The 55,624-nt window shown below is 68.6% G+C and carries 55 protein-coding genes and 1 tRNA gene (2 of these 56 cut by a window edge); 24 read left to right on the forward strand and 32 right to left on the reverse strand.

What is annotated here, in order from left to right:
• From rpmA to ACFO6Q_RS18395, 4 genes are all read right to left on the reverse strand, one after another.
• Window positions 1–22, reverse strand: partial view of a 50S ribosomal protein L27 gene (rpmA, locus tag ACFO6Q_RS18380; protein WP_380022580.1) — the 5' end (the start) only. 236 nt of this gene lie to the left of the window's left edge; the window shows 22 of its 258 coding nt (coding positions 1–22); its start codon is at window positions 20–22; the stop codon falls past the left edge of the window.
• Window positions 23–33: 11 nt separating this feature from the next.
• Window positions 34–354 carry a 50S ribosomal protein L21 gene (gene rplU, locus ACFO6Q_RS18385; RefSeq protein WP_380022581.1) on the reverse strand — a complete coding sequence of 107 codons (321 nt, stop codon included), beginning with the start codon at window positions 352–354 and terminating at the stop codon, window positions 34–36.
• A 112-nt stretch (window positions 355–466) separates the two neighbouring features.
• Window positions 467–2,122 carry a trypsin-like peptidase domain-containing protein gene (locus ACFO6Q_RS18390; protein WP_380022582.1) on the reverse strand — a complete coding sequence of 552 codons (1,656 nt, stop codon included), beginning with the start codon at window positions 2,120–2,122 and terminating at the stop codon, window positions 467–469.
• Between the two features lie 169 nt (window positions 2,123–2,291).
• Entirely contained in the window at window positions 2,292–3,947 is a 1,656-nt protein-coding gene (locus tag ACFO6Q_RS18395) for a trypsin-like serine peptidase (RefSeq protein WP_380022583.1), read from the reverse strand.
• 131 nt (window positions 3,948–4,078) lie between these two features.
• On the opposite strand from ACFO6Q_RS18395, the gene uvrA reads away from it, so the two are divergent.
• On the forward strand, window positions 4,079–6,949 hold the full coding sequence (gene uvrA, locus ACFO6Q_RS18400) for an excinuclease ABC subunit UvrA (RefSeq protein WP_380022584.1): 2,871 nt from the start codon (window positions 4,079–4,081) through the stop codon (window positions 6,947–6,949).
• Window positions 6,946–7,482, forward strand: coding sequence for an acyl-CoA thioesterase (locus tag ACFO6Q_RS18405; RefSeq protein WP_380022585.1), 537 nt, complete (start codon window positions 6,946–6,948; stop codon window positions 7,480–7,482). Before uvrA ends, ACFO6Q_RS18405 begins: the two co-directional genes overlap by 4 nt.
• Here the strand turns inward: ACFO6Q_RS18405 and ACFO6Q_RS18410 are convergent.
• Window positions 7,476–7,949 carry a copper chaperone PCu(A)C gene (locus tag ACFO6Q_RS18410; protein ID WP_380022586.1) on the reverse strand — a complete coding sequence of 158 codons (474 nt, stop codon included), beginning with the start codon at window positions 7,947–7,949 and terminating at the stop codon, window positions 7,476–7,478. The genes ACFO6Q_RS18405 and ACFO6Q_RS18410 overlap by 7 nt on opposite strands.
• Before the next feature lie 61 nt (window positions 7,950–8,010).
• Between ACFO6Q_RS18410 and ACFO6Q_RS18415 the strand changes: the two genes are divergently transcribed.
• Together ACFO6Q_RS18415 and ACFO6Q_RS18420 are read left to right on the forward strand one after the other, a co-directional pair.
• Window positions 8,011–9,429, forward strand: a complete 1,419-nt coding sequence (locus ACFO6Q_RS18415) for a DUF4139 domain-containing protein (RefSeq protein ID WP_380022587.1) — start codon at window positions 8,011–8,013, stop codon at window positions 9,427–9,429.
• A 94-nt stretch (window positions 9,430–9,523) separates the two neighbouring features.
• The gene (locus ACFO6Q_RS18420) at window positions 9,524–10,279 is read left to right on the forward strand and encodes an enoyl-CoA hydratase/isomerase family protein (RefSeq protein WP_380022588.1); all 756 of its coding nucleotides are present in this window, start codon (window positions 9,524–9,526) and stop codon (window positions 10,277–10,279) included.
• Window positions 10,280–10,289: 10 nt separating this feature from the next.
• On the opposite strand, the gene ACFO6Q_RS18425 is transcribed toward ACFO6Q_RS18420, so the two are convergent.
• The 10 genes from ACFO6Q_RS18425 to ACFO6Q_RS18470 all read right to left on the reverse strand — a co-directional run bounded on the left by ACFO6Q_RS18425 (window position 10,290) and on the right by ACFO6Q_RS18470 (window position 19,742).
• A complete protein-coding gene (locus ACFO6Q_RS18425; RefSeq protein WP_380022589.1) occupies window positions 10,290–11,141 on the reverse strand; it encodes a sulfurtransferase in 852 nt (283 codons plus the stop codon).
• Window positions 11,138–11,764, reverse strand: a complete 627-nt coding sequence (locus tag ACFO6Q_RS18430) for a CoA pyrophosphatase (RefSeq protein ID WP_380022590.1) — start codon at window positions 11,762–11,764, stop codon at window positions 11,138–11,140. Before ACFO6Q_RS18430 ends, ACFO6Q_RS18425 begins: the two co-directional genes overlap by 4 nt.
• Window positions 11,761–11,952 carry a DUF1289 domain-containing protein gene (locus tag ACFO6Q_RS18435; RefSeq protein WP_380022591.1) on the reverse strand — a complete coding sequence of 64 codons (192 nt, stop codon included), beginning with the start codon at window positions 11,950–11,952 and terminating at the stop codon, window positions 11,761–11,763. The genes ACFO6Q_RS18430 and ACFO6Q_RS18435 overlap by 4 nt, the downstream gene beginning before the upstream one ends.
• Before the next feature lie 115 nt (window positions 11,953–12,067).
• Window positions 12,068–12,718, reverse strand: coding sequence for an FKBP-type peptidyl-prolyl cis-trans isomerase N-terminal domain-containing protein (locus tag ACFO6Q_RS18440; RefSeq protein ID WP_380022592.1), 651 nt, complete (start codon window positions 12,716–12,718; stop codon window positions 12,068–12,070).
• A 191-nt stretch (window positions 12,719–12,909) separates the two neighbouring features.
• Window positions 12,910–13,413 carry a metallophosphoesterase family protein gene (locus tag ACFO6Q_RS18445; protein WP_380022593.1) on the reverse strand — a complete coding sequence of 168 codons (504 nt, stop codon included), beginning with the start codon at window positions 13,411–13,413 and terminating at the stop codon, window positions 12,910–12,912.
• 10 nt (window positions 13,414–13,423) lie between these two features.
• Complete coding sequence (locus tag ACFO6Q_RS18450; protein WP_380022594.1) at window positions 13,424–14,281, reverse strand: DUF1684 domain-containing protein; 858 nt, start codon at window positions 14,279–14,281, stop codon at window positions 13,424–13,426.
• 194 nt (window positions 14,282–14,475) lie between these two features.
• A complete protein-coding gene (gene mutL / locus ACFO6Q_RS18455; RefSeq protein ID WP_380022595.1) occupies window positions 14,476–16,302 on the reverse strand; it encodes a DNA mismatch repair endonuclease MutL in 1,827 nt (608 codons plus the stop codon).
• A gap of 32 nt (window positions 16,303–16,334) precedes the next feature.
• A complete protein-coding gene (locus ACFO6Q_RS18460; protein ID WP_380022596.1) occupies window positions 16,335–17,672 on the reverse strand; it encodes an N-acetylmuramoyl-L-alanine amidase in 1,338 nt (445 codons plus the stop codon).
• 112 nt (window positions 17,673–17,784) lie between these two features.
• The gene (tsaE, locus tag ACFO6Q_RS18465; protein WP_380022597.1) at window positions 17,785–18,255 is read right to left on the reverse strand and encodes a tRNA (adenosine(37)-N6)-threonylcarbamoyltransferase complex ATPase subunit type 1 TsaE; all 471 of its coding nucleotides are present in this window, start codon (window positions 18,253–18,255) and stop codon (window positions 17,785–17,787) included.
• The gene (locus ACFO6Q_RS18470) at window positions 18,252–19,742 is read right to left on the reverse strand and encodes an NAD(P)H-hydrate dehydratase (protein ID WP_380022598.1); all 1,491 of its coding nucleotides are present in this window, start codon (window positions 19,740–19,742) and stop codon (window positions 18,252–18,254) included. Before ACFO6Q_RS18470 ends, tsaE begins: the two co-directional genes overlap by 4 nt.
• A gap of 62 nt (window positions 19,743–19,804) precedes the next feature.
• On the opposite strand from ACFO6Q_RS18470, the gene queG reads away from it, so the two are divergent.
• Window positions 19,805–20,887: a tRNA epoxyqueuosine(34) reductase QueG gene (queG, locus tag ACFO6Q_RS18475; RefSeq protein ID WP_380022599.1), complete on the forward strand. Its 1,083-nt coding sequence runs from the start codon at window positions 19,805–19,807 to the stop codon at window positions 20,885–20,887.
• Between the two features lie 63 nt (window positions 20,888–20,950).
• Here the strand turns inward: queG and panD are convergent, their stop codons facing one another.
• From panD to pcnB, 5 genes are all read right to left on the reverse strand, one after another.
• Window positions 20,951–21,331, reverse strand: a complete 381-nt coding sequence (gene panD, locus ACFO6Q_RS18480; protein ID WP_380022600.1) for an aspartate 1-decarboxylase — start codon at window positions 21,329–21,331, stop codon at window positions 20,951–20,953.
• Between the two features lie 393 nt (window positions 21,332–21,724).
• Complete coding sequence (gene panC / locus ACFO6Q_RS18485; RefSeq protein ID WP_380022601.1) at window positions 21,725–22,576, reverse strand: pantoate--beta-alanine ligase; 852 nt, start codon at window positions 22,574–22,576, stop codon at window positions 21,725–21,727.
• A 7-nt stretch (window positions 22,577–22,583) separates the two neighbouring features.
• Window positions 22,584–23,399, reverse strand: coding sequence for a 3-methyl-2-oxobutanoate hydroxymethyltransferase (gene panB, locus ACFO6Q_RS18490; protein ID WP_380022602.1), 816 nt, complete (start codon window positions 23,397–23,399; stop codon window positions 22,584–22,586).
• Window positions 23,400–23,456: 57 nt separating this feature from the next.
• The gene (folK, locus tag ACFO6Q_RS18495; RefSeq protein WP_380022603.1) at window positions 23,457–23,966 is read right to left on the reverse strand and encodes a 2-amino-4-hydroxy-6-hydroxymethyldihydropteridine diphosphokinase; all 510 of its coding nucleotides are present in this window, start codon (window positions 23,964–23,966) and stop codon (window positions 23,457–23,459) included.
• Window positions 23,956–25,314 (reverse strand): polynucleotide adenylyltransferase PcnB, encoded by a 1,359-nt coding sequence (gene pcnB / locus ACFO6Q_RS18500; RefSeq protein WP_380022604.1) that lies wholly within the window; start codon window positions 25,312–25,314, stop codon window positions 23,956–23,958. Before pcnB ends, folK begins: the two co-directional genes overlap by 11 nt.
• Before the next feature lie 73 nt (window positions 25,315–25,387).
• Between pcnB and ACFO6Q_RS18505 the strand changes: the two genes are divergently transcribed.
• Window positions 25,388–25,463, forward strand: a tRNA-Glu gene (locus ACFO6Q_RS18505).
• Between the two features lie 206 nt (window positions 25,464–25,669).
• Complete coding sequence (gene fdxA, locus ACFO6Q_RS18510; RefSeq protein WP_380022605.1) at window positions 25,670–25,993, forward strand: ferredoxin FdxA; 324 nt, start codon at window positions 25,670–25,672, stop codon at window positions 25,991–25,993.
• Between the two features lie 129 nt (window positions 25,994–26,122).
• Here fdxA and ACFO6Q_RS18515 read toward each other — a convergent pair whose 3' ends face one another.
• A complete protein-coding gene (locus ACFO6Q_RS18515) occupies window positions 26,123–26,758 on the reverse strand; it encodes a hypothetical protein (protein WP_380022606.1) in 636 nt (211 codons plus the stop codon).
• Between the two features lie 37 nt (window positions 26,759–26,795).
• Window positions 26,796–27,695 (reverse strand): 4-hydroxy-tetrahydrodipicolinate synthase, encoded by a 900-nt coding sequence (dapA, locus tag ACFO6Q_RS18520; protein ID WP_380022607.1) that lies wholly within the window; start codon window positions 27,693–27,695, stop codon window positions 26,796–26,798.
• A 170-nt stretch (window positions 27,696–27,865) separates the two neighbouring features.
• On the opposite strand from dapA, the gene ACFO6Q_RS18525 reads away from it, so the two are divergent.
• The 3 genes from ACFO6Q_RS18525 (at window position 27,866) to ACFO6Q_RS18535 (ending at window position 30,397) form a co-directional block, all read left to right on the forward strand.
• The gene (locus ACFO6Q_RS18525; protein WP_380022608.1) at window positions 27,866–28,450 is read left to right on the forward strand and encodes a glycine cleavage system transcriptional repressor; all 585 of its coding nucleotides are present in this window, start codon (window positions 27,866–27,868) and stop codon (window positions 28,448–28,450) included.
• Window positions 28,450–28,914 (forward strand): peroxiredoxin, encoded by a 465-nt coding sequence (locus tag ACFO6Q_RS18530; RefSeq protein WP_380022609.1) that lies wholly within the window; start codon window positions 28,450–28,452, stop codon window positions 28,912–28,914. The genes ACFO6Q_RS18525 and ACFO6Q_RS18530 overlap by 1 nt, the downstream gene beginning before the upstream one ends.
• Before the next feature lie 85 nt (window positions 28,915–28,999).
• Complete coding sequence (locus tag ACFO6Q_RS18535; protein WP_380022610.1) at window positions 29,000–30,397, forward strand: PhoH family protein; 1,398 nt, start codon at window positions 29,000–29,002, stop codon at window positions 30,395–30,397.
• A 121-nt stretch (window positions 30,398–30,518) separates the two neighbouring features.
• Here the strand turns inward: ACFO6Q_RS18535 and ACFO6Q_RS18540 are convergent, their stop codons facing one another.
• Window positions 30,519–31,661, reverse strand: coding sequence for a hypothetical protein (locus ACFO6Q_RS18540; protein WP_380022611.1), 1,143 nt, complete (start codon window positions 31,659–31,661; stop codon window positions 30,519–30,521).
• A gap of 214 nt (window positions 31,662–31,875) precedes the next feature.
• On the opposite strand from ACFO6Q_RS18540, the gene thiD reads away from it, so the two are divergent.
• The gene (thiD, locus tag ACFO6Q_RS18545) at window positions 31,876–32,700 is read left to right on the forward strand and encodes a bifunctional hydroxymethylpyrimidine kinase/phosphomethylpyrimidine kinase (RefSeq protein ID WP_380022612.1); all 825 of its coding nucleotides are present in this window, start codon (window positions 31,876–31,878) and stop codon (window positions 32,698–32,700) included.
• Window positions 32,701–32,753: 53 nt separating this feature from the next.
• Here thiD and ACFO6Q_RS18550 read toward each other — a convergent pair whose 3' ends face one another.
• Window positions 32,754–33,767 carry an isocitrate dehydrogenase gene (locus ACFO6Q_RS18550; protein WP_380022613.1) on the reverse strand — a complete coding sequence of 338 codons (1,014 nt, stop codon included), beginning with the start codon at window positions 33,765–33,767 and terminating at the stop codon, window positions 32,754–32,756.
• A gap of 244 nt (window positions 33,768–34,011) precedes the next feature.
• On the opposite strand from ACFO6Q_RS18550, the gene ACFO6Q_RS18555 reads away from it, so the two are divergent.
• Window positions 34,012–35,103 carry a hypothetical protein gene (locus ACFO6Q_RS18555; protein WP_380022614.1) on the forward strand — a complete coding sequence of 364 codons (1,092 nt, stop codon included), beginning with the start codon at window positions 34,012–34,014 and terminating at the stop codon, window positions 35,101–35,103.
• Here the strand turns inward: ACFO6Q_RS18555 and ACFO6Q_RS18560 are convergent.
• Both ACFO6Q_RS18560 and grxC read right to left on the reverse strand, forming a co-directional pair.
• On the reverse strand, window positions 35,100–35,477 hold the full coding sequence (locus ACFO6Q_RS18560) for a carboxymuconolactone decarboxylase family protein (protein ID WP_380022615.1): 378 nt from the start codon (window positions 35,475–35,477) through the stop codon (window positions 35,100–35,102). The genes ACFO6Q_RS18555 and ACFO6Q_RS18560 overlap by 4 nt on opposite strands.
• On the reverse strand, window positions 35,474–35,737 hold the full coding sequence (gene grxC, locus ACFO6Q_RS18565) for a glutaredoxin 3 (RefSeq protein ID WP_380022616.1): 264 nt from the start codon (window positions 35,735–35,737) through the stop codon (window positions 35,474–35,476). Before grxC ends, ACFO6Q_RS18560 begins: the two co-directional genes overlap by 4 nt.
• Window positions 35,738–35,917: 180 nt before the next feature.
• On the opposite strand from grxC, the gene ACFO6Q_RS18570 reads away from it, so the two are divergent.
• From ACFO6Q_RS18570 to ACFO6Q_RS18610, 9 genes are all read left to right on the forward strand, one after another.
• Window positions 35,918–37,684 carry a M48 family metalloprotease gene (locus tag ACFO6Q_RS18570; protein WP_380022617.1) on the forward strand — a complete coding sequence of 589 codons (1,767 nt, stop codon included), beginning with the start codon at window positions 35,918–35,920 and terminating at the stop codon, window positions 37,682–37,684.
• 156 nt (window positions 37,685–37,840) lie between these two features.
• Complete coding sequence (gene phoB / locus ACFO6Q_RS18575; RefSeq protein ID WP_291185122.1) at window positions 37,841–38,530, forward strand: phosphate regulon transcriptional regulator PhoB; 690 nt, start codon at window positions 37,841–37,843, stop codon at window positions 38,528–38,530.
• 103 nt (window positions 38,531–38,633) lie between these two features.
• Window positions 38,634–39,947: a phosphate regulon sensor histidine kinase PhoR gene (gene phoR, locus ACFO6Q_RS18580; protein WP_380022618.1), complete on the forward strand. Its 1,314-nt coding sequence runs from the start codon at window positions 38,634–38,636 to the stop codon at window positions 39,945–39,947.
• Window positions 39,944–40,885, forward strand: a complete 942-nt coding sequence (locus ACFO6Q_RS18585; RefSeq protein ID WP_380022619.1) for a PstS family phosphate ABC transporter substrate-binding protein — start codon at window positions 39,944–39,946, stop codon at window positions 40,883–40,885. Before phoR ends, ACFO6Q_RS18585 begins: the two co-directional genes overlap by 4 nt.
• Before the next feature lie 11 nt (window positions 40,886–40,896).
• Window positions 40,897–42,975, forward strand: coding sequence for a polyphosphate kinase 1 (ppk1, locus tag ACFO6Q_RS18590; protein ID WP_380022620.1), 2,079 nt, complete (start codon window positions 40,897–40,899; stop codon window positions 42,973–42,975).
• A 139-nt stretch (window positions 42,976–43,114) separates the two neighbouring features.
• Window positions 43,115–44,623: an exopolyphosphatase gene (ppx, locus tag ACFO6Q_RS18595; protein ID WP_380022700.1), complete on the forward strand. Its 1,509-nt coding sequence runs from the start codon at window positions 43,115–43,117 to the stop codon at window positions 44,621–44,623.
• Window positions 44,624–44,774: 151 nt separating this feature from the next.
• Window positions 44,775–45,476 carry a peptidylprolyl isomerase gene (locus tag ACFO6Q_RS18600; RefSeq protein WP_380022621.1) on the forward strand — a complete coding sequence of 234 codons (702 nt, stop codon included), beginning with the start codon at window positions 44,775–44,777 and terminating at the stop codon, window positions 45,474–45,476.
• Between the two features lie 127 nt (window positions 45,477–45,603).
• Window positions 45,604–46,329, forward strand: coding sequence for a UDP-2,3-diacylglucosamine diphosphatase (gene lpxH, locus ACFO6Q_RS18605; protein ID WP_380022622.1), 726 nt, complete (start codon window positions 45,604–45,606; stop codon window positions 46,327–46,329).
• 269 nt (window positions 46,330–46,598) lie between these two features.
• Window positions 46,599–47,009: a hypothetical protein gene (locus tag ACFO6Q_RS18610; protein ID WP_380022623.1), complete on the forward strand. Its 411-nt coding sequence runs from the start codon at window positions 46,599–46,601 to the stop codon at window positions 47,007–47,009.
• Here the strand turns inward: ACFO6Q_RS18610 and ACFO6Q_RS18615 are convergent.
• The 5 genes from ACFO6Q_RS18615 to ACFO6Q_RS18635 form a co-directional block, all read right to left on the reverse strand.
• On the reverse strand, window positions 47,006–48,397 hold the full coding sequence (locus ACFO6Q_RS18615; RefSeq protein WP_380022624.1) for a hypothetical protein: 1,392 nt from the start codon (window positions 48,395–48,397) through the stop codon (window positions 47,006–47,008). The two genes, ACFO6Q_RS18610 and ACFO6Q_RS18615, sit on opposite strands and share 4 nt — an antisense overlap.
• Window positions 48,398–48,482: 85 nt before the next feature.
• Window positions 48,483–48,980 (reverse strand): hypothetical protein, encoded by a 498-nt coding sequence (locus ACFO6Q_RS18620; RefSeq protein ID WP_380022625.1) that lies wholly within the window; start codon window positions 48,978–48,980, stop codon window positions 48,483–48,485.
• 54 nt (window positions 48,981–49,034) lie between these two features.
• Entirely contained in the window at window positions 49,035–50,423 is a 1,389-nt protein-coding gene (locus ACFO6Q_RS18625; protein WP_380022626.1) for a hypothetical protein, read from the reverse strand.
• A gap of 70 nt (window positions 50,424–50,493) precedes the next feature.
• Window positions 50,494–51,000: a hypothetical protein gene (locus ACFO6Q_RS18630; protein ID WP_380022627.1), complete on the reverse strand. Its 507-nt coding sequence runs from the start codon at window positions 50,998–51,000 to the stop codon at window positions 50,494–50,496.
• Between the two features lie 44 nt (window positions 51,001–51,044).
• Entirely contained in the window at window positions 51,045–51,803 is a 759-nt protein-coding gene (locus ACFO6Q_RS18635; RefSeq protein ID WP_380022628.1) for a hypothetical protein, read from the reverse strand.
• A 487-nt stretch (window positions 51,804–52,290) separates the two neighbouring features.
• Here ACFO6Q_RS18635 and ACFO6Q_RS18640 point away from each other — a divergent pair, with 487 nt between their 5' ends.
• The 3 genes from ACFO6Q_RS18640 to ACFO6Q_RS18650 are packed head-to-tail and all read left to right on the forward strand — an operon-like array spanning window position 52,291 to window position 54,574.
• A complete protein-coding gene (locus ACFO6Q_RS18640) occupies window positions 52,291–53,037 on the forward strand; it encodes a glycosyltransferase family 2 protein (RefSeq protein ID WP_380022629.1) in 747 nt (248 codons plus the stop codon).
• Window positions 53,031–53,411 (forward strand): DUF2304 domain-containing protein, encoded by a 381-nt coding sequence (locus ACFO6Q_RS18645; RefSeq protein ID WP_380022630.1) that lies wholly within the window; start codon window positions 53,031–53,033, stop codon window positions 53,409–53,411. Before ACFO6Q_RS18640 ends, ACFO6Q_RS18645 begins: the two co-directional genes overlap by 7 nt.
• A 14-nt stretch (window positions 53,412–53,425) precedes the next feature.
• The gene (locus ACFO6Q_RS18650; RefSeq protein ID WP_380022631.1) at window positions 53,426–54,574 is read left to right on the forward strand and encodes a glycosyltransferase; all 1,149 of its coding nucleotides are present in this window, start codon (window positions 53,426–53,428) and stop codon (window positions 54,572–54,574) included.
• Here the strand turns inward: ACFO6Q_RS18650 and ACFO6Q_RS18655 are convergent.
• On the reverse strand, window positions 54,541–55,624 hold the 3' portion of the coding sequence (locus tag ACFO6Q_RS18655; RefSeq protein WP_380022632.1) for a hypothetical protein. It continues 326 nt past the right edge of the window; the window shows 1,084 of its 1,410 coding nt (coding positions 327–1,410); its start codon lies off the right edge, out of view — the gene reads right to left on this strand; its stop codon occupies window positions 54,541–54,543. The genes ACFO6Q_RS18650 and ACFO6Q_RS18655 overlap by 34 nt on opposite strands.

Consider the following 55,624-nt stretch of genomic DNA (forward strand, 5'->3'; position numbering starts at 1 on the left):
CGCCTGCCTTTTTATGTGCCATTGCCGTGCTCCTTACTTGCCCGCGCCGGTGATGCCGACGATCTCGATTTCGGTGTAATGCTGACGATGTCCCGTCTCCTTGCGGTGGTGCTTGCGGCGACGGAACTTGACGATGCGGATCTTCTCCGCGCGGCCGTGCTTGACGACCTTGGCCGTGACCAGCGCTCCGGCGACGGTCGGCGCGCCGACGGTGACGCCGTCGCCTTCTCCGACCAGCAGGACCTGATCCAGCTTCACTTCGTCGCCGACGTCGGCGACGAGCTTCTCCACGCGCAGGGTTTCGCCCTGCGCCACGCGGTACTGACGACCGCCGGTGACGATGATTGCGTACATGGAAATCTGCCTTCTGTAGTTATTCTGGAAACCGCACCCTGCGGCCCGAGGGCCACAGGGGACCGCGAATTGTAGGGAGGTCGGCGCGCAAAATCAATGCCGATTCCGCGACTTACTGCCCTTCGAAGCCGCTCGTGAACACGCGATCGTACAGATACCGGCTCACCCGCGGGTAGGTCCGGCTGAAGGCCCCGTCCACGGTCGCGACGCCGTTCGGATCGCAGGGGTTGGGCGGACCCGGCGGCGAATAGGCCGCGCCGGTCAGCTGGCCGACGAAGCGCACCGAACCGTCGTTCAGCAACAGCAGGGCCGGCCCGCCGCTGCTGCCGCCGGCGGTGGCGCCGGCCCAGTCCTCGCTGGACGAGGCCAGCCCGGAGTAGAGGAAACGCGGCTCGGGCAGGTCCGAAGCGTGCGGAAGACCGGAGTTGCTGCCGAACCGTGCGCGACGGTAGCTGAACACCAGCGGCGAGCCTGCCGGATGGCCCATGTGCATCACCGAGGCGCCTTCCGGAAACGGATCCGCCGTCCAGCCCAGCAAGGTCGCGCCGCCGGCCGGAAATCCCGACAGCCGCAGGAAGGTGAAATCCGTCGAGTCCGACGTCGCTCCGGTCGCGATCAGGGTGGCGCCGTTGACGCGCGGCAGGCTGCCGAGCGTGGGACAGGTGCCGTTGCAGGCGCTGGTGCGGTACTTGAAGAACGCTTCGAGCGAACTGGCCGAGGCCTGGGTCGAGAAACAGTGGTTGGCCGTCATGAAGTACGGCTGCTGCGGCGTGCCGCCGGACTGCGCGAGGTAGGCACCGGTGCAGATGTAGCTGCTGCCGCCCTCGACGAACTGCAGGTGCGCGATGGCATTCGAAGGCCCCGCCAGGCCGGCGTTGGTGTCGATCCAGCACACCGCGTTCTGCGCACAGTCGGGCACCTGGACGCCGCAGAAGCCGGTGTCCGAGGGCGACGGACCGACCGCGTAGCGCTCGCGGATCCGGTCCTGCAGCGGCCCCACGCGCGCGCCCAGGTGCATGACCCGCGCGATCGTGAAGCGGCTGGCGGCCAGAGCGGCGGGGGTCTGCGCGCGCAGATGCACGCGCAGCGTGTCGCCGAACACGGACGGGCTCCAGAACGCTCCGCTGCCGTCGGGGCCGCCTCGCGTGAACGGACCCCAGACCTGGCCGTCCTCGTTGTAGACGTAGAGATCGACACCCGCGGCGAGGGCGAGACCGGTGAACTCCACGCGCAGCGCCCTGGCGCCGTCCGAGGCCAGCGCCGTCTCCCAGACCAGGATGCCCTGGTCCGTACGACCGACGATGCCGCCCTGCGAGGCGAGGCCTCCGGATGGCAGCCGCGAGATGTCGACGGCGGAGAACTCGACCACCTGGTCGAGCGCCAGCGCCGTACCGACCTTCGGCCTCGTCTCGTGCTGCATGTCGCCCTCGATCTCGGCCTTCTGCTGCGGCGACAGCGCGAGGACCGGGGCCGCCGGCACCGCCACGGCGGAGCGCTCACCCAGGATGCGATCGAACGCGGCGCGCTCGCGCGCCTGGGTCACGGCCTCCTCTTCCGCCGCGCCGGGCGGACTGGCGGCGCCGTCGATCGCGAGAGCGTCCGGCGACAGCGTGGTCGTCGTCGAAGCGAGCGAGGCGAGGCGAGGCGGCGGCGCCGCCGGACAGGCGGCGGGGCCTGTGGGCAGCACGCCCCCGGCGGCGAGCGCCACGACCGGCGATGCGAGCGTGACGAGAGCGGCGACGAACAGACGTCGGCAACGATGAATCATGCGGTTTCCTCCCTGCTGCGTTCCCGGCGTGCGAGCACGCGCCGGCGGCACAACGCTAGGGCGGCCGTCCCAATCCGCCCTGAACGCCGGGAGACACTTCACCGGCTTCCGACGGATTCTTTACGCCTCTCCAACAACCACGAAAATCGCACGCGCGCGGAGCGGACGTTCAATCGAAGCCGTCCGCGTAGATGCGCTCGACCAGGAAACGCTGCAGGTACGGATAGGCGGCGCGGAACGAGCCGTCGATGGTCGAGTCCGCGTTCGCGTCGCAGACGTCCCCGCCGGACGGGCAATGGCCGAACAGCTGGCCGACCACCTGCACGTCGGAGAAGTCGTCGAGGAAGCTCAGCGCGGCCGAACCGCTGCTGCCGGAGCTGACCGCGCCGACCGCGTCCGGCGGATTGCTGGTCGGCAGTGACAGCCCCGAATAGAGAAAGGTCGGCTCCGGCGCGTCCGTGCAATGCGGCAGGCTCGCATTGTTCAGGCGCGAGCGACGGTAGCTGTAGGCCAGCGGGGCGCCGTCGGGATGCCCCAGATGCATCAGATACCAGCCATCGCCGACCGTTTCCGTGGTCCAGCCCAGGCGCATCAATCCAGCGCCGGCCGGCAGCGGCGACAGCCGCAGCAGGGTGAAATCCGGCTGCGTCGGCGCGGCGCCGGTGGTCAGCAACGTCGATCCGTCGACCTGCACCGTGTCGAAGCTGCAGTTGCTGCCCCCGTCGCTGCACGACGTCGTGCGGTAGTGGAAAAATGCCTGCAGGCTGGTCGCGCTCGCCTGGTTGTCGATGCAATGGTTGGCGGTCAGCAGGTACGGCGGGCGGCCGGCGGCCGTGCTTGCGGGGGCATCCGGCCCCTCGAACACCGTGTTCAGCAGGGTGCCGGTGCAGATGAAGTCATCGTTGCCGTCCGCAAACTGCAGATACGCGATGCCCTTGGTCGCATTCTCCAGACCGGGGTTGGTCTCCAGCGCGCACATGCCGTCGACCCAGCAGGTCGGCACCGGCACGCCACAGAAGCCGCCGCCGTTCGGCACGGGACCTGTGACGTAGCGCTGGGCTTCCGCCTCGGCGATGCGATAGCGCGAGCCGAAGTGCATCGCCTGCGCCAGCTCGAAGCGGGCCGCCTTCAACGCCTCGGCGTCGGCAGCGCGCAGGTGCACGCGCACGCGATCGCCGAACACCGCTTCGCTCCAGAAGTCGCCGCGGCCGTCCGGCCCGGCGCCGGCATACGGTCCGACGACGCGCCCGGCTTCGTTGTAGACGTACAACTCCACGCCCGGGCCGAGATCCACGCCCCGGAAGCGCAGGCGCAGCGCGCTCGCGTGGTCGGAGACGATCTGCGTTTCCCAGGTCGCCGCATCCGGGCCCGCGCGCAGCAGGCCGTTCTCGTACGCGACTTCGGCGACCGTCGCCGGAACGGTGCCGAGGTGCGAGAAGTCGACGTTGCGGCCGACTGCGAGCGCCGTGCCGACGTGCAGCCGGCCCCGGTCCGCGCTCCGCTCGATCGCCTCGATCTGCTGCGGCGTGATCGGCGCGACGGGCGTCGGCGGAGACGCTCCGGTCGGGCGCTCGGCCAGGATGCGTTCGAACGTGCGCCGTTCGGCTTCGCGCCGCTGCGCGGCGGCCTGCGGGTCGTACGGCCCGGTGCTTTCCGAACCCACGCTGATGCCGTCGCCGTGGCGCACGGGACGCGCGACCGGCGCCGCCGCGAGCGCCGCGACGGCCGCCGGCGAGGACACCACCGGACAGCTCGCGCCGGCATCGGCCAGCGCCGGAGAAGATTGCAGCAGCAGGACGGCCGCCCAGGCCGCAACCGGATTCATACGCGAAATTCTCGGCATCGACGCTCCCCGACGGCTCGTTCGTCCGGCGCACGCGCGCAGGACCGCAGCGTGGAATCTTCGCGGAGATCGCCCGGTTGTTATAGTTAGGGTTTCCCCCATGTTCCGGCGTCATGGACACGATACGCATCCGCGGCGCGCGCACGCACAACCTCAAGAACATCGATCTCGATCTGCCGCGCGACAAGCTGATCGTGATCACCGGCCTGTCCGGCTCGGGCAAGTCCTCGCTCGCGTTCGACACGATCTACGCCGAAGGCCAGCGCCGCTACGTCGAGTCGCTCTCGGCCTACGCGCGGCAGTTCCTGTCGGTGATGGAGAAGCCGGACGTCGACCACATCGAAGGCCTGTCGCCGGCGATCTCCATCGAGCAGAAGTCGACCTCGCACAACCCGCGCTCGACCGTCGGCACGATCACCGAGGTCTACGACTACCTGCGCCTGCTGTTCGCGCGCGTAGGCACGCCGCGCTGCCCGGACCACGGCATTCCGCTGGAAGCGCAGACGGTCAGCCAGATGGTCGACGCCGCGCTCGCGCTGGACGCCGAGAAGCGCTGGGCGCTGCTGGCGCCGGTGGTGCGCGAGCGCAAGGGCGAGCACGTGCAGGTGTTCGAGCAGCTGCGCGCGCAGGGCTTCGTGCGCGCTCGCGTCGACGGCGTCGTGCACGAGCTGGACGCGGTGCCGCCGCTGGCGCTGCGGCAGAAGCACACGATCGAGGTGGTGGTCGACCGCTTCCGTCCGCGCGAGGACATCAAGCAGCGCCTGGCCGAGTCGTTCGAGACCGCACTGCGCCTGGGCGAAGGCATCGCCCTGCTGGTCGACCACGACGATCCGAAGGCCGCCGCGATCACGTTCTCGTCGCGCTTCTCCTGCCCGATCTGCGACTACTCGCTGCCGGAACTCGAGCCGCGCCTGTTCTCGTTCAACTCGCCGATCGGCGCCTGCCCGGAATGCGACGGCCTCGGCGTGACGCAGTTCTTCGACCCGGCGCGCGTCGTCGTGCATCCGCAGCTCAGTCTCGCCGCCGGCGCGATCCGCAGCTGGGACCGGCGCAATCCGTACTATTTCCAGCTGATCCAGGCGCTGGCCAAGCACTACAAGTTCGACGTCGACACGCCGTGGCACGACCTGCCCGAGGCGACGCGCCACCACGTGCTGTTCGGCTCCGGCAACGAGGCGGTCACCTTCCGCTACACGCCCGGCAATGCCAGCGGCGCGGTCACGCGCAAGCATCCGTTCGAGGGCATCGTGCACAACCTCGAACGCCGCTACAAGGAAACCGAGTCGCCGGCGGTGCGCGAGGAACTGGCCAAGTTCATCTCCTCGCGCCCCTGCCCCGACTGCGGCGGCCAGCGTCTGAACCGCAGCGCGCGCAACGTGTTCGTCGGCGACCGCAACCTGCCGGTGCTGACCGCGCTGCCGATCGAGCAGAGCCTGGCCTTCTTCAAGACGCTGAAGCTGGCCGGCTGGCGCGGCGAGATCGCCGCCAAGATCGTCAAGGAGATCCGCGAGCGTCTGCACTTCCTCGTCGACGTCGGCCTCGACTACCTGACCCTGGACCGGCAGGCCGATTCGTTGTCCGGCGGCGAGGCGCAGCGCATCCGCCTCGCCTCGCAGATCGGCGCCGGCCTGGTCGGCGTGATGTACGTGCTCGACGAGCCGTCGATCGGCCTGCACCAACGCGACAACGAGCGCCTGCTCGGCACGCTGAACCGCCTGCGCGATCTCGGCAACACGGTCCTGGTCGTCGAGCACGACGAGGACGCGATCCGCCTGGCCGACTACGTCGTCGACATCGGCCCCGGCGCCGGCGTGCACGGCGGCGAAGTCGTCGCGCAGGGCGATCTGGCGGCGATCCTCAAATCCAAGCGTTCGCTGACCGGGCAGTACCTCTCCGGCGCGCGCCGCATCGAGATTCCCAAGCAGCGCCGCAAGGCCGATCCGGAAAGGACGCTGAAGATCCTCGGCGCCAGCGGCAACAACCTCAAGGACGTCGACCTGGAAATCCCGGCCGGGCTGTTCACCTGCGTGACCGGCGTGTCGGGCTCGGGCAAGTCCACGCTGATCAACGACACCCTGTTCCGCCACACCGCCGCCGAACTCAACGGCGCGAACGAGAAGCCGGCGCCGTTCCGCGCGATCGAAGGGCTCGACCTGTTCGACAAGGTCGTCGACATCGACCAGTCGCCGATCGGCCGCACGCCGCGCTCGAACCCGGCCACCTACACGGGCCTGTTCACGCCGCTGCGCGAGCTGTTCTCGCAGGTGCCCGAGGCGCGCTCGCGCGGCTACGGCCCGGGCCGCTTCAGCTTCAACGTCAAGGGCGGACGCTGCGAGGCCTGCGAGGGCGACGGCCTGATCAAGGTCGAGATGCACTTCCTGCCGGACGTGTACGTGCCGTGCGACGTCTGCCACGGCAAGCGCTACAACCGCGAGACGCTGGAAGTCACCTACAAGGGCCACACCATCGCCGACGTCCTCGACATGACCGTCGAGGACGCGTTCAAGCTGTTCGAGCCCGTGCCCGTGCTCGCGCGCAAGCTCGAAACGCTGATGCACGTCGGCCTGACCTACATCAAGCTCGGCCAGAGCGCGACCACGCTGTCCGGCGGCGAGGCGCAGCGCGTCAAGCTGTCGCGCGAGCTCTCCAAGCGCGACACCGGCCGCACGCTGTACATCCTCGACGAACCGACCACCGGCCTGCACTTCCACGACATCGAGCAGCTGCTGAAGGTGCTGCATCGCCTCGCCGACGACGGCAACACCGTGGTCGTGATCGAGCACAACCTCGACGTGATCAAGACCGCCGACTGGATCGTCGACCTCGGCCCCGACGGCGGCGAGCGCGGCGGCACCATCATCGCCACCGGCACGCCGGAGCAGATCGCCAAGACGCCCGGTTCGCACACCGGACATTTCCTCGCGCGCAGCCTCGGCGTCGACGCGCCCAAGCCGCGCTCGCGCAACCGCAAGGAAGCCGCTTGAACCCGCCACGCCAGCCCGCCCGCCGCTCCGGCCGCACGAAGAAACCCGCTCCTTCCACGCTGCCGGCCGCGGCCGAAACGCCGGCGCCGGTCGCGCCGCCGGCCTGGACGCCGATGGCCAGCGTGCCGCTGGCCGTGCGCTGGGGCGATCTGGACGCCTTCAACCACGTCAACAACGCGGCCTTCCTCGTCTACGTGCAGGAGGCGCGCCTGGCCTGGCTGGCGGCGATCGACGGCACCTGGTTCGACGAGACGATGATGCCGGTGGTCGCCGCCGCGACGATGAACTACCGCCGCCAGCTGACCTGGCCGGCCGGGATCGTCGTCGAGCTCGCGGCGACGCGCGTCGGCAACTCCTCGCTGACCATCGCGCATCGCGTGGTGGCCGCTGGCGATCGCGACTGCGTGTATGCCGACGGCGAGGTGGTGATGGTCTGGATCGATCCTTCCAGCGGACGTTCCGTGCCGCTGCCGGCGGCGATCCGCTCGGCGTGCCGGCCGGCCGAGCCCGTCGCGGAGGCGGCGGCTCAGTGATGCCGGTGGGCGTCGGCGCCTTCGTCGTCCGCTGAGTCCGGCGCGAGAACCTCGAACACCGTTTCCAGGCGCGTGCCGTCTCCGAGCAGGAAACGCACCTCGACCTTGTCGCCGGCGTGCACTTCGTGGCGCGGCTGCATCAGCATCAGGTGCCTGCCGCCCGGCTCCAACGCGACCGAAGCGCCCGGCGCGAGATCGAGCCGATGCACCTCGCGCATCCTCGAAACGCCGTCCGCGACGACGGTCTCGTGCAGGGAAGCCATGCGAAACGTGTCGCTCTGCACCGTCAGCACGCTGAGCGGCTCGTCGCCGGCGTTCTCCAGCCGCGCGTAGCCGGCCAGCATCGTCGCCTGCGGCGGCGCTTCGCGGATCCACGCGTCGCTGACCACGAGGCGTCCCGCGGCCTGTGCGCCGCCCGCCGCAGCGAACAGCCCGAGCGCGGCGAGACAGGTTGACAGTCGACGCATGGCATCCTCCGGAGTGATCGCTATGATAGTCGCAACTTTCGCCCGCAACCGGAATGCGACCATGCGTCACTCCCTGCTCGCTCTCGCCATGACCGCCATCGCCACTACCGCCGCAGCCGCCGATCCCGCCCTGACGATCTACCGCAGCGACGGCGACGCGCTGTTCGAGGCCGGCAATGCGCCGGTCGCCGACGGTCACGCGATCGTGCACGAACAACGCAGCCTGCAGCTCGCCGGCGGCCGCCAGACCGTCGTCGTCGGCGGCCTGCCGACGATGCTCGACACCGAGGCCGTCGCGATCGACCTCGGCGGTGCCGGCCGCGTCCTGGCGCAGCGCGTGCTCTCCGCCGGCGACGGCGGCGCGCTCGCCGCGCACCGCGGCGAGCGCATCCGCCTCAGCACCGGCGACGGCCGCGTCGTGGCCGAAGGCGTGCTGGTCGCGCTGGACGGCGGCAACCTCGGCGTGCGCGGCGACGACGGCCAGGTGCGCTACGTGCGCGACTACGCCACCGCGCAGTTCCCCGACAGCACCGGCCTGCCCGGCAGCACGCTGCAGGTGGCCGTCGACGGCAAGGCCGGCACGGCGCCGGCGACGCTGACCTACCCGACCAGCGGCCTCGGCTGGCGCGCGGCGTATTCGGCGCTGCTGCTCGAGGGCGACTGCAAGCTGCGCCTCGACGCACTCGCCACCATCGCCAACCGCAGCGGCCGCGATTTCCCCAACGCAAAGCTCAAGCTCGTCGCCGGCGCGCCCAATTTCGCCAAGGGCGGCGGACCGCGCATGTACATGGCCAAGTCGATGGCGGCGGCGGACGCGCCCGAGATGCTGCCCGAGCAGTCCTCGCTCGGCGACTACCGCAGCTACGCCGTCGACGGCAGCCTCGATCTTCCCGACGCCAGCGTGACCCAGGTCCCGCTGTACAGCAGCCGCGAGCTGCCGTGCGAACGCCGCTGGCTGTTCGAGAACGGCGGCGCCTGGTTCCCGCCCAAGCCCCTGCTGCAGCCGGAAGCCGTCGCCGACGGCGGCGGCCCGGTCAGCAGCCAGCTGCACTTTGCTGCGGCCGAGAACCTGCCCAGCGGCAACCTGCGCGTGCTCACGCGCGACAAGGACGGCCGCACGGAACTGCTCGGCGAGAACCGCATCGGCGACGTGGCCAAGGGACGCGACGTGAACGTCGGCCTGGGCGTGGCGTTCGACCTGTCCGCCGCGCGCGAGCGCAGCGCGTTCAGCGTCGACAAGGCCGCGCGCGACATGAACGAAGGCTTCCGCATCACCCTGACCAATTCCGGCGAAACCGCGCGCACGGTCACCGTGCGCGAGCATCCGAACCGCTGGCGCGGCTGGAGCCTGATCTCGTCGAGCCAGAAGCCCGACAGGCAGACGCCGGACACGCTGGAGTTCCGCGTCGCGGTCCCGGCCGGCGGCAAGGCCACGCTCGACTACGCCGTGCGCTACACGTGGACGGCGGCGGACGACTGAAGACACGCATTCCCGCTGACCCATCTTCGTATCCGCGACGCCTGGCGCGCGGATCGCACCCGCTCCGCCTCCCATTTTCGACTACGGACTCGCCATGCTCGACCTGATCCGCCACGACACGATCCTCGAACTCAACATGGCGCACCCGCCGGTCAACGCGCTCGGCGAGCAGCTGGTGCGCCGCCTGCGTGAAGCGGTCGAGGCCGCGCAGACCGACGGCACGCGCGCGCTGCTGCTGTCGGGCCGGACCGGCCTGTTCTCGGCCGGACTCGACATCCCCGCCCTGCTGCAGCTCGACCGCGCCGCGATGCGCGCGTTCTGGAACGAGTTCTTCGGCCTGTGCGGTGCCATCGCGCGCTCGTCGGTGCCGTTCGTCTCGGCGATCACCGGTCACAGCCCCGCCGGCGGCGCGGTGCTGGCGATCATGGGCGACTACCGCGTGATGGCGCGCGGCGCGTACAAGATCGGGCTCAACGAAGTGCAGGTCGGCCTGTCGGTGCCCGAACCGATCCAGATCGCGCTGCGCCGGCTCGTCGGCACGTATCGCGCCGAACGCCTGCTCGTCGCCGGTGCGATGATCGACCCGGAAACGGCGCATGCGGTCGGCTTCGTCGACGAACTCGCCGAGCCGGACCAGGTGGTCGCGCGCGCGCTGGAATGGCTGGGCGAGCTGCGCAAGCTCCCTGCGCATTCGATGCTCGAAACGCGCCGCCTCGCCCGCGCCGATCTGGCCGCGGTGTTCGCCGATCCCGAAAAACTCGGCATCGAAGGCTTCCTCGACGGCTGGTTCGCGCCGGAAACTCAGGCTGTGCTGAAGGCGCTGGTCGCGCGGCTGAAGTCGAAGGGCTGACGCGCGCGGATCAGCCGCGCGTCACCGGCCGCGTACGATCGGCGATCCATCCGCTCCACGACGGGGCGAACACGCGCGAGCCGGACAGGCCGGCGTGTTCCATCGCGAGCAGGTTGTGGCAGGCGGTGACGCCCGAGCCGCACATGTGCACGACCTCGCGCGCGTCGCGGCCGCCGAGCAGGGCCACGAATTCGCCGCGCAGTTCGGCGGGCGCCTTGAAGCGTCCCGCCGCATCGAGATTGTCCGAGAACGCGCGGTTGACCGCGCCGGGCACGTGGCCGGCGACCGGATCGATCGGCTCGACCTCGCCGCGGAAACGCGGCGCGGCGCGCGCGTCGAGCAGCAGCGCGCTGCGCTCGGCGAGACGTTCCTGCAGTTCGGCGAACCACACCACCGCGTCGCGGTCGAGCGCGACGTCCGCCTGCGACGGATCGCGCGCGACAAGGCCCGATTCGATTGGCAGTCCGGCCGCGCGCCACGCGGCGAAACCGCCGTCGAGCACGGCGACGCGTTCGTGTCCGGCCAGGCGCAGCAGCCACCACGCACGCGCCGCGGCGAGGGCGCCATTCGCGTCGTCGTAGACCACGACGTCGACGTCCGGGCGCCAACCCCAGCGCGAAAGCGCGGCCGAGAACGCCGCATCGTCCGGCAGCGGATGGCGGCCCAGGCCCGGCTTGCCGAGGTCGGAAAGATCGCGGTCCAGGTGCGCGTAGCGCGCGCCCGGCACGTGCACCGCGGCGTAGTCGCGCTCGCCCTTGCCGCTGTCGGAGAGGTCGAAGCGCGCGTCCAGGATCAGCACCTCGCCGCGCGTTCGCAGGGCCTCGAGTTCGGCGGCGGAAACCAGCGTGTGCGGCATCGTCATGCGGCGTGTTCCAGTCGGTCGAGCAGGTTCTTGAGGATCGCCGCGGTGGCGCCCCAGATGCGGTGGCTCTGCCATTGGATGGCGAAGATGTCGCGTTCGAGGCCGTTCCACAGGAACGCCTCGCGATGCAGGTGGCCCGGCTCGAGGATGTAGGCCAGCGGCACTTCGAACGCCTCGTCCACCTCGTGCTCGTCCAGCCGCAGCGAATAGCCGCCGTCGACGAAGCCGGCGACCGGCGTCACGTGATAACCGGACACGGTGGCGAGCACGTCGAGGTAGCCGAACGGTTCGACCAGATCCGGCGCGATGCCGGTTTCCTCGTCGGTTTCGCGCAGCGCGGCGGCGACGACGTCGCGATCGCCGGCTTCCACGCCGCCGCCGGGAAAGCTGATCTGCCCGGCATGGTTGCGCAGGTGCGCGGTGCGGCGCGTGAACAGCACCGACAACGTGTCGGCGCGGCGCACAAACGGCACCAGCACGGCAGCCGCGCGCACCGGCGGAGGCACCGGCAGATTGGCCAGTTCCTCCGCGTTCCACGCACCGGTGCGCGGCGGATCGTCCAGGCCGCGCACGGCGCGCCGCAGGCGGGCGACGTCGGAATTCTCGCCCGTCGTCCCGCTCACGGGCGCCCGGCCTCGCGCTGCGGCAGCACTTCCTCGACGATGCGCCGGCGCTCGGCCTCGCCCATCGCGATCCAGCGCGCGATCTCGTCGCCGCTGCGCAGGCAGCCCTCGCAATAGCCGTCCGTGCCGAGATGGCAGATGCCGATGCACGGGCTGAGGATCGGTGGCGGATGCGGGATCGTCGTCATGTGTCCAAAAGCAAACGCCGCGTCGGAACGCGGCGTCTGCGGTTCATCGCTGGGTTCCATCGGATTGCGGCGTCGCGCCGCGCTCCATGCGGAACGCGACGACGCCGTCCGGACGTCACTTCACGTCGATGATCTTGATTTCCCAGATGAAGACCTGGTTGCCGGACGCCGGATCCGGCGGCAGGAAGATCTGCCAGTGGTCGCCGACCTTCATGCGCTGGATCACTTCCGGCAGCACCTTGGTGCCGAAGATGTTCTGCATCTCGGACACCTTCGCCTTCACCGGCTCGCCGACGAAGGAGCTGCGGATCTCGCGGCCGCTGGTCAGCGAAACGCGCACGTGGAACGTGACTTCGTTACCCGGACCGATCGTCTTGCCGTTGCCGTCCTCGATCGCGCGGTACTGCACGCCGTTGGGCAGCACCGTCACGCCCTTCTTCGACTTGTTCTCGGCCATGAACTGGTCGGCCTGGCGCTTGTTGTCGCCCAGCGCCTTGTCCGCCTCGGCCTTCATCTTGGCGTCGAGCTTGGCCAGCGCGTCCTTCATCGCCGCTTCCGGCACGGCCGGCGGCTTCTTGCCGAACGCGTCCTGGATCGCGCGGGTGACGGTGTTGATGTCGACTTCCATGCCACGGTCGGCCAGACCGGAGCCGATCTGGTAGCCGATCGCGTACGAAACCTTGCCCTTGTCGGACGTGGTGTCCTGCGCGAACGCCGAGCCAGTAGTGAGCAGCGCCGCAAGGGCGAGTGACCAACCGAACTTCATGCCTGATGCCTCCGGGGTGAATGCCTGATCGGGTCCGGCCCGTGACGGGAGCCGGCCGCAAAAAACGCGCTAGTGTAACCGAGCCCCGCTGCGGGCCAAAGCGGCCGCTTTGGGAGCGCGCCGGGCGCCGAAAGTTCGCGCCGACCGTCGGCCATCATGCCGCCCGCGGCTGAACCGCAGCCGAGTCCGGCTCAGCGAGGGAACCGGACCGCCTCCACCGTCCACGATTTCGCGGCGGCGTGCAGCAGCAGGCCGCTCGGCCCACCGAACGTGCGTGCGCGGCCAGCCGCGCCGGGATTCAAGACCCATGGCCGCTCGCCGTCGTCGACGCCGAGACGGTGGCTGTGGCCGTAGACGACCGCCCGCGCGCCCGGGAACGCCGCACGCAGCAGCGCGTGCCGGCGCGCAACGGCGAAGCGGTCGCCGTGCGTGGCCGCGAGCACGCCGCCGGGCAGGTCGATTTCCACCGACTCCCCGAGCGTCTGCAGTTCCTGCAGGTCCGCGCAGGCCCATTTCGACGCCACGTCGTTGTTGCCGCGCACCGCGATCACGCGCGGGCACGCGCGGCGCAGCCGCTCGAGCACCTGCGCCGAGCCGACGTCGCCGGCGTGCACGACGAGCGCGGCTTCGCGTGCCAGGGCCTCGATGCGTGCGTCGAGAACGCCGTGCGTGTCGGAGACCAGCAGGACACGCACGGCGCAAGGATCAGTGATGTCCGCCGCGATACTTCTTCTCGCCGGCCTGGATCGTCAGGTCGAGACGGTTCTCCGGCGGCGCCAGCGGGCACGTCGCGTGCGGCGTGAACGCGCACGGCGGGTTGTAGGCCTTGTTGAAGTCGATGACGACCTTGCCGTCCTTGGGCATGTCGGCGTAGAGGAAGCGGCCCGCGCCGTAGGTCTCCTTGCCGCTGGTGCGATCGGCGAAGATGAAGAACAGCTCCTTGGCGTCCTTCTCCTCGAGCACCGGCAGCAGTTCGTACTTCTTGCCGTCGCGCTCGAACACCGCCTTGCCGGGCACCGGCATCTTGTCGACCGTGCCGAGCACGGTCGGCACGTCGAGCGTGTGCGGCGGCTGGTACGCCTCCCATTTCGCCTCGATGCGCCAGGCCGGAGCGATCGGGTAGTTGTCGATGCCGACGAAGTCCTTGCGCGTCTGCGCGTCGGAGTCCTTCACGCGCAGGCCCTTCTTGCCGTTGCGGTCGATCAGATAGAAGCTCGCCGTGCCGAACGCGACCGTGGTCGGCTTCTCGTGGCTGTCGTCGAGCAGCACGGCGGATTTCGACTTGCCGCCGTCGATCGTCGCGTCGGCCTTCGCGTCGAGCTCGATCGTCGCCTTGCCGTCCTTGAGCAAGACCGCGCCCAGGTGCGCCGGTCCCTTGGCGAGCACGACGTCGTTGTCCTTCGCGCTGCCGACGGTGTTCCTGCCGTCCTTGAGCCAGTGCAGGCCGATCAGGCTCAGCCAACCATTCGGCGACTTCAGCCGCTCGACGCGCTGCGCACGCCAGGTCTCGATCTGCTTGGTGTAGTCGGCGGGCGCCTTGCCGCCTTCGACCTTGGCTGACATCAGTTGCACTCCGGCAAAGCTCGCGGCGAGCAGAAGACTGGTCTTGAGCATCGTGAATCCTTGGGGATGTGAGAAACAAACATGATGGGAGCGACGGCCACGGGTAGAGTTTTTCGAAACCGATACCTCGACAAACCGACGCACCCGACCGAACCGCAGCGATCCCGAACGCGGACCGACCGCAAACCTTCCAATCACCTTCCGCGCAGGAAAAGACGATCCAGCTCGGAGATGCCCAGCTGCACCCAGGTCGGCCGTCCGTGGTTGCACTGGCCGGAGCGCTCGGTCGCCTCCATTTCGCGCAGCAGCGCATTCATTTCTGGCAGGCTCAGGCGACGGTTGGCGCGCACCGAACCGTGACAGGCCATCGTGCTGAGAATCTCGTTGCCGCTCTCCTCGACGCGCCGCGACTGCCCGTGCACGGCGAAGTCGGCGATGACGTCGCGCACCAGCCGGGCGACGTCGGCGCCGTCGAGCAGTACCGGAATGCGCCGCACCGCGACGCTCTGCGGACCGCTGCGCGCGACGTCGAAGCCGAGTTCGGCGAAGCGCGCCGCCTGCTCCTCGACCACGCCCGCCTCGCGCTCGCTGACGGCCAGCGTCAGCGGCACCAGCAGCATCTGCGAACGGATGCCCGAGCCCTCCTGTGCCGTCTTGAGCTTCTCGTAGGTGATGCGCTCGTGCGCGGCGTGCATGTCCACCAGCACCAGGCCGTGGGCGTTCTCGGCCAGCACGTAGATGCCGTGCAGCTGCGCCAGCGCGAAGCCCAGCGGCGGAATGTCCTGCGCGTCCGCGTTCGCAGCGGAGGCCGGCGCGTTACCGATCGCAAGACCCGCCCCGCCGGAAGCCTGTGGCAAGGCGCGCGATTCGCCGAACAGCGCCGCGTACTCGGCGAGGGGCTCGCGCACGCCCAGGCCGAGACCGCCCTGGCGCTGCGGCGAATAGCCGTAGGACGTCGACGCGGACGGCGCGAACGCCGGTGCCGCGGCGGCGGCGCCTGGCAGGTTCGCCGCGCTGCCGGCGCGCGCGCCGCCGAGCGCATCGTCGAGCGTGCGGTACAGGAAATCGTGCACGAGGCGGCCCTCGCGGAAGCGCACCTCGTGCTTGGCCGGATGCACGTTGACGTCGACCAGCGCCGGATCGAGTTCGAGAAACAGCACGAAACTCGGATGCCGGCCGTGGTAGAGCACGTCGGCGTACGCCTGACGCACCGCATGGGCGACGAGGCGGTCGCGCACGAGGCGGCCGTTGACGTGGAAGTACTGCTGGTCGGCCTGCGAGCGCGACGCGGTCGGCAGCCCGACCCAGCCGCGCAGGCGCAGGCCCGCCGCTTCGTGCTCGATGCGCAGGCTGTTGGCGAGGAATTCCTCGCCGAGCACGTCGCTGATGCGACGCGTCTCGTCGCCTTCCGTGCGCGCGGCGTGCAGCAGGCGAACGGGCTTGCCGTTGTGGCTCAACCGCAGCTCCACCGGTGCCCGCGCCAGTGCGATCGACTTGACCAGCTCGTCGATGTGGCCGAATTCGGTACGCTCGGCGCGCAGGAACTTGCGCCGCGCCGGCAGGTTGTAGAACAGGTCGCGGACCTCGACGTTGGTGCCCTGCGGATGCTGCGCCGGCGCCGGCGCGCGCGGCCTGCCGCCGTCGACCTCGATGCGCCACGCCGCCTCGGTTCCGCGCGCGCGCGAGGTCAGCGCGAAGCGCGAGACCGAAGCGATCGACGGCAGCGCCTCGCCGCGGAAGCCGAGCGTGCCGACACGCTCGAGGTCGTCGAAGCTGGCGATCTTGCTGGTCGCGTGTGCGGCGACCGCGAGCGGCAGGTCCTCGGCGTCGATGCCGCCGCCGTCGTCGCGGATGCGGATCAGGCGCGCACCGCCCTGCTCGATGTCGATCTCGATGCGCCGCGCGCCGGCGTCCAGGCTGTTCTCGACCAGCTCCTTGACCACCGACGCCGGCCGCTCGATGACCTCGCCGGCGGCGATCTGGTTGACGAGCTCGGGCGGAAGCGAACGGATGCGCGACATGTCAGTCGCGCATCATAGCCGAACGCGAAGGCTCAGCCGGAAGGCGGGATCTGCAGCACCTCGCCCGGCCGCACGCGCTCGTCGGCGAGCTCGTTGGCGGCGCGCAGCTGGGCGGTGGTCGTGCCGTGGCGTTCGGCGATCGCGCGCAGGGTGTCGCCGCGGTTGACGACGTAGCGCTGCGACTTGGCGCGCGCCTCGCGCGCACGATCGGCGTTCTGCGCGAACAGCGTGCCCGGCGGCGGCGTCGAGCGGAAATACTCGTTGACGCCGTCGAGGATCGCCCCGGCGAGCTTCTCGCGGTGCTCCGGACTCTTCAGGCGCGCTTCCTCGGCCGGATTGCTGATGAACGCGGTCTCGACCAGGATCGACGGCACGTCGGGCGAGCGCAGCACGACGAAGTTCGCCTTTTCGACGTAGTTGCGATGGGTCGGGCCGAGCTTGCGCAGCGCGCCGTGCACCTGCTCGGCGACCGAGACGCTGGCCCCCATCGTCGCGCCCTGCGACAGGTCGAGCAGCACCTTGGCCAGCATGTCGTCCTTGTCGTCGAGCGAGATGCCGCCGACGAGGTCGGCGCGGTTTTCGCGATCGGCCAGCCAGCGTGCAGCCTCGCTGGTCGCGCCGCGCGGCGACAGCACCCACACCGAAGAACCGCGCGCGTCGCTGCGTGTGAACGCGTCGGCGTGGATCGAGATGAACAGGTCCGCCTTCGCGTCGCGCGCCTTCAGGTAGCGCTTCTCGAGCGGAATGAAGTAGTCGGAGTCGCGGATCAGCACGCCGCTCATGCCCGGCGTGCGGTCGACCAGCTTCTTCAGCTGACGTGCGACGGCGAGCGTGATTTCCTTCTCGTGCGTGCCGGTGGCACCGGTCGCGCCCGGATCGTCGCCGCCGTGGCCGGCGTCGATGGCGATCACGACGTCGCGCGCCTTGCCCGGCGCGACGTCGACGACCGTCTTCACCGGCACCGCCTTGACCGCGGCCGGATACAGGTCGAGCACGAGGCGGTAGCCGAACTTGTCGGCCGGCGGCAGCAGGAAACTCTTGGGACGCACGCCGTCGGCGAGGTCGAACACCACGCGCGAATCGCTCTTGCCCTGCTTGCCGGCGCGCAGGCCCTTCAGCAATCCCTTGACGGCCGGCGCGCTGAAGCCGCTGCCCAGATCGCTGCCGCGGATGTCCAGCACGATGCGGTCGGGCTTGTTCAACTCGAACAGCTTGTAGTCGACCGGCCCGGATACGTCGAACACGGCGCGCGTGTATTCGGGGCCCGCCCAGATTCGCAAGCTCTTGATTTCAGAGGCGCAAGCCGTCGAAGTCCCGAGCAGCAGCGCGAAACCGGCGAGCAGCGAAGCTTGGATGCGAGGTCCCCACATGGCGCGTATTCAAATCGAAAGCGCCCGGAGAAAGCAAGCTTTTTCCTTGAAAATCCGAAACGTGCGAAGCTTTCGTGAATTTCCATTCAGGAATCGGCCCCAAGCGACCGATTCAGAAGCCGCCTTTCGAGATCCAGTCCGCCAGCCACGCGGCGCCGCGGGGACTGGCCGCCTCCGCCGCGAGCGAACGCCGCGCGGCCGAATGCGCCAGCCGCAGGACCAGGTCGGCCGGCGGCATCGCGCCGGCCCCGCGTTCAGGCCATTCGATCAGGACCAGGGACGCACCGCCCCACAGATCGGCGACGCCGAGCCATTCCAACTCGCCCGGATCGGCGAGCCGGTACAGGTCGAGATGGTGGACGTCGAGATCGCCGACGCGATAGGACTCGATCAGGCTGTACGTCGGACTCTTCACCCGCTCGCCGACGCCGAGCGCCTGCAGCAGGGCGCGCGCGAACGTGGTCTTGCCGGCGCCGAGTTCGCCGCGCAGGTGCACGATGCCGCCGTCGCGCAGGTGCGGCGCCAGCCGCCGGGCCGCGGCGACGAGTTGCGCTTCGTCGAGATCGGGAAGCACCGTGCTCATGCCTCGAAACGGTTGACGAGATGCCGCAGCGGCGCGAGCAGGTCGCCGGCGATCATGCCGCGCGGTGCATCCGCCGCTGCCAGGTCGCCGGCACGCGCGTGCAAGGCGACGCCGAAACGGGCGGCGTCCCACGCGGACAGCCCCTGCGCGAGCAGACCGGCGACGACGCCCGTGAGCAGGTCGCCCATGCCGCCCGAGGCCATGCCCGGGTTGCCCCAGCGGCAGACCGCGACGCGACCGTGCGCATCGGCGATCAGGCTGCCCGCCCCTTTCAGCACCGCGACCGCCGCGTAGCGCTGCGCGAGCGAGCGCACCGCAGCGTAGCGGTCGCGCTGGATCGTCGCGGTGTCGCATCCGAGCAGGCGGGCCGCCTCGCCCGGATGCGGCGTCAGCACCGTCGACGGCGGCAGCGCGCGCGGCGACCGGGCGAGCAGGTTCAGCGCATCGGCGTCGAGCAGCAGCGGCTTGCCGCAGTCCAGCGCCGCGTCGTACAGCGCTCGCCCCCACGGCGCCTGGCCGAGTCCGGGACCGATCGCCACCACGCTGGCGCGCGCGAGCAGCGGATCCAGGGCGGACCGGTCGTCGACGCCGCGCACCATCAGTTCCGGGCGCGCCGCGGAGGCGACGGCGACCTGCGCCGGCCGCGTCGCGACGCTGACCAGTCCCGCTCCCGTGCGCAACGCGGCCTCGCCGGCCAGGCGGATCGCGCCGCCCATGCCCTCGTCGCCGCCGATCGCCAGCACGTGCCCGTAGTGCCCCTTGTTGGCGTTGTCGCGGCGCGGCGCGAGAACGCCGGCGATCGACGCATCGAGCAGGTCGGCGTCGGCAGGGACGTCCTCGAAGGCCGCGAGCGGCACGTCGAGCGTGGCGAGTTCGCGCTCGCCGCAGGCCTCGGCGCCGTCGGCGGTGAACAGGCCGCGCTTCCAGGCGACGAAGACGACGGTCGCGTCGGCGCGCACGCAAGGGCCGAGCCGCGCGCCGGTATCGGCATCGAGGCCGGAAGGCACGTCGAGCGCGAGCACCGGACGGCGCGTCGCATCGAGCCTGGCGACCAGCGCCGCCGCGACGCCGTCGAGGGGACGGCTGAGTCCGATGCCGAACAGTCCGTCGACGCATACGTCGGCGTCGCCGAATTCGGCTGCCGCATCGGCGACGCGCACGCGCCCGCCGGCTCGATCGAACGCGGCGCGAGCCTGCGCCGCATCGCCGGTGGAACGGTCGGACAAGGCGAGCGCCTCGACCGCGAGCCCGTCGCGCAAGGCGAGCGTTCCGAGCAGGAGCGCGTCGCCGCCGTTGCCGCCTTCGCCGACCAGCAGCAGGACGCGCCGCGCCGCGGGCCAGCGCCGACGCAGCACGGCATAGGCGGCCGCCGCGGCGCGCTGCATCAGATCGAAGCCGGGAATGCCGAAGCGATCGATCGCATGGCGCTCCACGCGGCGCACCTGATCGGCGGTGTACAGCGATGTCGTGCGGGCGCCGTCGCTCATCGGACGATTATAGAAGCGACGGGCACGCGCTATGCTGGACGACGCACGCAGACCCCACGCGCATGACCACGATCGACTACACGACGCTGCGCCGGGACATCGAAGACTGGGCGCGGGAACTCGGATTCCAGCGCGTCGGCATTTCCGGCATCGAACTCGACGGCGACGAAGCCCACCTGCTCGGCTGGCTCGACGCCGGCTTTCACGGCGAAATGGACTACATGGCGCGGCACGGCTCCAAGCGCAGCCGTCCGGCCGAGCTGCAGCCGGGCACCTTGCGCGTGCTGTCCGCCCGCATGGACTACGCGCCGCCGGGCATCGCCGGCGCGTGGGACGTTCTCGGTGACGGCGAACGCGCGTACGTGTCGCGCTACGCGCTCGGCCGCGATTACCACAAGATCCTGCGCACGCGCCTGCAGAAGCTCGCCGACCGCATCGCCGAAGCCACCGGCCCGTTCGGGCATCGCGTCTTCACCGATTCGGCGCCGGTGCTGGAGAAGGCGCTGGCGCGCAATGCGGGCCTAGGCTGGATCGGCAAGCACACCCTGCTGCTCAATCGCGAGGCCGGTTCGTGGTTCTTCCTGGGCGAGATCTACACCGACCTGCCGCTGCCGGTCGATGCGCCTCCGTCGGCGCACTGCGGCACCTGCACGCGCTGCATCGACGTCTGCCCCACGCAGGCCATCGTCGCCCCGTACCGCCTCGACGCGCGGCGCTGCATTTCGTACCTGACGATCGAGCTGCGCGGCGCGATTCCCGAAGAGCTGCGCCCGCTGATCGGCAACCGCATCTTCGGTTGCGACGATTGCCAGCTGGTCTGCCCATGGAACAAGTTCGCCACGCCCACGCCCGAGGCGGACTTCGTGCCGCGGCACGGCCTGCAGGACGCCACGCTGGCCGAACTGTTCGCTTGGAGCGAGGAGGATTTCCTCGAGCGGACCGCCGGCATGGCGATCCGCCGCACCGGCTACGAGGGATGGCTGCGCAACATCGCCGTCGCGCTCGGCAACGCGCCCGGCACGCCGACGGTGTTGGCCGCCTTGCACAGCCGCGAGAACGACGCTTCGCCACTCGTACGCGAGCACGTCGCGTGGGCGCTGCGACGCCATCGCGCGGATGATTCCGTGACGTGCGTTCTGGAGTGAGGGTGCAGCGTCAGCCCCGATCTCGGCGCTGACGTCCGCAGCAGTCGCGGGCGAGCGCGAAAGCTACGCCGCCTGCTTGGGAATCGAGCGATTGGTGTGCGTGAGCTTGTTGGAACGGTCGACGTAGACCAGCTGCGGCTTGTGCTGGGCCGCTTCCGCTTCGCTGTAGCCGCCGTAGGCGGCGATGATGATGATGTCGCCCGGCTGGGCGCGATGCGCCGCCGCGCCGTTGATCGAAATGATGCCCGAGCCCTCGTCCGCGCGGATCGCGTAGGTCGAGAAGCGCTCGCCGTTGTTGACGTTGTAGATGTGGATCTGCTCGTACTCGAGGATGCCGGAGATGTCGAGCAGATCGCCGTCGATGGCGCAGGAACCCTCGTAGTGCAGCTCGGCGTGCGTCACCGTCGCCCGATGGATCTTCGCCTTGAGCATGTTGAGGTGCATGAGGTCTCCTGCTGTTGCGTTCGCGCAACAAATGCGCACCGGATCATTATATCAAAGCATGTGCTGATGCAGCACGACCTACGGACCCCGGAATTAATTTCAATAAAAATCATGGACTTAATGATTCTTCCTGGCAAAAAAAACCCTCGCGCGTCGCCGCAGCGAGGGTCCTAATTTGGAGTGACGACTACCTAAATGCGCCCTGCTGCCATCGGAGTGCAACGACTGGCGTTGCGAAAACCCTTCAGGCAGTGGGGAGAATACCACAGTCCGATGGAGAAACGCTACAGGCGATTCCGGAAAAACCGGCCGAACCGCGCAACGAATGCCGAAGAACGGCTCAACACGCTGATTTCATTGAGAGAATTGCGATTTTCGTCGAGCCGGAACACGTCAGGGCTCGATCAGGAGATTGTCGATCAGCCGGGTCGAGCCCATTCGCGCCGCGATCAGCGCGACCCAGGTGTGACGTTCGTCTCTTTTCGGCTCGGTCAGGTCGTCCGCGTTCCGCACCACGGCGTAGTCCGGATCGAGTCCCGCTTCGCGCAGCCGTGCGGCGGCCTGCGCCTCGACGGCGGACAGGTCCGCATCGGAACCGCGGGATTGTTCGGCCATCCACAACAGGGTCTGGCGGATGACGCCTGCCCTCGCACGCTGCTCGGGATCGAGATACTGGTTGCGCGAACTCATCGCCAGACCGTTCGCCTCGCGCACGATCGGCGCGGCGACGATCTCGATCGGATAGCCGAGATCGCGGACCAGGCGGCGGATCACCAGCAACTGCTGATAATCCTTCTGCCCGAACACCGCCACGTGCGGCCGCGTGAGATTGAACAGCTTGGCGACAACCGTGGCGACGCCGTCGAAATGCCCGGGCCGGATTGCGCCCTCGAGCACGTCGGGCAGCTGCGGCACGCTGACCCGGACGCTGCGCTCGGCCCCGTACGGATAGAGATCCTCGACGCCGGGCAGGAACAGCAGGTCGCAGCCGCTCGCCTCCAGGCCTTGCGCGTCCGCCTCGGGCGTGCGCGGATAGCGCGCGAAATCCTCGTGCGGGCCGAACTGGGTCGGATTGACGAACACGCTGGCGATCACGACGTCCGCCCGCTCGCGCGCCAGCGCGACCAGCGAGTGATGGCCGGCGTGCAGGTTGCCCATGGTCGGCACCAGCGCGATGCGCTTGCCCGAGCCGAGCCAGCCGTCGACGACGGCCTGCAGTCCGGCCTTGTGCGTCACCGTCTTCATGCGCGACTCAGTAGCTGTGCTCGGATGTCGGGAAAGCGCCGCTGCGCACGTCTTCGGCATAGGCGGCGATCGCCGCGGCCACCGACCCGCGCCCGTGCAGGAAATCCTTGACGAAGCGCGGGCGCTTGCCGACGGTGATGCCGAGCAGGTCGTAGAGCACCAGCACCTGGCCGTCGCAATCCACGCCGGCTCCGATGCCGATGGTCGGGATGCTCAGCTCGCGCGTGATCTCGGCGGCCAGCGTCGCCGGCACGCATTCGAGCACGAGCAGGTCGGCGCCGGCGTCCTGCACCGCTTTTGCATCCGCCTTCAGCCGCGCCGCGGCGGCGTCGCCGCGTCCCTGCACGCGATAGCCGCCGAACGCGTGCACCGACTGCGGCGTCAGGCCGAGGTGCGCGCAGACCGGCACTTCGTGCCGTTTCAGCGCGTCGATGACCTCGCAGACCCATCCGGCCCCTTCGAGCTTGACCATCGCCGCCCCGGCCTCGCCGAGCAGGCGCGCGGAGTTCGTCAGCGCGACGTCGGCGTTGCGGTAGCTCATGAAAGGCAGGTCCGCGACGAGCAGTGCGCGACGCAGCCCGCGCGCGACCAGCCGCGTGTGGTAGACCATGTCGTCGACGCCGACCGGCAGCGTGCTGGAATGTCCCTGCACGACCATGCCGAGCGAATCGCCGACCAGCACGACGTCGACGCCGGCTTCGTCGACGCGTTGCGCGAAGCTCGCGTCGTAGCAGGTGATGGTGACGATCTTCTCGCCGCGCCGCTTGCGCTCGCGCAGATCTGGCACGGTGACCGGCGCGCCGGTCGCGGCGTTGGCTTGCATCGCGGGGATCACCGCTGGCAGTGGGTCGCGCATTATTCCGCGCGCATGCTCACCGGCTCAAGCGCCGGATTCGTCCAGCGCCACGCAACCGCCCTGATCCACGGCGGCGAGCAGCTCGCGGACGCGACCGGCGCCCGGAATCGCCAGATCGGGTGCCAGCTCGGCCAGCGGCAGCAGCACGAAGGCACGTTCGGCGATGCGCGGATGAGGCAGGATCAGGCCGGGCTCGGCGAGCTGCACGTCGTCGTAGACGAGCAGGTCCAGATCGAGCGTCCGCGGTCCCCAGCGCGTGCCGTCGCGACGGCGGCCGTGCTCGAGTTCGACGGCGAGCAGCGTGTCCAGCAGCGCGCGCGCCGGCAGCGACGTGGCGACCTGCGCCACCGCATTGACGAAGTCGGGCTGGTCGCTGCGCCCCCACGGCGGCGTGCGGTACAGCCGCGAACGGCGCACCAGGTGCGTGTGCGCGATCGCGTCGAGCGCATGCAGCGCCTGCCGGACGTGCCGTTCGGGTTGCTCGAGATTGCTGCCGAGTCCGACGTAGGCCGTCGCGGCCGGCTCATTCGCCACCGCTGGCCTGCGGCGCGGACTTGGCCTTGCGCCGACGCCGGCGCTTGCGCTTCTTCGGCGGCGCCGTCTCCTCGGCGACTGCCGGAGCGGCGTTCAACTGCGCGGCCAGCTCGCCGGGATCAACCTGCTGCGCGTCGGTCCACCACTGCGCGAGCTCGGCCAGCTCGGCGGACTCGTGCACGCGCAGCAGCAGGAAATCGTAGGCAGCACGGAATCGCGGATGCTCCATCAGTCGGAACACGCGCTTCTTCGTGCGCGAGGCGAAGCGCGGCTGCAGTGACCAGATTTCCTCGACCGCGAGCGTGAAGCGGCGCGGGATGGCCACGCGCTGGGCCTGCTCGCGCAGGACGCGCGCCGCGGCGTTCGGCCATGCGATGGAGGCGTCGCTGCCGCCGTCGATCAGCGCCTGCGCGGTCGCGCGGACCGGCTCCCACAGCATCGCCGCGAAGAGGAACGCCGGCGTGACGGGCTTGTCCTGGCGCACGCGCGCGTCGGTGTTGACGAGCGTCTGTTCGAGCAGAAGGCGGAACGCCCCGGACCCGTCGCCGGACAGCGCGTGCGCGGTGGCCGGAAACACGTGCTGCAGCAGCCCGTAGCGTTCGAGCGTGCGGAAGCTCGCCAGCCCGTAGCCGCTGAGGAACAGCTTCAGCGACTCGTCGAACAGGCGCGCCGGCGGTGCCTCCGCGAGCAGCGCCCCGAGCGTGGCGAAAGGTGCGGCGGTTTCCGGCGCGATCTCGAAATCGAGCTTCGCCGCGAGCCGCGCCGCGCGCAGCATGCGCACGGGATCCTCCCGGTAGCGCAGCTCCGGATCGCCGATCAGGCGCAGCGTGCGTCGCGCCAGATCGTCCATGCCGCCGACGGAGTCGCGCACGCTGAAATCGGCGATGTCGTAGTAGAGCGCGTTGACGGTGAAGTCGCGGCGCACCGCGTCCTCTTCGATGCTGCCGTAGACGTTGTCGCGCACCAGACGGCCGTCGACGAGATGGCGGTCGCCGCTGCCGTCGTCGCTGCTGCCGCGGAACGTGGCGACTTCGACGATCTCGCGGCCGAACACGACGTGCGCGAGACGGAAGCGCCGGCCGATCAGGCGGCAGTTGCGGAACTGCGCCCGCACCTGTTCGGGCGTCGCGTCGGTGGCGACGTCGAAGTCCTTGGGATGGCCTCCGAGCAGCAGGTCGCGGACCGCGCCGCCGACCAGGCAGGCGCGAAAGCCGGCCTCGTGCAGACGGTACAGCACGCGCAGGGCGCCGGGGGAAATGCTCTTGCGCGAAATCGCGTGTTCCGCGCGCGGAACGATGCGGAACGACCCGTCGACCGGCGTGTTCCGTACGAGGGACTCCGAATTCATTCCTTACTGATGCTCCGGTATTTGCTGCGTGTTACCGATTCGTTATACTACGCGGCCACGCAAATCCCAACCCGCTCCCTTCGTCTAGTGGTCTAGGACACCGCCCTCTCAAGGCGGGAACACGAGTTCGAACCTCGTAGGGAGCGCCATTTGCCTTTGCGTTCGTCCGTGAACGCTGCTTCGAGGTGTTGGAAACGCGGTGCTGGGCTTTTCGTCTTCGCCGACGTCCAGAGCGGCCAGCCATGGCCGCACTTTTCAACTAACATCCAAACATCCGCTTCGAAGCGGGTTCGCGCCGTTTCCGTGGAAAAGCGCATTCGAGCCCAGCGCCGCAACGACCCTAGCCCGATCCCCTATGCCCTTCGTCGTCACCGAGAACTGCATCAAGTGCAAGTACACCGACTGCGTCGAGGTCTGTCCGGTCGACTGCTTCCATGAAGGGCCGAACTTCCTCGTGATCGATCCCGAGGAGTGCATCGACTGCACGCTGTGCGAACCGGAATGCCCGGCCAACGCGATCTTCCCGGAAGACGACGTGCCGGCCGGCCAGGAAGATTTCATCGCGCTGAACGCGGAGCTGTCCAAGGCCTGGCCGGTATTGACCGAGCGCAAGGACGCTCCCGCCGACGCCAAGGATTGGGACGGCAAGCCGGGCAAGCGCGACCTGATCGAGCGCTGACGCGCAGGTTCCCGATACCGTGAACCCCTGCGGCCGCGGGTGGACTCACCCGAAGCCGCATTCCCGTACGCTGCAATCCGGCAACGCTCGCGGCGATTGCCGGACGGGCCGCGAAGAAACTAGAAGAAACTAGCTGAGCCTTTCGCGCAGGGCCGCCAGCAGCGCACGCGCGGCGTCGCGCGAAGCCTCGTCGTTGGCGCCTTCCACACCGACCTTGCTGCCGACGCCCTCGGCGCTCACACGCACGGTGAGCTGCACCTGGGCCGTCTTCTTCGTGCTCGCCATGCCCAGCGTGACCGCACGCTTGAACCAACCCGGCCGGACGGTCGTCTGGCCGGTGGTCTGCACCGTGTAGGTCCGCCCGGCCTCGTCGCGATTGAGGATCGTCGCCGCACCGGACCGCTCCATCGCCAGGCCGACACGCGACCAGGTGCTCTCCACCGTGTCGGAGACGCTCAGGCCGTCTCCGCCGAGCGCCACGCCCGATCCGGCGGCGGCGGCCACGGCCGTTTCCCCGGCGGCCGGCGGCGTCTCCGCGGAAGAAGACGTCGCGGCAGCCGGCGCCGCTCCGCCGGCGGCGGGAATCGTCAGCGCGCCGGTCGTGCTCGGCATGTCCAGGCCCGGCGGCACTTCCAGCGGCCGCTCTTCGACCGCCGTCTTGTATTCGTTGTTCTTTCGCTCGGTCCGCTTGCGCAGGAAACCGCAGCCGCTGATCAGCGAAGCCGCGATGAGGGTCGTCAGCAGCGCGAGGACGGTTCTTTTCACAGTGGAATCTCGTGGCAGGTAATACGACTAGTCTAGCCTAGCCGACCGCGCGGACGGCCTCGACCAGACCGAGGCGGTTCAGCGTGTCGAGCGTGGCGACGTGATAGGCGGGCGACAGCGGAAGCAGGGGCAGGCGCAGATGCGCCTCGCCGAGCCCGAGCTGGGCCAGGCACCACTTCAGCGGAATCGGGTTGGGTTCGGCCGACAGCGCCGCGTACAGCGGCTGCAGCTCGCGATCCAGCGCCTCGGCGTTCGCCTCGCCGTGCAGGCAGGCTTCGCACATGGCCGAGAACAGCCTCGGCGCGACGTTCGCGGCGACCGAGATGATGCCGTCGGCACCCGCGCGCAGGGCGCGAGCGCCGGTCGGATCGTCACCGGAGAAGATGCGGAACCGTTCGCCTCGGAAGGCGAGCAGCGCCTGCATGCGCCGTGCGTCCGGCAAGGCTTCCTTGATGCCCACGATGTTGCCGTGGCGGGCCAGCTGGGCGACGGTCTCCGGCAGCAGGTCGCTGGCGGTGCGCGCCGGCACGTTGTAGAGCACGACCGGCAGGCCACCCTGATCGGCGACCTCGCCGAAATGGCGCAGCATCCCGGCCTGGGTCGGCCGCACGTAGGCCGGCGCGACGACCAGCGCCGCGTCGGCGCCGGCCGCACGCGCGCGTTTCGTCTGCGCGATCGTCTTCGCCGTCGCCGGCTGGCCGGTGCCGGCCAGGACCGGAACGCGGCCGGCGACACGCGCGACGACGAACTCGATCAGGGCGGAATATTCCGCCTCGTCGAGCGCAGCGGCTTCGCCGGTCGAACCGGCGACGACGAGGGCGCGCGTGCCGCCCTCGATTTGATAGTCGACCAGACGACCGCAGGCCTCCAGATCGAGGCTGTCGTCACGGGAGCGCAGCGGCGTCGCCAGTGCGCAGATGCTGCCGGAAAGAATCAAGGCGGAGATTCAAGCGCTTGCGGGAAATTCGATGGTAGCGGGGATGATCCCGGCAAGTCCATTCACCTCGCGCGACCGCCCGGCGGTTCCCTTGCGACCCCTCTGCCCCGCCAGTATTCTGGGCCGTCGGCGCCGATCAGCGGCGCCGCGACCGACAGGGCGACGGAATCGTGAAGCAAGCAGGAAGACAAGCCCAGAACGACAGCGCGTCGCGCCCAGCTTCCAACGAAAACTACCTGCTGATCAGCGCGTTCAGCGCGTCCACCCAGTCGCCCCTGGTGGCGATTAGCAAGCGCATCTCCGAATGCGGCTGCAATCTCGCCGAAGCGCGCGTGTCCACGCTCGGCAACGAACTGAGCGTGCTCGCCCTCGCCCAGGGTGCCTGGGACGCGATCGCCAAGCTCGAGAACGCGCTGGCGCGGCTCGAGCGCGACGGCGAGCTGCGCCTGAGCCATTTCCGCACCAGCGCCAAGCAGCAGCAGTCGAACCTGCTGCCGTACGTCGTCGAGGTCGTCGCCGCGGACAAGCCGGGCGTGCTGTTCCAGCTGGCCGAGTTCTTCGCGCAGCAGAACATCACGATCGAGCAGCTGCATTCCACCCGCTACCGCGCGATGCAGACCGGCGCCGACATGTTCTCGGCGCAGATCACCATCGGCATTCCGAACACGATGCACATCGCCGCGCTGCGCGACGATTTCCTCGAATTCTGCGACGGGCTCAACCTCGACGCGATCATGGACCCGATGAAGTTCTGATGACGGTCACGACGGGCAAGAAGGTTCCCAAGCTCCAGGGCGTGCTGCACGACGGCAGCACGCTCGCCCTGGCCGATCTGCGCGGGCATCCGGTCGTCGTCTATTTCTACCCGAAGGACGCCACGCCCGGCTGCACCAACCAGGCGCAGGCGTTCCGCGATCTCTACGGCGAATTCCGCAAGCACGGCTGCGAGATCGTCGGCGTCTCGCGCGATTCGGCCGCCTCGCACGCGAAGTTCCGCGACAAGCAGGCACTGCCGTTTCCGCTGGTCGCCGACGTCGACGAGACCTGGTGCAACGCGTTCGGCGTGCTCGGCGAGAAGACCCTGTACGGCCGCCGCTTCGTCGGCGTGATCCGCAGCACCTTCCTGATCGACGCGCAAGGCGTCCTGGCCGCCGAATGGCGCGGCGTGCGGGTGCCCGGCCACGCGGCCGCCGTGCTCGAGCGACTCGCCCACCCGTGAGCGTCATCTTGTTCTGTTATGCATCGCGGCTTCGTGCCGCCGATGCGGCGTGCGCATTCTTCCTTCGCATCCACGAGAGCCCCGCATGACCCGAGGCAAGCGCATCTACGTGCTCGACACCAACGTGCTGATGCACGATCCGACCGCCCTGTTCCGCTTCGAGGAACACGACGTGTTCATACCGATGACGGTGCTCGAGGAGCTCGACGCCGCCAAGAAGGGAACTTCGGAAACGTCGCGCAATGCGCGCCAGGTCAGCCGCTTCCTCAACGAGCTGATCGTCGCCGGCAACGGCCGCCACATCGAGGACGGCGTCGAGCTGCGTCTGCCGCAGGGCATCCAGCTCGACCGCAAGCACAAGGCCGGACGGCTGTACTTCCAGACGACGGCGCACGTCACCGCCGACAAGAGCCAGCGCCGCACGCTGCCCGACAACCTGATCCTCGCCTCGATCGTGGCCCTGCGCGAGCAGCGCCCGAAGGTGCCGGTCGTGCTGGTGTCCAAGGACATCAACCTGCGCATCAAGGCGACCATCCACGGCATCACCGCCGAGGACTACGAGAACGACCGCGCCCTCGACGACTTCAGCCTGCTCTACACCGGCGTCGCCGAGCTGCCGCAGGATTTCTGGGACCGCCACGGCGAGCTGCGCTCGTGGTCCGAGCGCGGCCGCACGTTCTACGAGGTGAAGCGGCGCAAGGACGAGGACTGGCACCCGAACCAGAGCCTCTACCTGCCCGGTGAGGACGAGGTCGAGATGCGCGTGCTGCGCATCGAAGGCAACAAGGCGGTGCTGCAGATCGTCGACGACTACCGCAGCGGCTCGCACACCGTGTGGGGCATTTCCGCGCGCAACCGCGAGCAGAACTTCGCCCTCAACGCGCTGATGGATCCGGAGGTCGACTTCGTCACCCTGCTCGGCACGGCCGGCACCGGCAAGACGCTGCTCGCGCTCGCCGCGGGCCTCGCGCAGGTCATGGACCAGCAGCGCTACCGCGAGATCATCATGACGCGCGCGACCGTTTCGGTCGGCGAGGACATCGGCTTCCTGCCCGGCACCGAGGAGGAGAAGATGACGCCGTGGATGGGCGCGCTGACCGACAACCTCGAAGTGCTGACGAATCCGCAGGAGGGCGGCGCCTGGGGCCGCGCGGCGACCAACGACCTGCTCGCCTCGCGCATCAAGATCCGCTCGATGAACTTCATGCGCGGCCGCACCTTCCTCGGCCGCTACGTCATCATCGACGAGGCGCAAAACCTGACGCCCAAGCAGATGAAGACGCTGATCACGCGCGCCGGCCCCGGCAGCAAGATGATCTGCCTCGGCAACGTCGAGCAGATCGACACGCCGTACCTGACCGAGACCACCTCCGGCCTGACCTACGCGGTCGACCGCTTCAAGGACTGGGAGCACAGCGCGCACATCACGCTGCGCCGCGGCGAGCGCTCGCGACTGGCGGACTACGCGTCGGAAGTGCTGTAGGAGCGGGAATTGGGGATTCGGGATCGGGGGATTCGGAAAGGCTTCCGACTCCTCGATTGAGCCGCGCTAAGGCAGGTTCGCCCGCCTTACCGAATCTCCAATCCCGAATCCCGGCTCTCGGTCAGAACCGCACCGACCACAGCGCCTCGAATTCGACGCGGCTGGCGGTGGCGTCGCGGCGCGTGACGTAGGTGGGCATCAGCAGGAAGTACGGCGACGTCGCGTAGCTCGCCATCATGCTGAGCTTGGCGTTGCTGCCCACCGATCGCGACCAGCCCAGCGACACCATGTCGTTCGCGGTCGCGGACGACAGCGCATTTTCGAGCAGTCGCGAGGTCGGCACCGGCTGCTGGCGCGTCGTGTAGCGCAGCTGCACGTTGCCCAGCGTTTCGTTGCGCAGGGTCCAGCCGAGGCTGTAGACGTCCAGATCCTTCCACGCGAACACCGGGCTGGAGCTGTCGCCCAGCAGCGCCAGGAAGCGCCTGGGCAGGGTCGAGCTGGCGAACGGCCTGATCGTGCTGTAGTCGATGCGCTGCACGCCGGCGTCGACGCTGAACTCCGGCGTGATCGCGTAGCTCAGCATCGCCGTCACGCTGGACGGGATGTCGAAATCGGCGCGGTCGGAAAACACGCCGCGGTAGCGATCGAACGTGCCCATGCCGACGCGCGACTGGTAGCCGACGCTCCAGCTCAGGCGATCGTTGAACGCGTTGCCGATCTCCATGCGCGCGCCAGTGCCGTAGGAGCTGTCGCCCAGCCAGGACGGCGGCGGCGCCCAGCCGTCCGACTGCGCGAGGCCGAGGCTGGACGTGGCGAAGCGCTGGTAGGCGAGTACGCCGGTCAGGCGTACGCTGCCGGTTTCGCCCCAGCGCAGCGCCAGCGACGGCGCGACCACCGTCCGCTGCAGACCGGACTGCGGCATGTCGACCAGATGCGTCGCCTGGCCCGGCAGCACGGCCGGCGTCTCGGATACCGAGCCCCTGGCGACCGAAATGGAAAACTGCGCCGGAGCATTCGACTGCGCGCCGAACGGCGACACGCGTTCGATTTCGCCGCTGTAGTTGTCGAGGACGCGCGGTGGCTCCAAGGCCTGCGGCGTCAGCGCCCACGAGAACTGCGGCGTGATGCTGGCGAGCGCATACGCGCGCCAGCGCGCGGGCACCGACTCGCTGACCGTCTCGACCGAGGAGGAAACGTACGCGGCCGCGGCCCTGCCGTCGGCGACGCCGGCTTGTGCCAGAACGGAAAAAAATGGGAGCGCCAAGCCTGCGCCGAGCGCTCCCATCCATTTCCCCGTGGTTGCCATTGCCCGCTGCATCGCCCCGTAAACTGCAGTGGTTGAAAGGAATGTGGTGTAATTCGCGGCGATTTTGGCGAAAAAGCAACACTTGTCAAGCGCACGGTCGCCGATTTTGGCGCGCAGATGCGTGAATCTCCGGCGCTTTCCCGCCGACCGCCCTCACTCGAGCGAAAGACTGTTGCAGAAAAACAACTCTCCTGCCAGCCCCGGGCGCAAATCCCCGCCGATCGCCCTGACGATCGCCGGTTCCGATTCGGGCGGCGGCGCCGGCATCCAGGCTGACCTGCGCACGTTCGCCGCTTTCGGCGTGCACGGACTCAGCGCGATCACCGCGGTCACCGCCCAGAACACACTTGGAGTGGATGCCGTGCACCGGTTGCCCGCGCCGATGCTGGGCGCGCAGCTGCAAGCGGTGTTCGCCGATTTCCGCATCGGCGCGGTGAAGATCGGCATGCTCGCCAGCGCGAACCTGGCACGCGAGACCGCCAGGGTGCTGCACGCGCATCCGCGCGTCCCCGTGGTGCTCGATCCGGTGCTGATCGCCACGACCGGCGCCGCGCTCGCACGCGAGGATCTGGTCGAATCGATGCGGCGGCACCTGTTCGCGCGCGCGGACCTGCTGACCCCGAACATTCCCGAGGCCCAAACCCTGATCGGACACCGCATCCGCGACCGGGACGGCATGCACGCCGCCGCCGCCACGCTGCTCGAGCACGGCGCACGTGCGGTGCTGCTCAAGGGAGGCCATCTGCACGGCGGCGAAGTCGCCGATCTGCTGCTCACACGCGAGGGCGAACACTGGTTCCACCAGCGTCGCATCCGCGGCGAGAGCCACGGTACCGGCTGCAGCCTGGCCGCGGCGATCGCCGCCGGCCTGGCCTGCGGGCACGCGCTCGAAGCGGCGGTCGAACAGGCGATCGGCTTCGTGCACGCCGCCCTGGCGGCCGGCTACCGGCCCGGTCGCGGGCGTCTGCGCGTGCTCGATCATCTCGGCGCGCGCTGAAGCGCGCGCTTCTGCCCGGCGAGGCCCGGCCGCAGTCGGGCCGGGGGAAATCGTCAGCCGCCCAGCCGCGAAATCAGCGCGTCGGCGAACGACTGCGTGGTGCCGGTGCCACCGAGATCCGGCGTGACGCGGTCGCGCGCGGCCAGTGTGTCGCGGATCGCCGTGCGCAGGCGAGCCGCTTCGGCCGCACGGCCGAGATGGTCGAGCATCTGCGCTGCGCCGAGCAGCAGCGCGCAGGGATTGGCGATGCCCTTGCCGGCGATGTCCGGCGCCGATCCGTGCACCGCCTCGAAGATCGCCGCATCGGCGCCGATGTTGGCGCCCGGCGCCAGGCCCAGTCCTCCGACCAGGCCTGCGCACAGGTCGGAAATGATGTCGCCGAACAGGTTGGTGGTGACGATCACGTCGAACTGCTCCGGCCGCATCACCAGCTGCATGCAGGTGTTGTCGACGATCATCTCGTTGCACTGGATCTCCGGGTATTGCGCGGCCACCTCGCGCGCCACCTTCAGGAACAGGCCCGAGGTGGACTTGAGGATGTTGGCCTTGTGCACCACGGTGACCTTCTTGCGGCCTTCGCGGCGCGCGAGGTCGAAGGCGTAGCGCACGATGCGCTCCGAGCCCCGGCGCGTGATCTTCTGCACCAGCGTCGCGGTGGCGCCGTCCTCGGATACCTGCTGGCCTTCGCCGGCGTACGCGCCTTCGGTGTTCTCGCGCACGGTGATCAGGTCGACGTTCTCCGGGAAGCGTGACCGCGTGTTCGGGAACGAGATCGCCGGACGCACGTTCGCGTAGAGGTCGAACTGGCGCCGCAGCTGCACGTTGATCGAACTGAAGCCCTCACCGACCGGCGTGGTCAGCGGGCTCTTCAGCGCGACGCGGTGCCTGGCGATCGCATCCAGCGTCGCCTGCGGCAGCAACTCGCCGGTCTTCTGCTGCGCGGCGAGGCCGGCGTCGACGAAGTCGTAGGAAAAGCCGAGCTGCAGCGCCTCGAGTACGCGCAGGGTGGCTTCCATGATCTCCGGGCCGATGCCGTCGCCGGGAATCACTGCAATGGTCGTGCTCATCGAAAACGTCTCCTGGAACGCGGCGGGGCGTCGCGCCGACCGGCGCACGCGGGCCGACCGCGCGCACCCAGCCGCATGGTGAAAGGAAAGGCATCGGAACCGCTGCCCGACGTGACGATCGGATGACAGCAACCGGACCGAAAGCCTTGCGCGACAAGGGCTTCGGAAGATCCGACTTGCCGGCGCCGGCGAGGGCGCGCATTATCCACCAATGCTGTCGATTCGTAAAAGAACGCGGGTTGCCGTGGCCGGGCTCGCCGCCTTGGCCTGCGCCTTCGTCTGCGCCGCTCCTGCGGGCGCGGCGGGGTTGAACGCCGCCGATCTGCGCGTAGTGCTGGAACAGCCGGCGTCGGCTTCCACGCATCACTCCCCGCAGTTGAGCGTCGCCGGCCGCGCTCCGGCGCTGTGCGTTCCCGCCGTCGCCAGCCTGAGTGTGGACGACACCGACCTGAACGTCATCCTGAAGCCGACCAGCGCTACCAGCTGCGGCTCGAAGAGCCTGATGCCGTTCTACTCACGCCTCGATCCGGTGACGACCGCCTCGGCGCGGATCCTGCCGGGCCAGATCTACCGCACGCGCATCTACGCCACCGAACACGGCACGCAGAGCCTGGTTTCCTTCGGCCTGCTCGACACCAGCACCGCGACGTCGGCGCCGCTGCCGGAAAGCGGACTGTGGTGGTCCGAAGCCAGCGCCGAAACCGGCGCGGCGGCTGCGGGCACCGGCGCCAGCATCGAAATGCAGGGCGACCGCCTCGCCGTCGGCGTATTCGGTTTCGGCGAAACCGGCGCGGCGACCTGGTACTTCGGCACCGGACAGCGCGCCGGCCACGTCGCGCGCGTGCCGCTGGTGCAGCTCGCCAACGGCGATCCGGCGTTCGCTCCGATCGGCAACCAGCCCGAAGCCCAGCCGGGGCCGCGCATCGAACTCGAATTCCTTTCTCCGAGCCGCGCGCGGGCCTATCTCGTGCGCAGCGAAAAGGGACGCGACGTCGAAGTCCGCCCTCTGCTGCTGTCACGTTCGCGCTTCGCCACCGGTCCGGTCGGCGCCAACTGGAGCGGCCAGTGGGTGCTGGTGGTCGACGACGGCGGCTCGCCGCGCACGTTCGACTTCGCGGCCGCGGGCAGCCAGGACGCGGAGAATTTCCATCTGGCCGACAGCTCAGGCGACGCGCGCCTGGACTGCCGCCTGGCGAGCGGCACGGAACACCCGGAAATCTGTTCCCTGTCCGCCGCCTCAGCAACGCTGGCCGATTTCGATCAGGTCGGCCTCGACCGCCTGTCCGGCCGCGCCAACGGCGGCGCGCACGCGACGCTGATGCGCGTTCCGCACTAGCCCGCGGCCGGCTCCTCGCCGCCGTCGGGCGTCGCGAGCGTCTGGTCGAGGAAATCGACCGCCCGGCGCAGATGCGGAATCACGATCGAGCCGCCGACGACCAGTCCCACGCTGAACACCTCGAAGAACTCGTCCTCGCTGACCCCCGCCTGCGCGCATTGCGCGACGTGGTAGCTGATGCAGTCGTCGCAGCGCAGCACCAGCGAGGCGACCAGACCGAGCATTTCCTTGGTCTTCACGTCGAGCGCGCCGGCCTTGTAGGTCTGCGTGTCGAGGGCGAAGAAGCGCCGCACGACCTGGTTGTCCTGCGCCAGGATGCGCTCGTTCATGCGCTGGCGGAAGGCGGTGAATTCGGCGATGCGGTCGTCGCTCATCGTGCGCCCTCCGCGATCGCGCCGAGCCGGCCCGCCCGATCCGCGGCGACCAGATCGTCGTAGCCGCCGACGTGCGTCTGGCCGATGAAGATCTGCGGCACGCTGCGACGGCCGTGGCTGCGCGTGAGCATTTCCTCGCGGCGCGCGGAGTCGAGATCGACGCGGATTTCCTCGTAGTCGAACCCGCGCTGGCGCAGGAAATTCTTCGCCGCCACGCAATACGGGCAGACGGCCGTCGTGTAGATTTCGACGCGATTCATCGCGGCATTCCGGAAGCGATTGGGATGCACGCAGATTGGGGTGTCCGCCGCCCGCTTGCAAGGTCGGCCCGCCCTCCCCACCTGTGCATGAACCGGCGCCGAGCGGGTTCGCCGCTTCGGTAGCCGCGGGAACCTGCGCGCGCTAATCTGGTCCCAGCAACCGTCCTTTCCGGTGTGGTCATGCGTTTCTCCCGTGGTCTCTCCCTGCTGGCCGCCGCCTGCGTCGCGACGCTGGCCGGCGCGCGCGAACCCGACGTCCGCCTGCCGGACATCGGCAGCTCGGCCGCGGGCATGGTGTCGCCGCAGGACATGTACGACTACGGCTCGGGAGCGCTGCAGGAAATGCGCTCCTACGGCATGGTGCTCGACGACGCCCTGTTGAACGACTACCTCACCGGGCTCGGCTACCGGCTGGTGTCCAACAGCGAGCACCCGAATCTGCGCTTCACGTTCTTCATCATGAACGACGAGCAGATCAATGCGTTCGCGATGCCCGGCGGCTTCGTCGCGGCGAACGCGGGACTGATCACCGCGATGCAGCGCGAGGACGAGCTCGCCGGCGTGCTCGCGCACGAAATCTCGCACGTCGAGCAGCAGCACATCCTGCGCGCGTTCGAGGACACGACGAAGATGTCGATCCCGATCATGCTCGCGATGCTCGGCGTGATGATCGCGGCGGCCGGTCGCTCCGACGATGCGGCGCCCGCCGCGATGGCGGCCGGCACATCGCTGATGCAGCAGCGGCAGATCAATTTCACGCGCAGCGAGGAAGCCGAAGCCGACCGTTTCGGCATCCAGATCCTGTCCCGCTCCGGCTTCGACCCGAACGCGATGGCGAGTGCGTTCCAGGCCCTGCAGCGGGTCATGCGCGTGAACGGCGTGGACATCCCGGAGTTCCTGCTCGACCACCCGCTCGACACCAAGCGCATCGCCGAGGCGCGCGACCGCGCCGCGCAGCTCGGCTGCCCGGCCGAACCGCAGCTGCGCCCGAACCGGGTTTCGCTGCCGTCGACGGCCTCGCTGAATCTCGACCTCGCCGTGCCGGGCCAGCGCAACGACGACGCGGCCGACGCGATCGACGAAGCGAGCGCGATCGCCGCCAGCGAAGCGGCGACGACGAAGGTGGAGAAGAAATCCGACGATCCCAAGGCGCTGCCGCAAGTGTCGGTGACGGCCTGCGTCTCGCGCGGGCCGGCCGTGCAGGGCTATTTCGAACTGATGCGCGAGCGCGCCCGCGTGCTGAGCGCGAGATCGCGCACCGCCGTGCGTGCGTACTACGCCAACAACCTGCGCGACGATCCCGCGTTCGACACGATCGCGAACCGCTACGGCTACGCGCTCGCGCTGGCACGCAGCGGGGACACGGCGACGGCCATCGCCCAATCGCGCAAGCTGGCCGAGCGCCATCCGGATTCCGCTCCGCTGGGCCTGGCTCTGGCCGGGGCACTCGACCTGGCCGGCGACAAGGCCGCCGCGCTGAAGACCTACGAGCGTCTGCATTCGGATTTTCTCGGCAATCGCGCGGTGACGCTGTCCTACGCCGACGCGCTGCTCGGCCAGGCCGACGAGCGTAACGCCAAGCGCGCGCTGGAACTGCTGCGGCCGATGATCGCCCGCTACAGCGACGATCCGGACCTGCAGAAGAGCTTCGGCCGCGCCAACCAGCTCGCCGGCGACAAGGTGCGCGCCGCCGAGGCCTACGCGGAGGCGGCGTACCTGACCGGCCACGCCGAGGACGCGCTGAACCAGCTGAAGGCCCTGTCCAAGCAGACCGACCTCACCTACTACCAGCGCAGCCGCATCGACGCGCGCATCACGCAGCTGACGCCGACCGTGCTGGAGCTGCGCAAGCGGCGCTCGCCGAGCTCCGACTCGCCCAATTCGATGGCCCCGGCGCTGTCCTGCTGCGAGCCGTCGCGCCTGCAGATCCGCGTCGGAAAGCCCTGAAGGTGTAATATTTCCGCAACACGAATGCGCCGGCCCGCGCCGCTTCCGGGCCTCCCGGTCGCGACCGACGGAGCCGCTGTCATTCGCGCGTAACAAAATACGGCTGCAATGATGGCGTCATAAAGCGCACTGTCTGCGCTGTCCTGCGGTGCCGATGTGCAGAAACATATCCTGATCGTCGAAGACGAGACCGCGATCCGCGACATGGTCGCGTTTGCCTTGCGCAAGGCCGGCATGGAAGCGATGCACGCGGCCGACGCGCGGGCCGCGCAGACCGCCATCGGAGAGCGCGTGCCCGACCTGATCCTGCTCGACTGGATGCTGCCGGGAATGAGTGGCATCGACCTGGCGCGCCGGCTGCGCAAGGACGACCTGACCCGCGAAGTGCCGATCATCATGCTGACCGCGCGCGGCGAGGAAACCGACCGCGTCGGCGGCCTCGACGCCGGCGTCGACGATTACGTGGTGAAGCCGTTCTCCACGCGCGAGCTGCTCGCGCGCATTCGCGCGGTCATGCGCCGCACGCACGGCGAGGATTCGGAAGGCGTGGTCGAACTGGGCGGCCTGCGCATCGACAGTGCCGCGCACCGCGTGTTCTCCGGCGACCAGCCGGTGCACATCGGCCCGACCGAGTACCGCCTGCTGCACTTCTTCATGACGCACGCCGAGCGTGTCTACTCGCGCGGCCAGCTGCTCGACCACGTGTGGGGCGGCGGCGTCTACGTCGAGGAGCGCACGGTCGACGTGCACATCCGCCGCCTGCGCAAGACGCTGGAACCGTTCGGCCGCGATGCCCTGGTGCAGACCGTGCGCGGCGCCGGCTATCGTTTCTCGACCAGCGTGTGACGGTGCGTCGCGACGAATCCTTCATGCGCAAGGCGAATTCCCGCTCCGTGACCGCCGCCGCTTTCGCGCCGCGTCGCGAAGCGTCCCGGCGGAGGTCGTTCCGATGCCTTCGCGTCTAGGCCGCGCCTGGCGTTCCAGCCTGTGGCGGGTCGCCGCCGTGCTGCTGGTCGCGCTGGCGATCGGCGGCTGGCTGCACGCGATTCCGCAGGCCCTGCTGGTCGCGCTCGCCGCCTGCTTCGCCTACGGCGTGTTCCGGCTCGCCCGCCTGTGCCGGATCCTGACCGACGTGCGCCACGTGCCCGCCGCCGAGGGCAGCGGCCTGTGGGACGAGGTGCAGAACCTGCTGCGCCGGCGCCAGCGTGACGCGTTCGAGGAGAAGCGCCGCCTGGTGCATCTGCTGCGCGAATTCCGCAACGCCGCCGCGGCGCTGCCGGATGCGGTGGTCGTGCTCGATCGCGAACGCCGCATCCTCTGGTTCAACACGGCGGCGGGCAGCCTGCTCGGCCTGAAGTACCCGCAGGACATCGGCGGACCGCTGACCAATCTGGTGCGCGCGCCGCGCTTCGCCGAATGGCTGCGCAGCGAACCGGCCGAACCCCTGCTCGACCTGGCCGCGCCGAGCGACGAGAACCTGCGCCTGAACCTGCGCCTGATCCGCTACGCTGACGAACAGTCGCTGCTGATCGCGCGCGACGTCAGCCAGCTGATGCGGCTCGAACAGGTGCGCCGCGATTTCGTCGCCAACGTCTCGCACGAACTGCGCACGCCGCTGACCGTCGTGCACGGCTACCTCGACATGATCGAGCCGGAGAGCATGCCCGAGTACGAGCCGATCCTGCACGAGCTGCGCAACCAGTCGCGCCGGATGACGCAGATCGTCGAGGACCTGCTGACCCTGTCGCGGCTCGAGGCGCAGAGCGACCTGCCGCAGGAGCGGGTCAGCCTGCGCTCGCTGCTCGAAGCGCTGCGCCGGGAAGCGGTCGCGCTGAGCCAGGGCGAGCACACGGTGACCACCGAGCTGCGCGGCCGTCACGACCTGCTCGGCTCGACCAAGGAGCTGCACAGCGCGTTCTCCAACCTGGTCAGCAACGCCGTGCGCTACACGCCGGCCGGCGGCCGCATCACGCTGCGCTGGGAAAGCAGCGAGCGCGGCGCGCGCCTGTCGGTGATCGACACCGGCCCCGGCATTTCGCCGCAGCATCTGCCGCGGCTGACCGAACGCTTCTACCGCATCTCGACGAGCCGCTCGCGCGACACCGGCGGCACGGGCCTGGGCCTGTCGATCGTCAAGCACGTGCTGCAGCTGCATCAGGCGCGGCTGGAGATCAGCAGCGAGCTGGGCGTCGGCAGCACGTTCAGCTGCGTGTTCGGCGGCGAGCGCCTGCTCGAACCGCTGGCGCTGGCGGAGACGACGTGAGCCGGACCGCGGCATTCGCCTGCGCGGCGGCGGTGCTGTTCGCGCTGTGCACCTCTCCCGCCGGCGCGGCCGACGCGCTGACGGGCCGCCTCACCGGCGTCGGCTCGGACACCGCCAGCGCGCTGGTGGCGCGCTGGGCTGACGCGTTCCGCGCCGAACATCCGCGCGTGCAGGTCCAGGTGCAGGCCGCCGGCTCGGCCAGCGCCCCGACCGCGCTGGTCGAAGGCGCCGCGGATTTCGGCTCGATGAGCCGGCCGATGAGCGAGACGGAGAACGCCGCGTTCCACGCCCGCTACGGCTACGACCCGACCCGCGTGGTGGTGGCGCACGACGCGATCGCGGTGTTCGTGCATCCGGAAAATCCGCTGGAGCGCATCACGCTGGCGCAGCTGGACGCCATCTATTCGGCCGACCGTCGCTGCGGCGCTGCGGTGCCGGTGCGCGAGTGGCGCGATCTGGGCGTCGCCGCCGATCCGGCACTGGCCGCCGCACGCGTGCTGGCCAGCGGCCGCAACGAAGCCTCGGGCACCTACGAGGTGTTCCGCGAAGGCGCGCTGTGCCGCGGGAATTACCGCGCCGACGTCGTCGCCTGGCCCGGCAACGGCGCGGTCGTGGCGACCGTCGCGACCCATCGCGAAGCGATCGGCTACGCCGGCCTGGGCTACGTCACCGGACTGGTCAAGCCGCTGGCGCTCGCCCGCGGCGACGGCGACGAGGCGGTCACCCCGGATCGCGCAGCTGTCACGCAAGGCCGATATCCTCTCTCGCGCGCCCTGTATCTGTACGTGAATCGCCCGCCGGGCAGTGCGCTGGCGGATCTGCCGGCCGCCTTCCTCGCCTACGCACTGTCCGACGCGGGACAGGCGCTCGCGCAACGCGAGGGATTCACGCCGTTGCAAGCCAACGAGCGCGCCGCCCAGCGCGCCCTCCTCGAATGAACGAGCCCGCCATGAATCGCGACGTGCCGCAGCAGAACCTCAAAGACCCCGCTCTGTACCTCAATCGCGAGCTGGCCCAGCTCGAATTCAATTTCCGCGTGCTGGCGCAGGCCGAGGACGCGAACGTGCCGCTGCTCGAGCGGCTGCGCTATCTGTGCATCTCGTGCACGAACCTCGACGAATTCTTCGAGGTGCGCGTCGCCGTCCTGCGCGAGCAGCTGAGCCTCAACGAGACGCGTCCCGGTCCCGACGCGCTGCCGCCGGCGGAAGTGCTCGCGCGCATCCGCGACCGCGCACTGACCCTGGTCAAGGCCCAGTACGACTTCTGGAACGCGACCCTGCTGCCGGAACTCGACCGCGAAGGCGTGCGCTTCTCCAAGCGCGACGGCTGGACGGCGAAACAGCGCCGCTGGCTGCAGGGCTACTTCCGCAACGAGATCCTGCCGGTGCTGTCGCCGCTCGGGCTCGACCCGGCGCATCCGTTTCCGCGCATCCTCAACAAGAGCCTGAACCTCGCCGTCGTGCTGAAGGGCCGCGACGCGTTCGGCCGCGAAGGCCACATGGCGCTGGTGCGCGCGCCGCGCTCGCTGCCGCGCATCATCCGCATGCCGGCCGAGGTCGCCGAATCGGCCTACGACTTCGTGTTCCTGTCCAGCGTGCTGCACGAATTCATGGACGAGCTGTTCCCGGGCATGCAGGTGAAGGGCTCGTACCAGTTCCGCGTGACGCGCAACAGCGAGCTGGTCGTCGACGAGGACGAAGTGGAGAACATCGCGCTGGCGCTGCGCGACGAGCTGAAGGGCCGCGGCTTCGCCAAGCCGGTGCGGCTGGAGGTCGCCGACAACTGTCCGAAGGCGATCGCCGACATGCTGACGCACAACTTCGAGCTCAGCGATTCGGAGGTCTACCGTTGCGAGGGACCGGTCAACGTCAGCCGCGTCAGTGCGGTCTACGACCAGATCGACCGGCCGGACCTGAAATTCCCGCCGTTCACGCCGCGCGTGCTGCCCGCCGTGCTGGAGGAGCAGAGCCTGTTCGAGGCGATCCGCGAACGCGACATCCTGCTGCACCATCCGTTCGAATCGTTCAACGCGGTGGTCGAGCTGCTGCGCGAGGCGAGCGTGGATCCCGACGTGCTGGCGATCAAGCAGACGCTGTACCGCGTCGGCAGCGCCTCGCCGCTGGTCGACCACCTGATCGAGGCCGCGCGCCAGGGCAAGGACGTCACCGTCGTCGTCGAGCTGCGCGCGCGGTTCGACGAGGAAGCGAACCTGCGCCTGGCCAACCGCCTGCAGGAAGCCGGCGTACAGGTCGTCTACGGCGTGGTCGGCTACAAGACGCACGCCAAGATGCTGCTGATCGTGCGCCGCGAACAGGGCGCCCTGCGCCGCTACTGCCACCTGTCGACCGGCAACTACCACCAGATCACCTCGCGCATCTACACCGACTTCGGCCTGATGACCGCGAACCCGACGATCGGCGAAGACGCGCATCTGCTGTTCCTGCAGCTGTCCGGACTCGGTCCGATCATCCAGCTCAAGTGTCTGCTGCACTCGCCGTTCACGCTGCACAAGGGCCTGATGGAGAAGATCGAGCGCGAGATCGCGCACGCCGCCGCCGGCAAGCCGGCGCGCATCATCGCGAAGATGAACGCGCTCAACGAGGAGCGCGTGGTCGAGCAGCTGTATCGTGCCTCGCAGGCCGGCGTGCAGATCGACCTGATCGTGCGCGGCGCCTGCACGCTGCGGCCCGGCATCGCCGGCGTGTCGGAGAACATCCGCGTGCGCTCGATCGTCGGCCGCTTCCTCGAGCACAGCCGCGTGTACTGGTTCCAGAACGACGAGCAGCCGGAGATCTACTGTTCCAGCGCCGACTGGATGGAGCGCAACCTGCTGCGCCGGATCGAGACCTGCTTCCCGATCCTCGACCCGGCGCTGGCGCAACGCGTGTTCGACGAATCGCTGGCCAACTATCTCGCCGACAACACGCAGGCGTGGACGCTGGAGGCGGACGGCAGCTACGCGCACATGTCGCCCGGTGACGCTCCGCCGCATTCGGCGCAGCAGACGCTTCTGTCCGAACTGACCTGAGGGGCAGCGCTTGCCGGCTTCCCCTTCCCGCCCCCGCAAGTCGGCGACGGCGTCGCGGCCGGTCCGGAAAGCGGCGGCGGACATGCGACAATCCGGCTTCCCGACACGAGCGCATCCGGTGACGACTGCCAGCCAAGAAATGCGGGACGGCGACACGCTGGCGGCGGTCGACCTCGGGTCGAACAGCTTCCACCTCGTCGTCGCGCGCTACGAGCACGGCAGCCTGCGCCTGATCGATCGCCTGCGCGACAGCGTGCGCATGGCGCTGGGTCTGCGCGCCGACGGCAGCCTCGCGCCGGAACGCCGCGAACGAGCGCTGGCCTGCCTGGCGCGTTTCGGGCAGCGGCTGCGTGCGCTGCCGCCCGAACGCGTGCGTGCGGTCGCGACGAACACCGTGCGGCGCCTGGCCAATCCGCAGAGTTTCCTGCTGCCGGCCGAGACGGCGCTGGGGCATCCCATCGAAGTCGTCAGCGGCCGCGAGGAAGCGCGACTGATCTATCTCGGCGTCGCGCACGACCTGGCCGTGACGAAGCAGCGCCGGCTCGTCGTCGACATCGGCGGCGGCAGTACCGAGTTCATCATCGGACAGGGGTACGAGGCGCTGGAGACCGAAAGCCTGCAGATGGGCTGCATCGCCAGCACTCTGCGCTTCTTCGACGACGGCAAGTTCACCGCCAAGCGCTGGCGCCAGGCGCAGACCGAGATCGCCGTGGAGCTGCAGCAGTTCGCCGCCGACTACAAGGCGCGCGGCTGGGGCGAAGCGGTGGGATCGTCGGGCACCGCCAAGGCGATCGGCGCGATCGTGCAGGCCAACGGCTGGAGCGAACAGGGCATCACCCCGGTAGCGCTGGCGCGCCTGCGCGACGCGATCCTCGAAGCCGGCAGCGTGGAGAATCTGCGCCTGGCCGGCCTCGCCGAGGAACGTGCGCCGGTGCTCGCCGGCGGCGTGGCGATCATGGAGGCGATCTTCGAGACCTTCTCGCTCGAGCACATGGCGACCTGCGAGACCGCGATGCGCGAAGGCCTCCTGTACGACATGGTCGGGCGCGCGATGCATGGCGACCCGCGCGCGGGCAGCATCGCCGCGCTGGCCTCGCGCTACGGCGTCGACCGCGCGCAGGCCGCGCGCGTGCGGCATGCCGCGATCGCGCTGTTCGAACAGGTCGAGGAAGCCTGGCAGCTCGGCTCGCTCGACCGCGACCTGCTCGGCTGGGCCGCCGACGTCCACGAGATCGGTCTGGCGATCGCGCACAGCCTGCACCACATCCACGGCGCCTACATCGTCGCCAACTCCGATCTCGCCGGCTTCAGCCGCCAGGGCCAGCAGGCGCTGGCGGCGATCATCCGCTCGCATCGACGCAAGCCCGACCGCGATGCGCTGGACGCCCTGCCCGAGCGCCTGCGCCGCCCGGCGCGCCGCCTGACCGCCCTGCTGCGACTGGCGGCGCTGCTGGAGCGCCCGCGCACGACCGAGGCGCTGCCGCCGCTGCACCTCGAGGTCGAGGACAAGACCCTGCGCCTGGACCTGCCCGAGGACTGGCTGGCGCAGCATCCGCTGACACGGGCCGATCTCGAGCAGGAGCGTGACTACTTCAAGATCCTGGACCTGAAGCTGCACGTGCGCTCGCTGGAGCAGGCGGCCGCCTAGGACGGCCCACGCGGCGCGGCCGGTTGCGGCGCGCGCTGCGGAAAACCGCGCTTCGGCTCACGACCGGTTGCCGTGGCCGGCATGACGCGTGCCGCCGTAGCGCCTATCATTCGCGGTCGTATTTCCCCTCATCCGACATCCGGAGGTTTCCGTGCTGAAACGCGCGCTGTTCCTGCTCGCCCTGCTCGTTCCCGCCTACACGCTCGCGCAGAACGCGCCGGCACCTGCCAGCAAGCCGGCCGCGGCCAAGAGCGAGGCCAAGCCCGCCGCCAAGACCGCCAAACCGGCGGCGAAGCCGGCCAAGACGCCGGCCAAGACCGCCGAGAAGCCGGCCGCCGCCGAAGCCGCGGCGAACTCGAACAAGGTGCTGATCAAGACCAGCCTCGGCGACATCACGGTCGAGCTGTACCCGGACAAGTCGCCCAAGTCGGTGGAGAACTTCCTCGGCTACGTGAAGAGCGGCTTCTACGACGGCACCGTGTTCCACCGCGTCATCGAAGGCTTCATGATCCAGGGCGGCGGCTTCACCAAGGATCTGCGCCAGAAGCCGACCAAGGCGCCGATTCCGATCGAGTCGAAGAACGGCCTGAGCAACCTGCGCGGCACCGTGTCGATGGCGCGCACGATGGATCCGAACTCCGCGACAGCGCAGTTCTTCATCAACACCGTCGACAACCCGCGCCTGGACTACGTCAGCGACGCAAATCCCGGCTATGCGGTGTACGGCAAGGTCATCGCCGGCCTCGAGGTGGTGGACAAGATCAAGGCCGTGCCGACCGGCCCGCAGGGGCCGTTCCGCAGCGACGTGCCGACCACGGCCATCGTGATCGAGAAGGTCAGCCTGGTACCGTAAGTTCCGCGGACGTTCTGCTGGCGGGGCGCGACTTCGGTCGCGCCTCGTCTTGCGCCACCCGCGGCTGCGGGCATCGGCGCAATGGATGCCGACCTGCCCCGCTCGTGACGTCGGATAGAATTCCGGCATGACGACGCTGTTCATTTCCGACCTGCATCTGGACCCGAGCCGGCCGCACATCACGCGCCTGTTCGTCGACTTCGTGCGCACCGAAGCCTCCCGCGCGAGTGCCCTCTACATCCTCGGCGACCTGTTCGAGGCCTGGATCGGCGACGACACCGACGACGACACCGCGGTCCAGGTCGCCAGCGCGCTCGCTGGGCTGCGCGCGCAGGGCGTGCCCTGCTTCTACGTCCACGGCAACCGCGATTTCCTGCTCGGTGACGCCTACGCGCGACGCGCGCGCATGACGCTGCTGCCCGACGCCAGCGTGATCGACATCGAGGGCGAGCGCGTCCTGCTGATGCACGGAGACACCCTGTGCACGGACGACGCGGCCTACCAGGCGTTCCGGTCGCAGTCCCGCTCCCCTGCCTGGCAACGCGCCTTCCTGCATCGCCCGATCGCCGAACGGCAGGCCTTCGCCGCCCAGGCCCGCGCCGAGAGCCAGCGCTACACGCGCTCGGTGGACGACGCGATCACCGACGTCAACGCCGATGCCGTCGTGCAGGCACTACGCACGCACGACGTGCGGCGCCTGGTCCACGGCCACACCCATCGCCCGGCCGTGCACCGGCTCGCCGACGGCGAGCGTTCCTGCGAACGCATCGTGCTCGGCGACTGGTACGAACAGGGCAGCGTGTTGCGAGCCGAAGCGGGCATCTGGGATCTGGCTGCGCTCGGCGATCACTGACTGGCCCGTTTGCGCCCGGCGCTCCCGGAAACGCCGATGGCACCCGCAGGACGGTACCGGCAAGCCCTTGATCCCAAAGCTCGACCTAGGGTTCGGCACAGCGGCATTGGCGGAAAATCGGCGTACAATTCCGCGCAAACAGAGGGGTTATCGTCATGCTCGGACTACGGAAATCGCCTGATCGGGGCTCGATTCGGTGGTGGCCGGCGGCAACATGGGGAGCGGCACTTTCCCTGTCGCTGGCAGCAAGCGTGTCGGCGCAAACCTGCGTGGCGCCAATCACGCTCCGTCCCAACTCCGCCCCGGTGACCGGCAGCACCTGCAACGGGGGCGAGCCGGTTGCACTGCTCTGTCACGAAGTCGGCGAAACCGGGCCTGTCGTCGTCTACGCAATCGACGCCGAGCGTTTGTCCGGCTTCATCGACGTTGCCGCAAACTTCACCTCGTTCCTCGCCGTGAAGAACGCGAACTGCCTGAAAGGCGACTGCATCTCGAGCATGCCGGGGGCGCCGATACTGTTCACCCCGGATATGCAGGGCCCGTTCTACGTCGTCGTTGCGGCGGATCCAAAAATGGAAGCCCCCGGAGCCTGCGGCAGCTACACCCTCTTTCCGGACCTTCGCGTCATCGACGACGTATTGTTGGCGGATGGTTTTGATCGCCCTCCCGTCATTCCTTAGGCATCCGATACGAGGCCACTTTCCGCGTCCACGCTGGGCAGCGCAAAAAAGTAAGCCGCTCCCTGCTCGAAATTGCCGTCGACCGTGGCAGCGAAGGCGCCGACGAGTGCATCTTTCTCCGAAAGTGCCGCGTAGTATCCGAACAGATCGCCAGCCTTGCCGTCGCTGGCCTTCAATGTCTTCACTTCCTGCCAGAGGCCTTGGCGAAAAACGAACAAATAGGCAGCTCCTGTGTAGCTGCTCGTCGCATAGGCACCGACGATGAGCCGCTTCTTGGCCAAGCTGACGGAGGCGCCGAAAAGCGAGATCGAAGTTCCCTCGGCTGCGTAGAACTTCTGCGTCTCGTCCCATCGGCCGCGCTCGAAACTGAAGCGATAGACGGCCCCTTGGCTTACGTTGCCGTTGATGACGGAGCCTTGCGCACCGACCAGGGCTTCAACTCCGTTCCATGCGATCGACGTACCGAAGTTTTCGCGAGGAGCTCCTTCTGCGGCGGTAAGTCGCGTGGTCGACACCCATTCTCCGGAGGAGCGGCGTGCATAGACGTACACCGCCCCCTGCCCGGGCTTTCCGTCGATGGTAGCGGTGCGCGCACCGATGAGAGCGACATCCTTGTTGATCGCAATCGACGAGCCGAATGCACTGGTCACATCATCCGGATCGGGAGCATTTAGGGTGTTTCGCTCTACCCAATAGTCACGCGAGCGCCCGTGTACGAGATCGAAAGCGATGACTCGATAGGGAACCGTTATCCCCCCTCGAGTGAACCCTCCGAGAGAGACGAGCGCTCGTGACGAACTCAGGCAAACCACGGTGCCGAAGGTATCGAGATTTCGCAGCCGGCTGCCGGTGATCTTCTGTGACTCGACCCAGCGTCCACCCGACTTGCTGAAGAAATAAGCCGCACCTTGCCACACTTTCCCGTCGATGGCGGCGAACGGCGCGGTGATCATCGCTCGGTCACCGTCCAAGGCAATCCAAAAGCCGAACTGATCGCGCTCCGCCCCATCGCTCGCCGTGAGGCGCTGAACTTCTTTCCAGGCGCCCCCGATCTTGTTGTATACGTAGACGACTCCTTGGCCCACCCGTCCGTCCACGGTCATGTTCTTGGCGCCGACCAGGGCAACATCACCTGAAATCGCTACGGCGGAACCCAGCCAGGCACGCGGAAATCCCTCTGATGCGGAAACCTTCTGCTCCGTCCAGCTTGTTTGGATCGGCGACTTCTTCCTGATACCGGGCATCTGCACCACCTCTGCGTCCGTGATCACGTCAAACGAGAAAGAATGTAAGGCTGGCCCTCGCCTGGAGATACGCCTCGCCGCTGCGAGGCTCACCATGCCGTAATGCACGGCGCTGCGCTTGTCCGTCATCTCGATCGACACCATGACGATTTCGATCAGCGAAACCAAAGAGCGTACAGTCGCGGCGTGTCTTTTTTTGAATCCAAGCTCTCTCCGGTCTGTCGAAGAATCAATCGACGGAAAACCTCTGCAGAATGACCGGAAGAAACCCATCCGCCGTGACCGAAAACGTCCCGCATGCTCCCGGCTGATCGAAATCTGCTCCGGTGACAATCAGATAATACGCTCCGGGAGGAATGTCCGAATGACTCATCACAGTAGAGCCGTCCCCGACCGTAGTGCAGGCGGCATCTGTATTGCAGCCGCTGGCCTGAGGAATCAGATAAGAACTCAATGTGTAACCGGATCCACCAGCGAAAGCAATCCCCGAAAATGGAGCGTCGCTGGTCACTTGTATCTGCGAAACAAAAGCTGCCCCCGGCGCACCTCCCGCACCTTGGCACACACTCACTATTCCGGCCTCATTGCCGCAAGTGGTGCCTGTCAAGCTGATTCCCCCGTTGGCTCCTGGATGCCATGCCGCAGGTGATGCACAGGTTTGAGCGTAAGCCATCGGTGCAGCGAGCGCGAAGAGCAAAGACGCGACACCGGAAACAAGGGTTCTCATGAGCATCCTCCCGATTGAAAGTTCAGTCACGAAATTCCGACAGCCAAACCTGGATCACTTTGCCACAACCTTCTGTCGATTCACCAACGGTTCCTTTTTTCCGTCCCCTTTCAGCATGTCGATGGCATACCAATAAGTTCTCCCGGAAATCGCCGAGTTGTCGCGCCACTGGTATCGACTGGAAGACCCTCTCTCCCGGTTCTTGACCAGTATCACATCCTTGCTGATGCGAATGAGCTTTCCGTTTTCCTCGTCGGCCCGGTAAATCAGATAACCGTAAACGGAGCGCTCATTGGCCACCGACCAACTCAGCAGCGGCCCCTGCCCGGCCGGAGGCTCTTCATTGGCGGCGTCCACTGCCTGCCGCAGTGATTGGCCGAGATTCGGAGTCGCAGCCACCTCTTGTTGACTTTCGGGCAGACTGCTCTTAGCAGCTCCTGCTGCTTCACGCTCCTCGTCCAAATCATGCACTTTGGTAGTGGGATTCAAGAGCATTCCGACGACCTGGATCGGCAGCGTTCGTCCGAATTCCGGAAGGTCGACATCGACAGTGCCTTGCAGTCGCCCGAGACCCTGGTCATTCGACACGGCCACCTTCACTAGTCGACATCCGGGAGCGGCAGGGTCGCATGACGTGGACACGGCACTTCCCTTGACACCGTTCAGTTTGACGCCGCCCACCTTGAAATCCTTACCCGATTCGCTGGTCAAGCGGACGAGGAATTCGTTTTTGTTGTTCGTGCGCATCAGGCCCATCGAGACCGGATTGCCGTTCGGGGCGATCTCGCCGATGACGTTCGCGTCGATCGTGAGCCAAGCCTCCTTCTGCTGGGGCACGTTGGTCTGCAACTTGATCTTGTCGTGCAGGATTCCCCAGGGGAGATCCCCGCGAAACGACACGCGCACCGTTCTGTGATCGTCGTCGATATTGACCTCGAGGTAATCCGGTTTCGACGAGACCCCGGTGAGACGAAAATCAGGCACCTCTCGGCTGTCGAGAGTGATGGACTTGGTGGGCTTCTCGCCCTTTTCTTTGAAAGCGCCGAAATCCAATACCAATGGACTCTGGTCGAGGGCAGACAACACGAATGCGTAAACCGTCGATCCCCGTTGCCCGAGAATGCCGGGCTCGTCCGTCCTGAAGCGGAACGACCGCTTGATGTATCCCATATTGTCGCGAGTAGCGATCGTGGCCTTCAAATAGGCTTTGCCGTGCGGAGGCACCACCACGGCTTTCTCGATGCTGTCCCAAGACATCACCGCCTCTCCGTTGGAGATTCGGATGGGGCGATCACCCATGTTCGTCAACTCGAAATTACAGCTTGCCGTCTCGAACTGCCAGTGTTCTCCGGCATCGCAAGGGGAAATCTCCAGATTGGATTTCGGGCTCGCGCCGGAAGATGCCGCCATCGAGCTCGCCAGCAAAAATGAAGCAATCAGCATACGATCGTCCAAAATAAAAAACCCACCCGTGTCGCCACAGGTGGGTCTAGGAAAAGCAAGGTTGGCTGGATTAGCCCACCGAGAAGCTCTGCAGCGTCACCGGCAGGGTGCCGTCAGACGTCGCCGTGAACGTGCCGCAAGATCCCGGCGCGTCGAAATCGGCGCCCGTCAGGATCAGGTAGTACGAACCCGGCGGGGTGTCAGTGTGCGCCATCTGGGTGCTTCCGTCACCGACGGTCGTGCAGGCAGCGTCCGCATTGCAGCCGCTCGCTTCCGGAACGAGGTACGCGCTGATCGTGTAGCCCGCGCCACCCGTGAAGCCGATCGTCTGGTACGTACCTTCGGCCGAAACATTGACGCGAGCGACGAAGGCAGCCGCCGGAGCGCCGCTGGCGCCCTGGCAGACGCTGACGATGCCGGTCTCGTTACCGCACGTCGTACCCGTGAGGGGCGGCTCACCCGTCGTGTTCGGCTGCCACGACGCCGGAGACGTGCACGTCTGTGCGCTCGCCGACATGCCAAAACACGCAGCAAACACCGCCGCACCCACCATTGAGCAGAGCATATTGCGCTTCATTTAGTCACTCCTATCGAATTTTTTGAATTAACTGAGGAAATGCCTCAGTGACCGATGTAAGTCGTACGACGCGAATCGAACGTATCGAAGCCAACAGCCTGGGTGGCATGGTTGGTCTTGAAGGCCGCGCTCGGAGCGGTCAGACCCAGCGAAGCGGCAGCGACACCACCCCACGCGGCATTGTCCAGATTCGCGATGCTGCCCGACTCCGTCGGCTCCGTCGTGCCCGCGGCAGCATTCACCCAGTACTTGAGTTCGCCAGCCGCACCAGCACCAACCTTCAGGAAGCCTTCGATGCGATTCACACCCGGGGTGAGGTCGGTTGCGAAGCTCTGCGCGCAGCTGAAGGTGCCCGAGCCGCACTGAGCGATGAAACGAATGCGCTTCGCGCCGGCCGGACCCGCTACCAGCGAGACGCGGAGAAGGCGATTGAAACCGTTAGCGGTGTTCTGAGCCGGAGCCTGGAACACGACAACGTTGTCCGTCGAGCTGAAGTCGCTCAGCGCGTTGGTGTCGACCAGGAACTGGAAGCGATAGCTCGTTTCCGGCGAAGCGTGGTTGTAGCGCACGAACGAGGAGGCCGTCGTGCTCGGGCCGAGCGACGAAACCAGCTTACATTCGGTCGAATCCAGACCCGGAGTAGCGATGGTCAGGCTGGAGGTCGAAGGAGGAAGGACCGACTTGCTCGTCCAAGCGCCACCGTCCGCCGTGGTCGGACCCGCCGGGCAAGCCGCCATCGCGCTACCCGCGAAACCAGCCAGACCGACCAGCGCCAGCGAAAGAACTTTCATCTTCGTGTTCATTTGAGAAATCTCCCAGAGTGTCTCGGGCGAGGTGCAGTCCCCATCCCCGTTGGTTGTGAATGTTGGTTAACCAAGCCCGATCCGCGCGGACGATAGTGTAAGGAATAACGCTATGTCAACACGTTCGCAGCGTGGACCAGGCTAACCCGTGCCCGATTCGAGAGCGGGATCCCCAACTGCATGCGGTCCCGAATCCCGGTCAGGGGCTGCCTCGCGGCTGCGCCTGAACCCACGAACTTCTATGACGCACGATCGGACGGGAACCGGACACTCTGCCGGGAACTTTTTCCAAACCCCTTCGCCGGCCCGTCCGGGCCGGCCCCTTCCCTGAGAGAACCCGGGCCCCGTCCGCATATAAGTATGTGTCGGACCGCCCGTGCCGGGAAGACGCCCGGCAGGCGAATCCCGCGCGGACCGGACCGGCGTACATTGACCTCCCCTGCCCCCATCCGCAGAATCGCGCCTCCTTGCGGCTCCTCTTCTCCCCTTGGCCCCGACCCTTTCCCCACCGCTCGTCGCCAGCGACTGCCTGGCCGTCATCCCCGCGCGCAACGAGACCGGCACGGTCGCCGCGGTCGTCGCCGGCGTGCGCCAGGCGCTCGGCTGCCACGTGCTGGTGGTCGACGATGCGAGCACGGACGCGACGGCGGCCGAGGTGCGGGACGCCGGCGGTGAGGTGCTGACCCTCCCGCTGGGACTGGGCGCCTGGGGCGCCACCCAGGCCGGCATCCGCTACGCGCGGCGCAATGGCTATTCCGGCGTGATCACCCTGGACGCGGACGGCCAGCACCTGCCCGAATCGCTGCCTTCGCTGTTCCTGGCGCAGGCGCGCAGCGGCGCGAACGTCGTCATCGGCACCTGCATCGAGCGGCTCAGCCGCGCCAAGCGCATCGCCTGGCGCTACCTGCGCCTGCTGACCGGGCTGAAGCTCGGCGACTTCACCTCCGGCCTGCGCCTGTACGACCGCCGCGCGATCGAGATCCTGGCCGGCCCCGAGGCCAGCCTGCTCGACTACCAGGACGTCGGCGTCCTGATGCTGCTGTCCAAGCACGGCCTGGCCATCGAGGAGACCCCGACGCCGATGCTGCCGCGCCGCCAGGGTCGCTCGCGCGTGTTCGCTTCCTGGTGGGTGGTCGCGCGATACATGCTGCACACGACGGTGCTGTGCATCGCGCAGATCGACGCCGGACGCCGCGCGCCGGCGCGGGCCGCGACGGGAGGCCGCGCATGCTGACCAGCCAGATGACGTCGGCCATCCTCGGCATCGGCTTGGCCGGCGCGATCCTGTTCCTGGTCCGTCGCGACCATCTGCACGGCCCGTTCGCGATCTGGTGGTTCGCCGTCGCCGCGGCGACGTTCGTGCTCGGTGTGTTTCCCGGCGTCGTCGTCTGGCTCGGCCACGCGACCGGCATCGTCTACGCGCCGGTGCTGCCGATCATCATCGGCCTCTCGCTGGTGCTGATCCGCCTGCTCAAGCTCGACATCGACCGCTCCAAGCAGGAACGGCAGATACGCCGCCTGACGCAGAAACTGGCGATCCTCGAGCAGGAACTCGACCGCCTGGAAGGCCGCCCGGCGCGGGACGCGCGCCTCGACGACGATTCCTGACGACGCCCGGCGGCATGCGCGTCCTCCACCTCGGCAAGTACTACGCCCCGGAGCGCGGCGGCATCGAGCGCTACACGCAGGCACTGGCCGAATGGTGCGTCGCGCAAGGCGACGCGGTCAGCGTCCTCGTGCACCAGCGCCCCGGCCTGTGGCGCGGCGCGCGCGAGGCGATGAACGGCGTGGAGGTACGCCGCGCCGGCTGTCTGGCCGCGCCGGTGTACACGCCACTGAGCCCGGCTTTTCCGCTGCAGCTGTCGCGCGCGCTGCGCGAATTCCGCCCCGATCTGCTGCATCTGCATTTCCCCAATCCGTCCTGCTTCGCCGCGCTGGCCAGCCCTGCCGCCCGGCGCCTGCCATGGATCGTGCACTGGCACGCGGACGTCCCGCCGGATTCGCCGGACTGGCGTCTGCGCACCTTCTATCGCGCCTACCGGCCGTTCGAGCAGGCCACGCTCGCGCGGGCGCGGGCGATCGTCGCCACGTCGCAGCCGTACCTCGACGCGAGCGCGGCGTTGTCGCCGTGGAAGGACAAGGCACGCGTCATCCCTCTGGGCATCGGCGATCTCCCCGCCATTTCCACTCCGGCGCAGCCACCCGCCTGGCCGGCGGCCGGCCTGCGCCTCCTCGCCGTCGGTCGCCTCAGCCGCTACAAGGGTTTCGGGGTTCTGCTCGAAGCGCTCGCGCAGGTCGCCGACGCGAGCCTGCTGCTGGTCGGCCACGGCGAATGCGAGCGCGAACTGCGTGCGCTCGCCTCGGCCCGCGGTCTCGACGCGCGACTGCACCTGGCCGGCGACCTCGACGACGACTCGCTGGCGGCGGCCTACGCCGCGGCGGATGCGTTCGTGCTGCCGTCGCTGGACCGCGGCGAGGCCTTCGGCCTGGTCCTGCTGGAGGCGATGCGCTCGGGCCTGCCGGTCATCGCCAGCGCGATCCCGGGCTCGGGTGTGGGCAGCGTCGTCGTCGACGGCGAAACAGGCCTGCTGGTGACGCCCGGCGACGTGGCCGGACTCGCGGCGGCGATCGAACGAATGCGCAATCCGGACCTGCGCCGCCGGCTCGGCCAGGCCGGCGAGCGGCGCTGGCGGAAGGATTTCGCGCTCAAGGCGACGATGCCGGCGTGGCGCCGGATCTACACCGAAGCCGTCCGCGCGACGCCGGCCTGATCGCTGCGGCCGCTCGCCGGCCACAGCGCGAACAGCAGCGATGCGACCAGCAGCGGCGTCATCTGCAGCAGCAGGCGGTTCACTGCCGAGTAGCTCTGCGCGTAACGCGAAGCGGTCGTGAACACGAACAGGCCGAAGATCAGCGCCAGCGGTATCGCCAGCAGCACCAGCAGGCGCCGGGCGGTCGGGTCGCGGCGCCACTGCGGCGCGTTCCAGACCAGTGCGACCGGCAGCGCGAACCACAGCAGGTTCCAGTTCCACTGTCCCCACAGCGCGTTCGACAGCGCCGCGATCGACTGGCCGATCGAGCCCAGCGCGAGCGCCGGCCCGCTTCCGGCGTAGCTACGCGCGGCGGCGATCCAGGCCACGCCGAAGACCAGGGACGCGACGACGGCGACCGCCGCCACCGCGAGCCCGATGGCGAAGCGCTTGGCACGCAGACCTTCGGGCAGCACGCCGAACACGCAGGCGGCGCCGAGCACGATGCTCCACGCCGCGCCTTCGAGCTTGATCATCGGAAGCAGCGGCAGGAGGCCGAGCACGATCAGCAGCTGGCGCGAGTCGCGGTCGCGGCGCCAGCGCAGCCACGCATGCCCTGCGAGCGACAGCAGCGCCGCCAGCCACAGGTCGGCGTAGCCGCCGAGCGCCGCATGGGCGTTGAGCAGCGGCAGCGAACCGAGCAGGTACACGCCGGCCAGCGCGGCGAACCGCGGCACGTCGAGCGCGCGCCACTGACCGTACTGGGCGAACAGCATGGCGCACCACAGGCCGAGCCAGGCGAGGTTGATCCACGGCTCGACCCAGCCGCCGCCGGCGAACCAGACCAGGGTCCACGGCAGCAGCTCGGGATAACTCCAGGCGCCGGCCGTGCGCGCCTCGACCGCGGGCGCCGACAGCCAGTTCTCGAAGGAAACGTACGGCGTCACGTGCCCCGCCAGCACCCAGGCCTTCGCCTTGGCCTGCCAGATCGCCCAGGCATCCCACGGCAAGGTCGGATGCAGAAGGATGTCGCTGGCGAGAATCCAGCCGCGCCAGCCCAGCAGGATCAGC

The organism is Dokdonella ginsengisoli (assembly GCF_042652785.1).
Lineage (GTDB): Bacteria > Pseudomonadota > Gammaproteobacteria > Xanthomonadales > Rhodanobacteraceae > Dokdonella_A > Dokdonella_A ginsengisoli.

Bases quoted from the DNA above. Each gene is read 5' to 3' on its own strand.
- rplU (WP_380022581.1), bottom strand. From the start codon at position 354: ATGTACGCAATCATCGTCACCGGCGGTCGTCAGTACCGCGTGGCGCAG.
- ACFO6Q_RS18390 (WP_380022582.1), bottom strand. From the start codon at position 2,122: ATGATTCATCGTTGCCGACGTCTGTTCGTCGCCGCTCTCGTCACGCTC.
- ACFO6Q_RS18395 (WP_380022583.1), bottom strand. From the start codon at position 3,947: ATGAATCCGGTTGCGGCCTGGGCGGCCGTCCTGCTGCTGCAATCTTCT.
- uvrA (WP_380022584.1), top strand. From the start codon at position 4,079: ATGGACACGATACGCATCCGCGGCGCGCGCACGCACAACCTCAAGAAC.
- ACFO6Q_RS18410 (WP_380022586.1), bottom strand. From the start codon at position 7,949: ATGCGTCGACTGTCAACCTGTCTCGCCGCGCTCGGGCTGTTCGCTGCG.
- ACFO6Q_RS18415 (WP_380022587.1), top strand. From the start codon at position 8,011: ATGCGTCACTCCCTGCTCGCTCTCGCCATGACCGCCATCGCCACTACC.
- ACFO6Q_RS18420 (WP_380022588.1), top strand. From the start codon at position 9,524: ATGCTCGACCTGATCCGCCACGACACGATCCTCGAACTCAACATGGCG.
- ACFO6Q_RS18425 (WP_380022589.1), bottom strand. From the start codon at position 11,141: ATGACGATGCCGCACACGCTGGTTTCCGCCGCCGAACTCGAGGCCCTG.
- ACFO6Q_RS18435 (WP_380022591.1), bottom strand. From the start codon at position 11,952: ATGACGACGATCCCGCATCCGCCACCGATCCTCAGCCCGTGCATCGGC.
- ACFO6Q_RS18440 (WP_380022592.1), bottom strand. From the start codon at position 12,718: ATGAAGTTCGGTTGGTCACTCGCCCTTGCGGCGCTGCTCACTACTGGC.
- ACFO6Q_RS18450 (WP_380022594.1), bottom strand. From the start codon at position 14,281: ATGTCAGCCAAGGTCGAAGGCGGCAAGGCGCCCGCCGACTACACCAAG.
- mutL (WP_380022595.1), bottom strand. From the start codon at position 16,302: ATGTCGCGCATCCGTTCGCTTCCGCCCGAGCTCGTCAACCAGATCGCC.
- ACFO6Q_RS18460 (WP_380022596.1), bottom strand. From the start codon at position 17,672: ATGTGGGGACCTCGCATCCAAGCTTCGCTGCTCGCCGGTTTCGCGCTG.
- tsaE (WP_380022597.1), bottom strand. From the start codon at position 18,255: ATGAGCACGGTGCTTCCCGATCTCGACGAAGCGCAACTCGTCGCCGCG.
- ACFO6Q_RS18470 (WP_380022598.1), bottom strand. From the start codon at position 19,742: ATGAGCGACGGCGCCCGCACGACATCGCTGTACACCGCCGATCAGGTG.
- queG (WP_380022599.1), top strand. From the start codon at position 19,805: ATGACCACGATCGACTACACGACGCTGCGCCGGGACATCGAAGACTGG.
- panD (WP_380022600.1), bottom strand. From the start codon at position 21,331: ATGCACCTCAACATGCTCAAGGCGAAGATCCATCGGGCGACGGTGACG.
- panC (WP_380022601.1), bottom strand. From the start codon at position 22,576: ATGAAGACGGTGACGCACAAGGCCGGACTGCAGGCCGTCGTCGACGGC.
- panB (WP_380022602.1), bottom strand. From the start codon at position 23,399: ATGCAAGCCAACGCCGCGACCGGCGCGCCGGTCACCGTGCCAGATCTG.
- pcnB (WP_380022604.1), bottom strand. From the start codon at position 25,314: ATGAATTCGGAGTCCCTCGTACGGAACACGCCGGTCGACGGGTCGTTC.
- fdxA (WP_380022605.1), top strand. From the start codon at position 25,670: ATGCCCTTCGTCGTCACCGAGAACTGCATCAAGTGCAAGTACACCGAC.
- ACFO6Q_RS18530 (WP_380022609.1), top strand. From the start codon at position 28,450: ATGACGGTCACGACGGGCAAGAAGGTTCCCAAGCTCCAGGGCGTGCTG.
- ACFO6Q_RS18535 (WP_380022610.1), top strand. From the start codon at position 29,000: ATGACCCGAGGCAAGCGCATCTACGTGCTCGACACCAACGTGCTGATG.
- ACFO6Q_RS18550 (WP_380022613.1), bottom strand. From the start codon at position 33,767: ATGAGCACGACCATTGCAGTGATTCCCGGCGACGGCATCGGCCCGGAG.
- ACFO6Q_RS18560 (WP_380022615.1), bottom strand. From the start codon at position 35,477: ATGAGCGACGACCGCATCGCCGAATTCACCGCCTTCCGCCAGCGCATG.
- grxC (WP_380022616.1), bottom strand. From the start codon at position 35,737: ATGAATCGCGTCGAAATCTACACGACGGCCGTCTGCCCGTATTGCGTG.
- ACFO6Q_RS18570 (WP_380022617.1), top strand. From the start codon at position 35,918: ATGCGTTTCTCCCGTGGTCTCTCCCTGCTGGCCGCCGCCTGCGTCGCG.
- phoR (WP_380022618.1), top strand. From the start codon at position 38,634: ATGCCTTCGCGTCTAGGCCGCGCCTGGCGTTCCAGCCTGTGGCGGGTC.
- ppk1 (WP_380022620.1), top strand. From the start codon at position 40,897: ATGAATCGCGACGTGCCGCAGCAGAACCTCAAAGACCCCGCTCTGTAC.
- ppx (WP_380022700.1), top strand. From the start codon at position 43,115: ATGCGGGACGGCGACACGCTGGCGGCGGTCGACCTCGGGTCGAACAGC.
- lpxH (WP_380022622.1), top strand. From the start codon at position 45,604: ATGACGACGCTGTTCATTTCCGACCTGCATCTGGACCCGAGCCGGCCG.
- ACFO6Q_RS18615 (WP_380022624.1), bottom strand. From the start codon at position 48,397: ATGGTGTCGATCGAGATGACGGACAAGCGCAGCGCCGTGCATTACGGC.
- ACFO6Q_RS18620 (WP_380022625.1), bottom strand. From the start codon at position 48,980: ATGAGAACCCTTGTTTCCGGTGTCGCGTCTTTGCTCTTCGCGCTCGCT.
- ACFO6Q_RS18625 (WP_380022626.1), bottom strand. From the start codon at position 50,423: ATGCTGATTGCTTCATTTTTGCTGGCGAGCTCGATGGCGGCATCTTCC.
- ACFO6Q_RS18630 (WP_380022627.1), bottom strand. From the start codon at position 51,000: ATGAAGCGCAATATGCTCTGCTCAATGGTGGGTGCGGCGGTGTTTGCT.
- ACFO6Q_RS18635 (WP_380022628.1), bottom strand. From the start codon at position 51,803: ATGAACACGAAGATGAAAGTTCTTTCGCTGGCGCTGGTCGGTCTGGCT.
- ACFO6Q_RS18645 (WP_380022630.1), top strand. From the start codon at position 53,031: ATGCTGACCAGCCAGATGACGTCGGCCATCCTCGGCATCGGCTTGGCC.
- ACFO6Q_RS18650 (WP_380022631.1), top strand. From the start codon at position 53,426: ATGCGCGTCCTCCACCTCGGCAAGTACTACGCCCCGGAGCGCGGCGGC.